We start from the raw sequence: 56,429 nt of genomic DNA on the forward strand, positions 1-56,429 counted from the left end.
GGCGACCAACAACGCCTGCGAACGCGCGCTCAGACCGGCCGTCATTCAGCGCAAGGTGACCAACGGCTACCGGGCCATGTGGGCGGCCGAAGGCGAAGCAGACATTCGCACCGTCGTCGACACGGCTCGTCTCGGCCTGGGAACCAACGCGTTCAAGACAATCCTTCAGACCGTGTCCGCCTGAACCTCAGGTCAAAATGCGGCGTGGGTAATTACGCTGCGGATGCACTCGACACAGGGATGATCGTCTAAAATGCTTTCGCTCAGCTCTGACAGCTTCCCGACAACCCTTAAACTGATCCGTGCCAAGTGGGCGCCTATTTTGTTGCGCCCAATCTTAGGATCGCCTGAACAGCTCGTTATCGGCGTTGCTGCAATCAACTCTGAGGGTTTCCATCTTGAGAGAGCCAATTGTCTTGAAAGGCTACAATGCCTTTTCTCTGATGCAGCAGGCACGGCGGTCGTTGCTGCGCAGACTGCATTAGATGCGTTGTCGCTTAGCTTGGCTTCTGAGGGGTATGAAGCGATTGCCGATTACGAGCCATTGTTCTCTGGTGTTGTTATCGGAGAGTTGAAAGAAGCAGAAGGCACATCGTTGGTGCAGATCGCCTCTACCTGGATGGCCATGCTCTCTTCTGTTTACAAATCGCAGACACACGAACTCACTCAATTAGTTCGAGTTCAATCAGATGTTTCAATTGAACCAGATAAAGCAACAGATCGGTTGCCTAGTCTTGTACTGGAGTATGTAAGCCAAAGGCGTCCGGGGCTCGGCAAGTTCTTTGATGCGGAGATCCAAGAACAAAATAGGAGACGCCGGAGGACAAACATACACGGAGTTATTATCGATTTTGCAGGCTCAAAAATCGTTGCTAATTTCGGCACCCTGTCAGCAACTAGCTATGCCAATTCGGTTGATCGCATCAAAAGGCGCTTGTGGGATCTGAAGATTGACCGCGACACTGAGAAGGGGACAATGGCCACTCGGTCACACGAGATGATTATACAACATCCATTAAGAAACGATCCCCAAATCACCGAGAAGCAATACGCTAGAATTGAGGAAGCGTTGCAGGCGTTAGAGGAACAAGCGGATCAAGAGGAAATCCGACTGCGCCCCCTAACCACAGTTCCTCAAATTGGAGAGCACATTTTGCACCTTGAAGCTGCTGCTTAACTACCTGTATCAATCAAGATCCGATGCATGTTGTACGGCTCTTCTCTCGGTAGTTTCCTCTGGTCTATCGCTTGGTCCTGCCTACGTCTGCCTTTCCAAGTCGGGGCCCATTATTGTGATGAAGGCGCTCCGCTCGGCGCCTAATCGAGGGGAGCTAGTTCTAAACCTCTATCACTCCGCAAAGCGCCGCCTATACTCCTCATTCAACCAGCTCCACGTAGGCGGCACCTTTGTGCCGAGAGGCCCAACAGGATGGAGATGTCGCCGCCGTCGGCCCCTGTGACGACAATCATCCTCCTCATCCCCTGAACCCCACCGCCACCCACCACGTTCTCCCCGTCCAATGGAGAACGCGTCATGCCTCTTTCCATCCAGGCGGGCTTTTGGGGCCTGCTCAGCGGGTCGGCCTTGGTGCTGGGGGCGCTCATCGGATACTTCCTCAAGCTGCCGCAGCGGGTCATCGCGGCCGTGATGGCGTTCGGGGCGGGCGTGCTGATCTCCGCCCTGTCCTTCGACCTCATGGACGAGGCCTATCGCACGGGCGGCATCGTCTCCACGTCGCTCGGCTTTCTCGTGGGGGCGGCGGTCTATACGGCGGCGAACATCCTCGTGTCGCGCCAGGGCGCGAAGCACCGCAAGCGCTCGGGCTATGCGGAGGATGCCCGGCAGGCCCACAACGACGAGGAGGGGAGCGGGCTCGCCATCGCGCTACAGCATCGGACCCAAAAGTGGATTTGCACTTTTGGGGCTGATCCGATGCTTTGTCCTGGATGAGAGCATCGTCTTGAGCAAAAAACCGGGTCCACTTTTTTGCACGATGCTCTAAGTTTTTGTTTTATCGCATCTTTGCACGCAAAACCGGTTCCCACTTTTGCGTTCGATGCTCTGGGTTGGGCCCTGCGTTGCCTGAAGACGTGGATGGCCGGCACGAGGCCGGCCATGACGGCGAGGGTGTCGGATCGGAGCACCGATTTCGTCACTCCGCAAAGCGCCGCGCGTATTCCTCCTTCAGGCGGGCCCAGCTCTCCCAGAACGGCTCCGGCGACACGCCGGACAGGCGGGCGGCCAGGATGTCCAGGTGGGCGTGCCAGCCGGCGCTGACGTTGAGCAGGACCGAGCGGTCGGTCACGCGGCGGTGGATCACGGTGAGCAGCACGTCCGGGCCCTGACGCTCCAGGGTGAAGGTGACGCCACCGGTCGAGCCCCAGGTGATGGCGAGCCGGCGGGGCGGTTCGAATTCGGTGATCGTGCAGACCATCCGGTGATCCTCGGGGAAGCCGGGCGGGCGCTGTCCGGGCGGATCCGACAATTCGTCGTTGCGCCAGACGAGTTCGACGGAGGAGCCGGGGGCGGCTTCCATGTCGCCCGCCGCGAGCCATTGGCGGCGCAGGTCGCTCTCCGTGAGATAGGCCCAGATGCGTTCGACGGGGCCGGGCAGAAGGCGCTGGATCGTGAGCGTCGCGGGCTCGGTCACCGCGCCATAGGTGTCGAGGGTGGCAAGATCGGTCATGGTTCGTCTCCTTCGGGTGAGGGTGATTGTTTGGCATCCTCCTCGCGGAGGAGCCGCTCCAGCACGTCCAGACGCCCGGTCCAGAAGCGTTCGTAGATGCCGAGCCACTGGTGGGCGCTTGCCAGCGGTCCAGGGTCGAGGCGGCAGACATGGGTCCGTCCGCGGATCTCGCGCCGGAGAAGCCCGGCCAGCTCCAGCACCTTGATGTGCTTCGAGGCGGCCGCGAGCGAGATCGCGAAGGGTTCGGCCAGCTGGCTCACCGTACGCTCGCCGCCGCTGAGATCGCTCAGCATCCGTCGCCGGGTGGAATCGGCGAGAGCGTGGAAGACGGTATCGAGCTGGGGCGTTTGTAATTCAACCATGTGGTTGAATATAGACGCGCCGTTCGGGATAGTCAACCGATCGGTTTAATATTTATCCGAGCGTCATCGCGCCGCCAGGGGCAGCGGGTCTCGGTCGCGATGGCTGTCTGGAAAAATGCAGGCTGGCGCAACCCGTCCTCGTCTCGGACGGGCTGCGTTGCTCGCGGGGCGAGCCACCTTCGCGGCACCCGCGAGGGGAGGGAGGTCGCACGCGTCCCGACATCATCCCGGATCATGGCTCGCGCCGCGTCCGGGATGTCGTTCAAGCGGATCGATCAGCGCTTCTCGGCGGTGCCGCTCTTCTCGCCCTTGGGCTTGCTCGTCTTGCTCTTGCTGTGGTCGCTGGAGCGGTGGACGTACTTCACCTTCTTGGCTTCCGACGACGCACCCTTCTCGGTGCCGCCTTCCTCGCCCACGAGGCTCGCGGGCAGGAAGTGGCGGGCGGCTTCCGTCACCACGCCGGCGACGGCGCCGGCCGCGGTCTGGGTCAGGTCGACGCCCTGCGCACCGGCATTGGCGGCGGCAGCGCCCGCCTTCTTCGCCGTGCGGGTCTTGGTGAGGGCTGCGGCGGCCGCGCCGGCCGCGGCGATCAGGGCATCGGCCAGGATCTCACGGCCGAGATCCGTGTTGATCAGGTCCATGAGCCCGGACTTCTTGGCCGTTTTCGCCAGCTTCGTGCCGGGGCCCTTCTTCGATTTCGTGCTGCCTTTCTTATCCTTGTCCTTGGCCTTCGCCATGTTCATCTCCTGATGGTCAAGCTTCCGGAACAACCCCGATGGAACCACAGGGGTTCCAAAAGGCCAAGGTTATCCGAAATGGCGGGCGAGGACCTCGCGTACGGCCTTGACGAGATCGGCCTCGGGCACGGAGAACTGAGCCGGGCGGGCGGCCTTCCATTCCTCGTTGGACGCGATGGCCTGAGCCGCCTTGGCGCCCTCGATCAGGTCCTTGATCTCGACCTCGCCGCGCTCGCGCTCGTTGGAACCCTGGATGACCACGCAGGGGCTCTGCCGCCGGTCGGCGTACTTCATCTGCGCCTTCATGCCCGACGAGCCGAGATAGAGCTCGGCCCGGATACCGGCCTGACGCAGGGTCGAGACCATGCGCTGGTAGGCGGCGATCTGGTCCTTGTCCATGACGAGCACCACCACCGGACCGGGCTTCTCGGCTCCCGCCACGATGGGGCTCTTGACCATCTGCAGCGCCGAGAGCAGGCGCGAGACGCCGATGGAGAAGCCGGTCGCCGGAACGGGCTCGGAGCGGAAGCGGCCCACGAGTCCGTCATAGCGCCCGCCGCCGCCGACGGAGCCGAAGCGCACGGGGCGCCCGTCCTCGTCCTGCACCTGGAAGGTCAGCTCGGCCTCGTAGACGGGGCCGGTGTAGTATTCGAGGCCGCGCACCACGGAGGGGTCGATGGTCACGCGATCCTCGTAAGCAGAGGACGCGACGAGGGAGGCGATCTCCGCAAGCTCGTTCGTGCCTTCGAGCCCACGCTCCGAGGAGCCGACGACCGTGCGCAGGTTCTCGACGGTGGCCGCATTGTTCGCGCCCTTGGCGTCGGTGAAGGCGAGCACCCGGGCGATGGCGTCGGGTTCGAGGCCCGCGCCCTTGGTGAAATCTCCGCTCTCGTCCTTGCGTCCGGCGCCGAGGAGCTGGCTCACGCCCTCGGGGCCGAGACGGTCGAGCTTGTCGATGGCGCGCAGCACGGTCAGGCGCTGACCGGCCTTGTCCTCGCCGCCGAGGCCGATGGCCTCGAGCACGCCGTCGAGGACCTTGCGATTGTTGATCTTGATGATGAAGTCGCCGCGCTTGAGCCCGAGATTCTCCATCGTATCGGCGGCCATCATGCAGATTTCAGCATCGGCCGCGACGGAGGCGGCGCCCACCGTATCGGCGTCGAACTGCATGAACTGGCGGAAGCGGCCGGGGCCCGGCTTCTCGTTCCGGAACACCCAGCCGACCCGGTAGCTGCGATAGGGCTTGGGTAGGGCGTCGAAGTTCTCGGCCACGTAGCGGGCGAGTGGCGCCGTCAGGTCGTAGCGGAGCGACAGCCATTGCTCGTCGTCGTCCTGGAACGAGAACACGCCCTCGTTCGGGCGGTCCTGGTCCGGCAGGAACTTGCCGAGGGAATCGGTGTACTCGACGAATGGCGTCTCGACGCCCTCGAAGCCGTAGAGCTCGTACGAGTCGCGGATCGCCGCGAGCATGCGCTCGGTCGCGGCGAGGTCTGCGGGATTGCGGTCGGCAAAGCCGCGCGGCGCGCGGGCCTTGATCTTGTCGGCCTTGGACATGGTTCTACAGCAGCCGTTGATTGGAAAAAAACGTGCTGCGGTCCTACTCCCTGTGGCGAGGAGGGGCAAGGTCGTGTTGTCAGTTTGACAATACTCCCCGTCATCACCGGCCTTGTGCCGGTGATCCCGATCCGAAGAGCGCGGCGCCTTTCCAATCGGGATGGCCGGCACAAGGCCGGCCATGACGTGGAGTGGGTGGATGGCTCTTAAGCCACCGCCTTGATGACCTTGGTCAGCTTGTCGACGATCTCGCCGATCTGCTCCTCGGTGACGATCAGCGGCGGGGAAAGGGCGATGGTGTCGCCGGTGATGCGCATCATCAGGCCGTATTCCTGGAAGCCGCGGTCCATGGCCTCGAAGGCGCGCTTGCCCACCGCGTCGGGACGCGAGGCGAGGTCGATGGCGCCGACGAGCCCTATGGTGCGGATGTCGAGCACGTTCGGCAGTCCTTTGAGCGAATGGATCGCATCGGCCCAGACCGGCTCCAGGGTCTTGGCGCGCTCGAACAGCTTCTCGTCGCGGTAGATGTCCTGGGTGGCGAGAGCGGCCGCGCAGGCGAGCGGGTGGCCGGAATAGGTGTAGCCGTGGAACAGCTCGATCACGTGCTCGGGGCCGTTCATGAACGTATCGTAGAGGCCCTCGCGAACCATCACGCCGCCCATGGGAACGGTGCCGGAATTCACGCCCTTGGCGAAGGTGATCATGTCCGGGATCACGCCGTAGCGCTCCGCCGCGAAGGCGGTGCCGAGACGGCCGAAGCCCGTGATCACCTCGTCGAAGATGAGCAGGATGTTGTACTTGTCGCAGATCTCGCGCAGGCGCTTGAGGTAGCCCTTCGGCGGTGCGAGAACGCCTGTCGATCCGGCCATCGGCTCGACGATCACGGCCGCGATGGTCGAGGCGTCGTGGAGCGCCACGATGCGCTCGAGCTCGTCCGCCAGATGTGCGCCCCATTCCGGCTCGCCGCGGGAGAAGGCCTGCTCGGCCCGGTTATAGGTGTGCGGCAGGTGGTCGACGCCCGCGAGAAGCGAGCCGAAGAACTGGCGGTTCTTGACGATGCCGCCCACCGAGATGCCGCCGAAGCCGACGCCGTGATAGCCGCGCTCGCGGCCGATGAGGCGGGTCTTGCTGCCCTGGCCCTTCACGTTCCAATACGCGAGAGCCACCTTGAGCGCCGTGTCCACGGCCTCGGAGCCCGAGTTGCAGAAGAAGACGTGGTTCAGGTCGCCCGGCGCGAGCTGGGCGAGGCGCGAGGCGAGGGTGAAGCCGCCGGCATGGCCGAACTGGAAGGCCGGCGAATAGTCGAGTTCCTGCGCCTGGGCCTGGATGGCCGCCGTGATCTCGTCCCGGTTATGGCCGGCATTGCAGCACCAGAGACCGGCCGCCCCGTCGATCACCTCCCGGCCGTCGGGGGTGTAATAGTACATGCCCTTGGCGCGGGCGATCATCCGGGGACGCTGCTTGAAGGAGCGGTTGGCCGTGAACGGAAGCCACCAGGCATCAAGGTCGTTGGGTGCGATGAGGTCGTTGGCGGCTCTGGATGTCTGTGCGGTCATCATGGTCCCCGAGAATGGCTGATGGCTGCGAACCTAACAGCCGTTACGGGGCGCCGCAAAAAGAACTTTCGACGAATCCATGAGCTGGGCGCATTGTCGCTGCGGAAACCTGGACCCGGCTTTCGCCCGCGCGGCCGTGCTGATCTGCAGCGACAAAGCGCCCTTGAGGGCTGGAGCATCGGACGGATCCCAAGAGCGGAAGCCGCTTTCGGGCCGATGCTCCGGGCGCAACCCCCGGCTCATCCGGTCATGGCGCGGGCCTCATAGCCGGCCGCGTCGAGGTCGCGCGCGACCTCGACGCTCTGCGCCCTGGTCGTCACATGCACACGGCCATGCTCGAGATCCACGTTCACCTTGGCGCCCGGGTCGAGGCGCTGGATGGCCTTGGTCACCGAGGTGACGCATCCCTGGCAGGTCATGCCGTCGACCTGCATCAGCAGATCCTTCCGAGGTTCTTCCATCGACGATGTCTCTTCCTTTGGCTCGGGAAACGAGCGGTTCTCATGGGCGGAAAACGCGCGATTGCGAAATAATGTCCATTTCGGGAATACGAAACTTGCCCCGCGAGTCGCGCTGATTCATTGTCTGTTAACACACTGATTCGCGCATATTCGCCGAGCCAGGGGAGCGGGGGCACCCATGGTGACGAACACAAAAAACATTTCTGTCCTGCGGGACAGGAAGACGACGCTGCTTGCCTTTGTGCCGGCCATTCTGGCGGCCGGTGCATCGGCTTATGTGCCGAAGGAGGCGGGGATCATCCTGCCGGTTTTCGGCTTCCTGATCATATCGGTCTTCTTCGGTCTCGTCTTCCTGTGGTGGCAGTCCGAGACGGAGCGGCAGGCGAGAGCCATGCACCAGCTTGCCGCTCTTGAACCGAAGGAGCCCGTTCCGGCCGCTCCGCTGGTCCTGCGTCCGCCCGTGCGTGCAGACAGCCCGGTGACCCTCCTGCGCGAGCTGGCGCTGTCCGCAGGCGCACAGATGTACAATGCCGACCCTGGCTCGGGTCGGCCGGAACAGGTGCAGGCCGCGTATTTTCCCGAACCGTCCCTGCTGCCGTCCATGCGCAGGCCCTCAACCGAGGAGATCAGTCGCGTGCGACTGGTCAATCAGGCCTTCGAGACCGACCGGATCGAGTTGCACCTGCAGCCCGTGGTGTCGCTGCCGCAGCATAAGATCCGCTTCTACGAGGCGCTGGCCCGGCTGCGCCTGGCGGACGGAACCCTGATGGGACCAGCCGAATTCCTGCCGATCATCGAGGCGTCCGGCCACGCATCGGATTTCGACCGCCGGGTGCTGGTCCGCACCATGGCCGTCGCCCGCCATCTCGTCGCCCGCGGCAGCGAAGCCATCGTCGGCGTGAACCTCACGGCTCATTCCATCGCCGAGCCCGGCTTCCTGTGGTCGTTGGCCCGCCTCTTCGACGCCAGTCCCGATCTTCTCGGCAAGATCGTCCTGGAAATGTCCCAGCAGAGCTGGCGCTGCCTCGATGCGGATCACAGGGCGGCGCTCGCGACCCTGCGCGAGCGGGGCGTGCCGTTTTCCCTCGATCGCGCTACCGATCTCCGGTTCGATCCGGCGAGGCTGGCCGATCTCGGCATCCGGTTCATGAAGCTGCCGGCGAGCCTCATGATCGAGGCCGCCGAGCAGGCGGATGGCCGCTATGCGGGACCGGAACTCGACGTGCGCGATTTCGCCCCGGCCCTGCGGCGCCAGGGAATCCTGCTCATCGCCGACCGGGTGGAGGACGACCGCATGGTGCCGATGCTCTGCGACCTCGGCGTGCCGCTGGCGCAGGGCTTCGCCTTCGCGGCCCCGCGCGCGGTCAAGCCGGAGATCGCCGCCGAGCAGCAGGCTGCTCAGCCTTTCACTCCCTTCCCTGTGGCGGATGGTCCGACCCTTCTGCGGCGCGCCGGTTGACTTGAGCGGCGCTAGGGCCTACCCGCCCGGTTCCAGCACAAGTGAGACCTCATGACCATCCTGTCCCGCCCCGTTCACGTCGAGGGCCTGCAATCTCTCGCCGATCGCTACGATCTCGTCCTCTGCGACGTCTGGGGCGTGCTGCACAACGGGGTCAAAGCCTATGAGGCGGCAAGCGACGCGCTCACGCGGTTTCGCGCCGGGGGAGGGAGGATCGTCCTGGTCTCGAACGCACCGCGTCCCGGCGCCTCCGTGGGAACGCAGCTCGACGGATTCGGCGTGCCGCGCACGGCCTATGACGCCATCGTCACCTCCGGCGATCTGACGCGGCTGGCCATCGAGGAACGCATCGACAGGGTGGTCCATCACATCGGCCCGCCTCGCGACATGCCGATCTACGAAGGCCTCGATGTCCGCTTCGGCTCCGTCGAAGAGGCCGACTACGTGGTCTGCTCCGGTTTCGACAACGACGAGGAGGAGACGGTCGAGGATTATCGGCCCCAACTCGAAGCCATGCTCCGGCGCGACCTGCTGATGGTCTGCGCCAACCCCGATCTCATCGTCGAGCGCGGCCACATGATCCTGCCCTGCGCGGGAACCATTGCGCTCGCCTACGAGGAGATGGGCGGCAAGGTCTTCTATGCCGGAAAACCCCATGGTCCCGTTTACGACCGGGCGCTTTCCGTTGCGGCCGAGCTGAGGGGCCAGGCCATTGCGAAAGAGAAGGTACTCGCCGTCGGGGACGCGATCCGCACCGATATCGCCGGGGCCGTGGGGTACGGCATCGACTCGCTGATGATCGCCCGCGGCATCCACGCGGAGGAGCTGGGCCTTCACAAGGGCGACCTGGTCTCCGATCACGTTCAGGATTGGGCGGACCGTCAACCCGTCCGGCCGACCGCCTTCATGGAAGTTCTGGCGTGGTGAGGTCGGTCTGAACCTCCTCCACGTCATCACCGGCCTTGTGCCGCGCGCCGTTGTCATCCCCGGTGCACGCAGTGCAGGAAGGGGATCCAAGATCGAGCGTGAGAGTGGATTCCCTTCCCCTCCGCTGCGCTCCGGCCGGGAATGACACCAAGAAGGCTTGCCGAAGCGAGCTCCCTTGACCCGAAGCCCGCTTTTCGACAGGGTCGCGCCCGCACCGATATCCGCACAGATGAGTTCCGAGATTTCTCCTCCGATGTCCCCTTCGTTCGCGGTCTGCCGCGATGGCGAGCCCGTGCCCGCGAGCCTCAGGGGCGCCGTGGCGGCCATCGGCAATTTCGATGGGGTGCATCGGGGGCACCAGCATCTCCTGGGAATGGTCCTGAACTCCGGAAAGCCGGCGGCGGCCGTGACCTTCGAACCGCATCCGCGCACCTTCTTCCAGCCCGACCGGCCCCTGTTCCGTCTCACGCCCGAGCCCGTGAAGCTCAAGATCTTCACCCGTCTCGGCCTCGACGGCGTCTTCCAGCGGCGCTTCAGCGGGAGCCTCGCGGCCCTGACGGCGACGGGGTTCGTGGACCTGCTGGCGAACGAGCTGCAGCTCTCGGGCGTGGTGATCGGACACGATTTCCATTTCGGCCGTGGGCGGGAAGGCAATCCGGCGCGCATGGCGGAACTCTGTCGGGAGCGGGGGCTCGACTGCCTGATCGCTCCGGCCATCGTCGAGGGAACGGAGCCTGTCTCGTCCAGTGCCATCCGGGCCGCCCTGGAAGCGGGCGACATCGCCACGGCCAACCGGCTTCTCGGCTATCGCTGGTTCGTCCAGGCGGAGGTGCGCCACGGCGACAAGCGCGGCCGGGTGCTCGGTTACCCCACGGCCAACATGCGCCTGCCCGACGATTGCCGGCTCCGGCATGGGATCTATGCGGTCAGGGCCATGGTGGCAGGCAAGCCGGTCGACGGCGTCGCCAGCTTCGGCCGCCGGCCGACCTTCGACAACGGCGCTCCACTGCTCGAGGTGCACCTCTTCGACTTCTCCGGCGATCTCTACGGCCAGGTCCTGGACGTGGAATTCGTCGGCTGGATCCGTGGCGAGGAGCGCTTCGACGGAATCGACGCGCTGATCGCCCAGATGGACTGCGACTCGGTCGAGGCGAAGCGGATGCTCGCCGAGGACAAGACGGTTTCGATGATTGGTTGACGAGAGTGGCGCCCTTCACCTCTCCCAGTGGGAGAGGTCGCGCCGGAGGCGCGGGTGAGGGGTTAGAGGTTCATCCGGATAGGGCTGTAACCCCTCACCCCAACCCTCTCCCTCAGGGAGAGGGAGATCCAAGCCACATTCTGTTACCCATCCTGGATCTCACTTGATTCGTCTGGAAGGCACCATCTCACATCGCGGGCTTCAGCGCCCTTGCCGCCATGGCATAGCCACCCATGGCACCGTCGACGAAATGGATGTGATCGCTGCGGGTGGCGGAAGGCACGAAGCAGGTCATGAGGGCCGCATCCTGCCGGTGCAGGCCGTAGCGGGCGAAGCCTTTCAGCTGCGCCTCGGCCAGCAGCGCTTCCAGCCGGTCGGCGAGAGCGGGCGTGCAGTCGAGGGTCATGCGCAGGCCGTCGTCGAATTTGCGGAAATCCGTGTTCTCGACGAGCTGGTGCCGGTAGCGCGCCGGATCGAACCGGCCGACCCTCAGGCCGAAGCGGAAGATCAGGAAGGAGATCAGGCGACGTGCCGCCAGTTTCGCCAAGACGGGGAGGCCCGCTCCACCCCTCCTGACCGTTTTGACTTCGATGCCGAAGCCCTTGAAGGGCGTGGACAGGGTGGGCCCGGCTTCCGGCACCGGCCGCCCCGCCTCCTGGCCCTCGGCCAGGGACAGGACCTGCCCGACGAGAGCGTTGAAGGCTTGCATGCTCTCCTCGGGACCGGGCAGCAGGATCAGGGAGAGAATGACGCCTCGCTCCGGCCTGATCTCGTCGAAACGGCAGGTCAGTCCGGAGAGGTCGGGCAGGGTGCCGGGCTGCGCCGGGGGAATGGCGAAGGCGCCTTCCTTCATCCGCCGCTCCGCATAGGCGAGGCCGCCGCCGGAGAACATGGCGTAGGAGACATCGGGCGACGCCGCGAAGCGGGCGATCCGCACGTCATGGCCTTTTGCGCGAATGTCGGACACTGGAACGAGCGCGATGCGCAGCTCGAAGGCGAAGGAATCCCGCACCCAGGCCGCTACCTCCGAGAGGGCTTCACGGGCGAGATCGGATTGCGAGGCAGGCAGCGCGAAGCTCGCTCCGTCGCCGCTGAACACGAAGGGAAACGCACTCGTGCCGAGCCTGTTGGAGACGGCCGCGATCACGGAGGCGGCGGCCGTATTGACCTCCTTGTAGCGCCCGGCCTCGATGGCGGAGGTCGAGCGGACGATGTCGCTCAGGCCCAGCACCCAACCATCCGGGACGGGCATGTAGAGCTTAGGGTCGGTCAATTGCGAGAAATGGTCGAAGACGGGCAACCGGGCATAGAAATCGGATCCTGCCCGGCTGACCGTCTCATGAATGGTGGCGTCCACGGGCCGTCAGCCCGCCGGTTCACCCTCCGGGGCGCCACGGCCGAGCTCGTCCGGCAGCGGATCGCCTTCGGCAACGAAGCGCATGGAGACCGAGTTCATGCAGTAGCGCTCGCCCGTGGGAGGCGGGCCGTCGTTGAACACGTGGCCGAGATGGCCCTCGCAGCGGGCGCAGCGGATCTCGGTCCGGATCATGCCGTAGCTGGTGTCGCGCACGAAGGCGATATGATCCCGGTCGATGGGGTCGAAGAAGCTCGGCCAGCCGGTGCCGGACTCGAACTTGGTGCCGGCATTGAACAGGGGCAGGCCGCAGAGGCGGCAGCAATAGGTGCCCTTCTCCTTGGCCTCGTTGAAGATGCCGCAGAAGGGCCTTTCCGTGCCGTGCTCGAGCAGAACGCGGCGCTCCTCGTCGTCGAGATTGGCCACGAGGGCGTGCATTTGATCGGGGCTGGGCGGGGTGAGGTCGAAACCGGCTTTCGAGCGCCGTTCGGCCGTAGAGGTCAAGTCTGCCATGGTCAATCCTTCCTACCCGTCGCAACGCTCGGGACACTATAGGGCTGGTTCCGGTCCTTAAATAGGGAGCAGCTCCGGCAATCACCACGCTTTATTATCCGGCCCGGCGCTGCTAAAAGGCTCACCATGCCCATGGTTTCTCAGGCTCTGCATGCGGTCCGCATCGGCGCGGCGCGAATTACCGGCCCGGCTTTCGCATGATCTGCGAAGGTCCGGGATCCTAGCCGTTCGCCCTGAAAGAGAAGCCCGATGCGCCTGCCGATCGCAGGCCACCAAGACCGATTGACCGTCATGACCGATAAGCCCGAGAGCGCCGCCCGCGACTATTCCGAAACCCTGTTCCTGCCCCAGACCGAGTTCCCCATGCGGGCCGGCCTGCCGCAGCGCGAGCCGCAGCTCCTGCAGCGCTGGAACGAGAACCGCCTCTACGAGCGCCTGCGCGAGGTCCAGAAAGGCCGTCCGCGTTTCGTGCTGCACGACGGCCCTCCCTATGCCAACGGCAACATCCATATCGGCCACGCGCTCAACAAGATCCTGAAGGACATGGTCGTCCGCTCTCAGGGCATGTTGGGCTTCGATTCCAACTACGTGCCCGGCTGGGACTGTCACGGCCTGCCGATCGAGTGGAAGATCGAGGAGGAGTACCGCGCCAAGGGCAAGAACAAGGACGACGTGGACATCGTCGAGTTCCGCCGCGAGTGCCGGGCCTTCGCCGAGAAATGGATCGACGTGCAGCGCGAGGAGTTCAAGCGCCTCGGCGTCGAGGGCGACTGGACGAACCCGTACCAGACCATGAGCTACGACGCGGAAGCGCAGATCGCCCGCGAGATCATGAAGTTCGCCGTGAGCGACCAGCTCTATCGCGGCTCCAAGCCCGTCATGTGGTCTTCCGTCGAGAAGACCGCGCTCGCCGAGGCCGAGGTCGAGTATCACGAGAAGACCTCCACGACGATCTGGGTGAAGTTCAGGATCACCAACACGCTGGATGGCGACCTCGACGGCGCGTCGGTGGTCATCTGGACGACGACGCCTTGGACGATCCCGGCCAACCGCGCCATCGCCTATGGCGAGAACATCGCCTACGGCCTCTACACGGTCACAGAAGCGGCGGACGACAATTGGGCGAAGGTCGGCGACCGCCTCGTCATTGCCGACAAGCTCGCAGCCGACGTGTTCGCCGCCGCGCGGGTCGCCGGGTACGAGCGCGTGAAGGACGTGCTGCCGGTGATGATCGAGCGCTGCGCGCATCCGTTCCGCGGTCTGGAGGGCGCGCACGGCTACTGGGATTTCGGCGTGCCGGTGCTGCCGGCCGATTACGTTACCGACGACGCGGGCACGGGTTTCGTGCACACGGCGCCCGGCCACGGCGCCGACGACTACAACACCTATGTGAAGCACCGGGACGTGTTCGCCGCCTGCGGCACGAAAGAAGTGCCTCACACGGTGTCGCCCGACTCCTCCTACTTCCCCGACGTGCCGTTCTTCGCGGGCGAGCGCATCTATGACGACAAGGGCAAGGATGCGGGCGCCAACGAGGCGGTGATCAAGAAGCTCGTCGAGGTCGGCGCGCTCATCGCGCGTGGGCGCCTCAAGCACCAGTACCCCCATTCCTGGCGCTCGAAGGGGCCGCTGATCTTCCGCAACACGCCGCAATGGTTCATCTCCATGGACAAGCCGCTCGACGACAAGGGCGACACCCTGCGTCAGCGCGCGCTCCACGGCATCAAGACGGTGGAGTGGGTGCCGGAAACGGGCGAGAACCGCATCACCGGCATGATCGAGAACCGGCCCGACTGGGTAGTCTCGCGTCAGCGCGCCTGGGGCGTGCCGATCGCGGTCTTCGTGAAGAAGGGCACCAACGAGATCCTCAAGGACGAGCGCGTCAACAATGCCATCGCGGAGGCCTTCGAAAAGGAAGGTGCGGATGCATGGTATGCGGATGACGGCTCGCGCTTCCTGAAGGCCGGCGGCTACGACCTCGCCGATTTCGACAAGATCAACGACATCCTCGACGTGTGGTTCGATTCCGGCTGCACGCACGCCTTCGCGCTCGAAAAGCGGGACGACCTGAAGGTGACGCGCAAGGTCGATGGCGGGCCCGATCAGGTCATGTATCTGGAAGGTTCCGACCAGCATCGCGGATGGTTCCACTCCTCGCTGCTCGAAAGCTGCGGCACGCGCGGCCGCGCGCCGTACGACATTGTTCTGACCCACGGCTTCGTCCTCGACGAGAAGGGTCAGAAGATGTCGAAGTCCCTCGGCAACGTGGTCGCGCCGCAGAAGGTGATCCAGGATTCCGGCGCCGACATCCTGCGCCTGTGGGTGGCGGCATCCGATTATTCGGACGATCTGCGTATCGGCCCGGAGATCCTGAAGACCTTCGTCGAGACCTATCGCAAGCTGCGCAACACGATCCGCTGGATGCTGGGCTCGCTGGCGCATTTCCGCGAGGCCGACAAGGTCGCCGTGAACGAAATGCCCGAGCTGGAGCGCTTCGTGCTGCATCGCCTCGCCGAACTCGACGGCGAGATGCGCGAAGCCTACGCGACGTTCGACTACAAGCGGGTGATCGCGCTTCTGAACTCGTTCATGACCACGGATCTGTCGGCCTTCTATTTCGACGTCCGCAAGGACTCGCTCTATTGCGATCCGATCTCGAGCAAAGTTCGCAAGAGCGCGCTGACCGTGATCGACCAGACCTTCCGCTGCGTGGCGACCTGGATCGCCCCGATCCTCGCCTTCACGGCGGAGGAGGCTTGGCTCGCGCGCTATCCGCAGGCCGAGTCGGTGCATCTCGAAACCTTCCCGCAGGTGCCGGCGGAATGGCGCGACGATGCGCTCGCCGAGCGTTGGGCAAAGGTCCGTCGCGTGCGCCGCGTCGTCACCGGAGCGCTGGAGATCGAACGTGCGCAGAAGCGCATCGGCGCGAGCCTGGAGGCGGCGCCCGTGGTGCACATTGCCGATGAAACCCTGCTCAAGGCCGTGCAGGGCCTCGACCTCGCCGAGATCTGCATCACGTCCGGCATCCAGGTGGTGCAGGGCGATGGCCCGGCCGAAGCCTTCCGTCTCGACGACGTCAAGGGTGTCGCGGTCGTGCCGGCGCTCGCGCACGGCCGGAAATGCGCCCGCTCGTGGAAGGTGTCTCCGGATGTGGGCACCGATCCCGACTACCCGGACGTGACACCCCGCGACGCGGCTGCTCTGCGTGAATGGGACCAGCTGAAGGCGGCGGCCGAATGAGCAAGTCCGAGGAAACGGGTGCATCGGTCGCCGATGCCGGAGTGACGCCTCAAACCGGCTTGCCGCGTCCGCGCGCAGCGAGCCGGCCCCGTTCCCCGAAGGGACCGGGCAGGGGGCGTGCGGTGCAGAAGGGGCTGTCCGTTGCGGCGATCCTCGGCTTTTCCATCGCCTTGATCACGCTCGTCCTCGATCAGGCGACGAAGCTCTATACGTTCTATATCTATGATCTTCCCGTGAAGGAGCCGGTCGAACTCGCTCCCTTCGTGAACCTGATCGTGGTCTGGAACCGCGGCATTTCCTATGGCCTGTTCCAGCAGAACTCGGATATCGGCCGCTGGGGGCTGATCGTCGTCTCCATCCTGGCCGCCATCGGTCTGTCCTTCTGGATCCGTCGGACCAAGGCCAAGCTCCTGGCGGCGTCCCTCGGCCTGATCGTCGGCGGGGCGATCGGGAACGTCATCGACCGTCTCTGGTTCGGGGCGGTGTTCGATTTCATTCAGATCCACTTCGGCTCGTGGTCCTGGTACGTGTTCAACGTGGCCGACGCGGCCATCGTTGCGGGGGTGGTCGGTTTGCTTTATGACTCCTTCGTCCTGGAGGCACGGCGGGCCAAATAACGATATTTTATGGCGCCTGCCGCCATATGTTCGCCAGAATGAGCGATCAGGCCTTCCGGCCACAATGAGAAACGAATGGTGGGTGCCATGAAGGGAATGAAAATCATAGGCCGTGCGGGGGCCTTGGCGCTTCTGATCGTCGCCACCGGCGCGTCGGCCGAGGAAGGCGAGGCGATGAAGAGCATCCTCGGCGCCATCGGCATCATTCCCAAGGAAAAGGCGCCTATCACCTACAACGAGCGCGCTCCGCTCGTGCTTCCCCCCAAGATGGACCTGCCGGCGCCGGCTTCTGGCGGCGCCGAAGCGCGTAACGGCAACTGGCCCAAGGATCCGGATGTGGCGGCTCGCCGCAAGGCCGCGGCTGAGGCCCGTACGCCCTATACCAGCTCCGAACTCTACAAGAACACCGAAGGAAAGCGCCTCTCGATCGAAGAGATGCGCGCCGGCCGCAACCCCAATGCCTCGGCCGGTCCGCAGGCTCCCGTCGGTCGTCAGGCCGACATCGCCCGCATGACCCCGGACGAACTCCGCGCCTTCACCAAGGATGAGAAGCCGGAGCTGCAGGGCAACGGCATCGACCGTCGCTATCTCAGCGATCCTCCGGGCGATCTGCTGCGGGCTCAGGGCGGCGGCAAGCTCAAAGCCTCCGCGGATCCCGTCATCTCGGGCGATCCCGACAGCCCATCGGCCTATCTCCGCCAGCGGCAGAGCAGGCAGTAAGCTTTGCCTCTTCCCACTTCCTTCAGGCGAACGGGTTCACCCGCTTCGCCTGAAAACGTTATGGGGCCTGTGAAAGCCAAGCCTCTGTCCAGCTCTTCCGGACAAAGTATGCCGCACAGGAAAGATTTGCGGCTTCGCTTGCATAGCCTCCTAATTTGACTATCCCGTAGGAAACACCCTGCGAAACGAACTGATGTCGCCAAGGTTGAAACATCATGGACACTGCCTCTAAGCCTCTTCTTCGCGCTGACGCCGCCTCATTCGGGCGGACGGAAGGCAGTGGTCCGAACCTGTCTTCCTTCACGCTCGACAACGGTCTCGATGTCGTCGTCATTCCGGATCGCCGCGTTCCCGTCGTCACGCATATGATCTGGTACCGCAACGGTTCGGCGGATGATCCGCTCGGACAATCGGGCATCGCGCACTTTCTTGAACACCTGATGTTCAAAGGCACGGAGAAGCATCCGGCCGGCGAGTTCTCGAAGGTGGTCTCCGGCCTCGGCGGTCAGGAGAATGCGTTCACGTCGTTCGACTACACGGCTTATTTCCAGCGCGTCGCCCGCGAGAACCTGCAGACGATGATGGAATTCGAGGCGGATCGCATGACGAACCTTCTCCTGGAGGAATCCGTCATCGGCCCCGAGCGCGATGTCGTGCTCGAGGAGCGCCGTATGCGCGTCGAGACCGATCCCTCGGCCCAGCTCTCGGAGGCGATGGCGGCTTCGCTCTTCGTGCATCACCCCTACGGCATCCCGATCATCGGTTGGATGCACGAGATCGAGACGCTCAATCGCGATCACGCCCTCGACTATTATCGTCGCTTCTACACGCCCGAGAACGGCATCCTGGTCGTTGCCGGCGACGTGAGCGAGGACGAGGTACGTCGTCTGGCGGATGCAACGTATGGACGCATCGCCCCGCAGGGCAAGCGTCCGATGCGTCTGCGTCCGCGCGAGCCGGAGCCCGTGGCGGCGCGTCACATCACCGTGGCGGACCCGAAGGTCGAGCAACCGACCCTGCAGCGGCTTTACCTCGTTCCGTCCTGCCGCACGGCCTCGCAGCGTGATTGCTACGCGCTCGAGCTTCTCGCCGAAGTGATCGGCGGCGGCCCGACCTCCTATCTCTATCGCAAGCTCGTGATGGAGCGCGGCATCGCGGTGAATGCGGGCGCCTGGTACATGTCGTCCGCCATGGAGGACACGCGGTTCTGCGTCTATGCCGTGCCGTCTGAGGGCGTGTCGCTGCAGGCCCTGGAAGAGGCCGTCGACCAGGTGCTCAAGACGATCCCGGCCGAGGCGTTGGACGCGGATTCCATCGAACGCGCCAAGACGCGCCTCGTGGCCGAGACGATCTATTCCACGGACAGCCAGTCGTCACTCGCCCGCATCTACGGTTCGGCGCTCGCCATCGGCGAGACCATCGAGGAGGTGCGTCGCTGGCCGGTCGAGATCGAGACCGTCACGAAGGACGATCTCGCCTCGGCGGCCGAGCGCTATCTCATCCCCCGCCGTTCCGTGACGGGCTATCTGCAGAAGTCGGCCTCTTAAGTCCGCCTGCACAAGAATCGAGGTAATCATGACAGCTTCTGTCGAAACCATGTCCTCGTCTCCGACCACGGTGAAGGCGCTGACCTCCGCCAAGGGCGTCGAGGCTTGGCACGTCGAATCCGACGTGGTGCCGCTGATCGCCGTTTCCTTCATCTTCGAAGGCGGTTCGGCGCACGATCCCGCGGACAAGCCCGGCGTGGCGCAGATGCTGGCTCGCCTGCTCGACGAAGGTGCGGGCGAATACGATTCCGATGCGTTCCAGGAGCGGCTTGCGGCGCGTGCCATCGAGCTGTCCTTCAACGCGGGCAACGATGCGCTCGGCGGTTCGCTCAAGACGCTGGTGAAGCATGCGGACGAGGCCTTCGAGCTCTTGCGCCTCGCCCTCGCCGAGCCGCGCTTCGACCAGGATTCCATCGAGCGCGTGCGGGCCCAGACCATCGCGGGCCTCAAGTACCAGCAGAACGATCCGGGCGTCATGGCGACGCGCCGTTTCTTCGAGGAGGGTTTCGCCGGCCACCCCTATGGCCGCCCGACCTCCGGCACGCCCGAGAGCGTCGCGGCGATCACGCGGGACGATCTCATCGCCATGCATAAGGCGATCATCGCGCGCGGGCGCGTGAAGATCGCCGTCGTCGGTGCGATCAGCGGGGACGATCTCTCGGCTCTTCTCGACAAGGTGTTCGGGGCTCTGCCTGACGCGAAGCCGCTCGGCATCATCGAGCCCGCTTCGCTGCAGAAGCTCGGTTCGCGTGTCGTGGTCGATCTCGACGTTCCGCAATCGGTCATCCGCTTCGGCATGAACGGCATCGCTTGGCGGGATCCGGGCTTCATTCCGGCTTACGTTCTCAATCACATCCTCGGCGGCGGCGCCTTCACCTCGCGCCTGTTCCAGGAGGTGCGCGAGAAGCGCGGCCTCGCCTACAGCGTCGGCACGTCGCTCGTGAGCTACCGCTCGGCGAGCATGACCTGGGGCTATACCGCCACCAAGAACGAACGCGTGGTCGAGGCTCTCGACGTCATCGCCGACGAGATGGCGAAGCTGACCAGCGAAGGCCCGTCCGACGAGGAACTGCAGAAGGCGAAGGATTACCTCATCGGCTCCTATGCCCTCGGCTTCGACACCTCGACCAAGATCGCCCACACCCTGGCGCAGATCGCCTTCGAGGGGCTTGGCATCGACTACATCGCCCGCCGCAACGGCCTGGTTGGGGCCGTGACTCAATCGGACATCCGCACGGCCGCCGAACGCATCTTCGGCGACGGCCGGATGTTCACCGTGATCGCGGGGCGGCCGACGGGAGTGTAGCCTTCCGGGGCAGAGATTTCACCGACCCTAGAGCCTCGGACCCAAAAGTGGACACCACTTTTGGGATTCATCCGATGCTCCTTCCTCTTCGCTGGCGCATCGGATGGAGCGGAAAACCGGGTCCACTTTTCCGTCCGATGCGCTAGCCTCAGGGCCGTCTCTGCCCTAATCTTTCGCTCCTGCTTTGAACGAGTCGGAGTACGCTTATGGCCCTGCAGCAATCGATCGATCTTGCCCTTGACACCAGTATCGGGGGAGGCGGTCTGACGCAGGCGGCGCTCGACGACGCGCTGGCGCTCGTCAACGAGGCCATGAAGCGGCTGTCCGAGGACGATGCCTCGGGCCGGTTGCCGCTCCTCCACATGCCGCGCACCACGGACGATCTGGCGAGCATCCGCGAAGCGGCCGCCTTCCTGCGGGACGATGCCACCGACGTGGTGGTTCTCGGCGTCGGCGGATCGAGCCTCGGCGGCCAGACCCTGGCGCAATTGAAGGATTACGCGGTGCCGGGCACCGGCCGGTTCACCGAGAGCCCGCGCATCCACTTCCTCGACAACCTCGATCCCATCACCTTCGACCGTGTCCTTCACAAGCTTCCGCTCTCCTCGACCAAGTTCGTGGCGATCTCCAAGTCGGGCGGCACGGGCGAGACGCTGATGCAGACCATCGCCGTGCTCACGGCCCTCGAGAAGGCAGGGCTGCGCTCCCATCCCAACGATATGTTCCTCGGCGTGTCCGAGCCCCGCAAGGACGGTGCCAAGAACGCCCTTCGCGACCTCCTGGAACCCGAGGGCGTGCGCTTCCTCGATCATCACACCGGCATCGGCGGGCGCTACTCGGTCCTGACCAATGTGGGTCTCCTGCCGGCCGCCGTGCTCGGCCTCGACATCGAGGCCATCCGCCGGGGTGCGGCCGACGCCTATGAGCCCTTCCGCAACGGCGCATCCGCCAAGGATGCACCCGCCGCCCTGGGAGCCGCCCTGAACGTCGCCGCGGCGAAAGCCGGCAAGGGCATCGCGGTCACCATGGCCTACGCGGACCGCCTCGAGCGCTTCACCCGCTGGTGGGTCCAACTCTGGGCCGAGAGCGTCGGCAAGGACGGCAAGGGCACGCAGCCCGTCGCGGCGATCGGTCCCGTGGACCAGCACAGCCAGCAGCAGCTCTACCTCGCCGGTCCCAACGACAAGCTCTTCACGGTGCTGACCACCGGCGTCGCCGGCAAGGGGCCTGTGATGAACGAGGCGTTGGCCAAGCGCGCCGGCCAGGCGGCCTTCGCGGGCAAGACCATCGGCGACCTCGTGGCCGCCCAGGGCCGCGCCATGGCCGACACCTTCGCCAAGAACAGCCGCCCGACCCGCCAGATCCATGTCGAGACCCTGGACGAGCGCGCCCTGGGCGAACTTCTCATGCACTTCATGCTGGAAACGATCCTGGCCGGCTACGCCATGGGCGTCGACCCGTTCGACCAGCCCGCCGTGGAAGAGGCCAAGATCCTGGCGAAGGAATATCTCGCGCAGGGCTAGGGACGTCTGCCGGGTAATGAAACTGGTATCGTTCTCGGAATGAAGCACAACGAACCCTCTCCCCCTTGAGGGAGAGAGTTGGAGAGGCGGGTGCGGCGCCATACGTGGATAGGCTATTGCTCCCCCCCTTCCTAGCCCTCCCCCACAATGGGGGAGAGTGGATTTCCTGCGCCCCATCCTGCTGACGCTGCCCACACTCCCGACACTCGCCCGTCACGTCACTCCGTCAGAGCCTGGGGAATAACGTCGCGCGTTCTGGTTTCCTGCGCCGTCACCCCCTATGTTCCCCTTTCCGAATCCGAACCTCCGATCCTGCGCATGCATGTCCGCCGCCTCGATCCCATCCTCGTCGACCGCATCGCTGCGGGCGAGGTCGTCGAGCGTCCGGCGGCTGCCGTCAAGGAGCTGGTCGAGAACGCGGTCGATGCAGGCGCGACCTCCATCGAGATCGCCGTCGAGGCCGGTGGGCGGCGCCTGATCCGCATTGTCGATGACGGACGGGGCATGACGCCGGAAGATCTTGAGCTGGCGGTCGAGCGTCACGCCACCTCCAAGCTGCCGGACGGCGACCTGTTCTCGATCAACACGCTCGGCTTTCGCGGCGAGGCCTTGCCGTCCATCGGGGCTGTCGCGCGTCTCTCCATCGTCACCCGGACAGTTGAGGCCGAGACCGGCTCGTCGCTCGTCGTCGAGGCGGGCGTGAAGGGGCCCGTGCGTCCCGCGCCCGCGCCGAAAGGCACCCGCGTCGAGGTGACGGACCTGTTCGCCGCCACGCCCGCGCGCCTGAAATTCCTGAAGAGCGACCGCTCCGAGGCGCAGGCCGTCGCCGAGATCGTCAAGCGGCTCGCCATCGCGCATCCGACGATCCGCTTTACGCTTTCGGGCGAGCACATCACCGCCTTCACCTATCCGCCGGAGGAGCCCGGCGAGCACGGCTTCCTGCGCCGTCTGTCACGGGTGCTGGGCGCGGAGTTCCATGAGAACGCCATGTCCATCGGCATCGAGCGCGAGGGCGTGCGGCTCACCGGCTTCGCGAGCCTGCCGACCTATCATCGCGGCACCGGAGCGGCGATCCATTTCGTGGTCAACGGGCGGCCCGTGCGCGACAAGCTGCTGCTCGGTGCGGTGCGCGGTGCCTATGCGGACGTGATGGCGTCCGACCGGCATCCGGTTCTCGCCATCATGATCGATCTCGATCCTCGTGCGGTGGACGTCAACGTGCATCCGGCCAAGACCGAAGTGCGCTTTCGCGATCCGGCCTTCGTGCGCGGCTTCGTCGTCGGCGCGCTGAAGGAAGCGATCACCCGCTATGCCTTCCGTGCCTCGTCGACCGGCGGCACGCGCACGCTGGAGAGCCTGCGTCCGCAAGGAGCGCTGCCATCGCGTCCGGCCTATCCGCACCGCACGCATGCGATCCGCCCGACCAGCGCCTTCGCCAACTGGCAGGCGCCGCTCGATCCGCCGGAACGAACTTATGCGCCTTCCTCAGGCCTTGCCGAGCGGCAGGCGAACCTGCCCGATCTCGCAAGCCCGTCGGCCGACGGCCGCGCAATGCTGCACGAGATCGAGCCGGAAACGGAGGAGGCGCCTCTGGGCGCCGCCCGCGCGCAATTGCACGGCACCTATATCGTCGCGCAGACGCAGGACGGCATCGTCATCGTCGACCAGCATGCGGCCCACGAGCGCCTTGTTTACGAGCGCCTGAAGCGCGAGCGCGCCGCCTCGGGCATCGCGCGGCAGTTGCTCCTCATTCCGGAGGTGGTCGACCTCGATCCCGTCGATGCCGACCGCGTTCTGGCGGAAGCGTCTTCTCTCGAGAGCCTTGGTCTCGTGGTCGAGCCCTTCGGTCACGGGGCGCTGTTGGTGCGCGAGGTGCCGTCGGCGCTTGCGGGCGGACGCATCAAGGCGCTGGTGCAGGACGTCGCCGACGCTTTGGCGGAATGGGGGCAGGGGGCTGCAGGTCCCCTGGAGGAGCGCCTGGACGCCGTGCTCTCGCGCATGTCCTGCCACGGCTCCATCCGCGCCGGACGGCGCATGCGGCCCGAGGAAATGAACGCCCTGCTGCGCGAGATGGAAGCGACGCCGCTCTCCGGCCAGTGCAATCACGGCCGGCCGACCTACGTGGAATTGAAGCTGACGGATATCGAGCGGCTGTTCGGGCGGCGCTAAATTTCTCAACAGCCGAAGTGTGAGGCCTGGGCTTAGGCGGTGGTGCGATAGAGCTTGAGGTTCTTGCGGGCGGGCTTCGATGCAAGATGGACCGGCATGGCGGCCTGTTCGAGGCAGACCTCGAACCGCAGATCCTCAGGGGCATTCGCGGCCGGTGCGAGATCGGCCTCCTCGGCGCTGAATGCGACCCCGGCGAAATCGCCGTTGCGCCAGCATACCCGCGCGCGGCGCACCTGCAGGTCATGGGCCGCGATGTACAGCTCGAAGCTTTCCGGCAGGTCCATGTGCCGCTTGACCGCGATCCTGGCTCCGCCGGTGGAGATGTCCTTCACCAGGCACGAGATCATCGCCTCCGGGCCCAGCATGATTTTTGCCGGGTGATGCGTGGGAAAACGTCTGTCTTTCCGACGATTGTCGATGGCAGTGACGGAATCCATGGGAGGTGACCCTAGGTCAAGTGGCCGGTGGAGCTTGGCATTAACCACTTGTTAACCGACTTCTCAAGTCCCTCCGAAGGAGTATTCGCCTAAAAGCTAAGGCTTTCTGTGCATCGTGCGGCACTGCGGATGCGCGCCGCACGATGCATTCTTCAAAGGATGGTGCATCGGACTTGGCCTTGAAAGGGCAGGTGCCCTTTGGGAGCGAGGCTCTGCTGTGGATTACCGGGCCGGTCCCTTCCGCTCTGCCGATGCCGCCCAGATGTTCAGGTCGCCTTCGCCGGCATAGCGGTCGATCTCGGCGAGCTCCTCCGCCGTGAAGGCGAGGTTCTTGAGCGCGCCGACGCAGTCGATAACCTGCTCGGGACGGCTCGCGCCGATGAGGGCCGAGGTGACGCGTCCGCCGCGCAGAACCCAGGCCAGCGCCATCTGTGCCAGCGTCTGACCGCGCCGTTCGGCGATGCCGTTGAGGCCACGGATGCGGGCGATGTTGTCCTCATTGAGGAAGCTCGTGCGCAGGGACTTGCCCTGGGCCGCGCGGCTCTCGTCGGGAATGCCGTTGAGGTATTTCGTCGTCAGCATGCCCTGCGCCAGCGGCGAGAACACGATGGAGCCCATGCCGAGCTCGTCGAGGGTGTCGAGCAGCCCGTCCTCCTCGATCCAGCGGTTGAGCATGGAATAGCTCGGCTGGTGGATGATGCAGGGCGTCCCCAGCTCGCGCAGGATGGCCAGCGCCTCGCGGGTGCGCTGGCTGTTGTAGGACGAGAGGCCCACATAGAGCGCCTTGCCCTGCCGCACGGCCGAATCGAGCGCCAGCATGGTTTCTTCGAGCGGCGTGTTCGGATCGAAGCGGTGGGAATAGAAGATGTCTACATAGTCGAGCCCCATGCGCTTGAGGCTCTGGTCGAGGCTCGACAGGAGATATTTGCGGCTGCCCCATTCCCCATAAGGTCCCGGCCACATGCGGTAGCCTGCCTTGGTGGAGATCACCAGCTCGTCGCGCAGGCCGTGAAAGTCGTTGCGCAGGATCTCGCCGAACAGGGTTTCGGCCGAGCCGGGAGGGGGCCCATAATTGTTGGCGAGATCGAAATGCGTGATGCCGAGATCGAAGGCGGTCCGGCAGATCTCCCGCGCAGTCGCCGCCGACTTGTCCTCGCCGAAATTGTGCCAGAGCCCGAGCGAGATCGCCGGCAGAAGCAACCCGCTGCGGCCGCACCGGTTGTAGAGCATCTCGTCGTAGCGGGTCTCAGCGGGCAGGTAGGCCATCGAACTCTCCAGCAGGGCAATGAGGCAGACGATCTACATAGCGCATCATGCGCAAAAGTGGATCCGATTTTCACCAGCCCCGCGGTTGGACAGATGGACGACCTCCATCCCTCACCCGTTCGGGACAGGGCAAATGGGCCATCGCCCCCTGCGACCGAACCGTGTAGACTAAGCCGGGGGCAGGGAGGGAGATCCACCATGCCCATCTTCCTGGATCGGCACGAACTGCAGGGCCTGACCGCCGCCGATATCGCCGACGCGCACCAGAAGGATCTGCAGGTGCAGGGGCACTATGGGGTGCGGTTCCTGACCTACTGGTTCGACGATACCCGTGGCACGGCGTTCTGCCTCATCGACGCGCCCGATATCGAGACCGCCATGCGGGTGCACGACGAGGCCCACGGAAAGATCGCCCGCGACGTGATCGAGGTCGATCTCTCCGCCGTCGAGGCCTTTCTCGGCCGCATCTCCGACCCGGTTTCGGCAGCGTGCTGTTCGACCGGCAGGGTCGATCCCGCCCTGCGCGCCATCATGTTCACGGATCTCGTCGACTCCACTGCCATGACCGAGCGCCTCGGCGATACGCGCGCCGTCGAGATGGTACGGGCGCACGACGCCATGGTCCGCCGCGCCCTGCGCGACAAGGGCGGGCGCGAGGTCAAGCATACCGGCGATGGAATCATGGCTTCCTTCGACGACGCGACCGCCGCCGTGGACGCCGCCCGGGCGATCCTGCAGGCCTTCGAGGCGTTCAACCTGGCAAGTCGCGAAAAGCTGCGCGTGCGCATCGGCCTCGATGCGGGCGAACCCGTCGCCGACCACAACGACCTGTTCGGCGCAACGGTGCAGAGGGCCGCTCGCCTGTGCCAGAGCGCCGAGCCCGACAGCATCGTGGTGTCGGAGGTCATCACGACCCTGGTGGCTCCGCGCTTCTCCTTCGTGGATCTGGGAGGCCGGGCCGTGAAGGGCTTCACGCAGCCGGTGGAGGCGTTCGCGGTGAACTGGCGGTGAGGGAAACGCTCCTTGATCCAGTGGCCCGCCACAATGAAAGCGCGACTCGCGTCTATCCTGACGGCTCGGGCGGAAGCCGAGGCGTCGGGTGACAGTGAGAGGTCTGGTCTGGTTCATGTTGTTCGGGGCCGCGTCCGTGGCGTTCTATCGGGTGAACGACCGGATCGTGTGTGATGTCTGCCGCCGCGAGAGGCGCCCTTATCCACCGGACTGGACCCTCTCGATCTACTGGCAATGGCGCACGATAGCCGGCGGCTGGTACGGGGACGCAAAGCATGCCGGACTGCTCTGGCCCAAAGCCACCGCTACGGCTGCCATCCTCATGGCCGGCATCGGCCCGGTGCTGACCGGCATCATTGAAGCGATGCCGGGCTAGAGCATCGAACGCAAAAGTGGGAACCGGTTTTGCGTGGAAAGATGCGAGGAAACAAAAACTAAAGCGTTGGACGTGAACTCGAATTTACGTCCGACGCTTTAGCTCCGGATATCGGCGTACGGTGGGGCAAGCCCGGCTCTTCGCCAGATGCCTTACCGCCCCTTCCGTCCCTTGTATTTTGGCTTCTGCCCCGCGAAACCTTGCGTCGAGCGCGCGGCCGGGCGTTCGCGGTAATTCAGCGGGACCTCGCGGTCCGTGCCGGGACCCATCTCGTCGAGGCCGGGCTTGCGGATGCGGGTGCCCTCGTCCGAGCGGCCCTTGCCGGTCGGTCCATAGGCATCGGAATCCTCGTCGCCTTCGCTCGCCCCCTCGGGCGACGGGGGAAGCCCCTTGGGCGGCAGGTTGGCGCTGCGGCCGTATTTGCGCGAGCCGCCGTATTTGCCGGCTTCCTTTTCCACGTCGGCCTGCCGCGCCATCGGGTCGTCGCTGATCGCGAGCTCGGTGGCTTGAAGGCGCTTGAGCTCGTCGCGCAGGCGCGCGGCCTCCTCGAATTCCAGGTTCGCGGCGGCTTCGCGCATGCGCTTTTCCATGTCGGCGATGACGGCCTTGAGGTTGTGGCCGACGGTCCTGTCGGCAAGGCCGGTATCGACGGACACGTGATCGCGCTCGTAGACGCTCTCGAGAATGTCGGCGATGTTCTTCTTCACGCTCTGCGGCGTGATGCCGTGCTCGGCGTTGTAGGCGAGCTGCTTCTCGCGGCGACGGTTGGTCTCCGCGATCGCTCGCTCCATGGAGCCGGTGATCTTGTCGGCATAGAGGATCGCCTTGCCTTCCACATTACGCGCCGCACGGCCGATGGTCTGCACCAGCGAGGTCTCGGAGCGCAGGAAGCCTTCCTTGTCCGCATCGAGAATGGCGACGAGCGCGCATTCGGGAATGTCGAGACCCTCACGCAGCAGGTTGATGCCGATGAGCACGTCGAACGCCCCGAGGCGCAGGTCGCGGATGATCTCGATGCGTTCCAGGGTGTCGATATCCGAGTGCATGTAGCGCACGCGGATGCCGTTCTCGTGCATGTACTCCGTGAGGTCCTCGGCCATGCGCTTGGTGAGCGTGGTCACGAGCGTGCGGTACCCTTGAGCGGCAAGCTCCTTCACCTCGTGCACGAGATCGTCGACCTGGCTTCGCGCGGGCCTGATCTCCACCACCGGATCGACGAGACCCGTGGGGCGGATGACCTGCTCGACGAAGATGCCGCCGGTCTGCTCCATTTCCCATTTCGCCGGCGTCGCCGACACGTGGACCGATTGCGGCCGCATGGCGTCCCATTCCTCGAAGCGCAAGGGGCGGTTGTCGAGGCAGGACGGCAGGCGGAAGCCGTATTCGGCGAGCGTCGCCTTGCGGCGGAAGTCGCCGCGATACATGCCGCCGATCTGCGGCACGGTGACGTGGCTCTCGTCGGTGAAGACGAGCGCGTTGTCGGGCAGGTATTCGAACAGGGTCGGCGGCGGCTCGCCGGGCTTGCGGCCGGTGAGATAGCGCGAATAGTTCTCGATGCCGTTGCACACGCCGGTGGCTTCGATCATCTCCAGGTCGAACTGCGTGCGCTGCTCCAGCCGCTGCGCTTCGAGCAGGCGGCCCATGCGGGCGAGTTCCTGCAGGCGGTGCTGCAGCTCGTCCTGAATGCCTTTCACGGCCTGCTGCAGGGTGGGGCGCGGCGTCACATAGTGCGAGTTCGCATAGACCTTCACGAATTGCAGGTCGTTGGTCTTCTTGCCCGTGAGCGGATCGAACTCGACGATGCTCTCGATCTCGTCGCCGAACAGGCCGATGCGCCAGGCACGGTCCTCCAAGTGGGCCGGGAAGAGTTCAATGACATCGCCGCGCACCCGGAAGGTGCCGCGCGCGAAATCGCTCTGGATGCGCTTGTATTGCAGGGCCACGAGATCCGCGATCAGCTGGCGCTGCTCGATGCGCTCACCCACCTTCACGGAGAAGGTCATGGCCGTATAGGTTTCGACCGAGCCGATACCGTAGATGCACGACACGGAGGCCACGATGATCACGTCGTCGCGTTCGAGCAGCGCGCGCGTCGCCGAGTGGCGCATGCGGTCGATCTGCTCGTTGATGGAGCTTTCCTTCTCGATGAAGGTGTCCGAGCGCGGCACATAGGCTTCGGGCTGGTAGTAGTCGTAATACGAGACGAAGTACTCCACCGCGTTGTCGGGGAAGAACGACTTGAACTCGCCGTAGAGCTGCGCGGCGAGCGTCTTGTTCGGCGCGAGGATCAGGGCAGGGCGCTGCGTCTCCTCGATCACCTTGGCCATGGTGAAGGTCTTGCCCGAACCTGTGACGCCGAGGAGCACCTGATCGCGCTCGGCCCGCCGCACGCCGTCCACCAGTTCGCGGATGGCGTTGGGCTGGTCACCCGAGGGCGTGAAATCGGACTTGATCTTGAACGGAATGCCGCCTTCCGACTTCTCGGGGCGAGGCGGGCGGTGCGGCACCCAGGGCTTGCCGTTCTTGAAGCGCGGATCGCCTTCCGTGAGCAGCCTCGACAGCGCATCGACGGTAGCGGAGAAGCCGGACCCGGAGCCAAGGTCGCCCAGTTCATCGGCCACGTCCGGCCCGTCGTCCGGGCCTTTCAGGCCAAGCTTCTTGGCGAGCGCCGGGTCGACATCCGCGATGTCGCCATGGATGAAGGTTTCCTGCGCCCGCTCGGCAAAGCCCTCGGCCGCCTCCCGCTCCCGGTTGACGGCGGGATTGAGAAGTTCTGCCAGATGCGGGGCCAGGGGCTTCAGATCAGGTTTGGACGCCTTCCCAGTGGAAAGCTTGGGCTTCTTGGGTGATTTGGCCATAGAACGAATATGGTACGGATAGCCGGGGAATGGAAGAGGACAGGCGCTTACACGGAAGGCTTCCCCGCCTTCCGCCTTCCTCCCCGCAGCGCCCTGACGAGCGGCACTGCGACGAAGTGGACGAGGGGAATCAGGATGGCGCCGATGAGGAGCCCGACGAGGCCGGAGGCGGCGGCCGAGACCAGCCATTCCACCGCGCCGCCGAGGCTCGGCACCGCATGGCCGGCGGCCGCGGCAATATCGTGGATGACGTGGCCGAGACCGGCGAAGCCGTAGCCTTCGAGCCCGTGGATGATGATGCCGCCGCCGACCCAGACCATCGCGGCGGTGCCCAGTATGGCAAGGGTCTGGAGCAGGACCGGCATGGCTTTCACGAGGCCACGGCCGAAAGCCCTGGTGAGAGGTGCCAGCAGGCGGTCGGTGTGCAGGGGAGCGCTCTCGGGCACGCGCCGCAGCAGGCTCGAGACCGGCCTGGGAGCGCGGGCGAGCGCCACGCCCACATCATCCGCCTTCACGATCAGAGCGACGCCGCCATAGACCAGGGCCGTGATCCCGATGCCCACGATGGCCAGGACCACGGCCTGCATCCAGGTCGATCCCGTCGGAATGCTGGCGAGGGTAATCGCCATGATCTCGGCCGAGAGGATGAAGTCGGTCTTGATGGCGCTGCTCACCTTCTCGTCCTCGACGTTTCCGGCGATCTGGGTGGCCCGTTCATGCTCATGGGCCCCATGGGGGAAAAGCGCCCCGAAGACTTTCTCCGAGCCCTCGTAGCACAGATAGGCGCCGCCGATCATGAGCAGTGGCGTGATGGCCCAGGGGGCGAACAGGCTGAGGAGCAGGGCCAGCGGCAGGAGGTAGATCAGCTTGTTCTTGAGCGAGCCGAGCGCGATCTTGCCGACGATCGGCAGTTCCCGCGCGGCGGAGAAGCCGGTCACGTAGCGCGGGGTCACGGCGGCATCGTCAATAACCACGCCGGCCGCCTTCGCGCCTGCCTTGGCCGCCTGGGCGGCCACATCGTCGAGCGAGGCGGCCGCGACCTTGGCGATGGCCGCGATGTCGTCCAGCAAGGCGATGAGGCCGATGCTCATGAAGGCTCCTGTCGAAATCGGTCGGGCGTGACTGTGGCTCGATGAGCAACAGCTATCGATTGGTTTCGGTCTCGACAACGCCCGAGGGGCCATTTCGGTGCAAAAGCGTGGCGGTCGTTCAGGCGGCCCTGCGCGCGAGGTAGCGGCCATCCGGCGTCATGGTGATGCGGCCGTAGCGGACGAGGGTCGTGAGCGCCTGCTCGACGCGCGGCTCGATGCGCTTGCCGCCGCGTTTGAAGCCGCGCGCCAGCGCGGCCGCATCCATGGGGCGGCCGGCGGACAGGAGGGCATGCTCGACGGCGAGCGAATCCTCGTGCCGGTCTTTCGGAAAATCGGGCAGGGCGCGGTCGATGGAGATCACGTTCGCGCCGAGGTCGAGTTCTTCGGTCTTCGCCGCGGCCGCGCCCTTGGCGAAGCGCGGGATCTGGTAATCGGGCCTGAGCCAGCGCACATGCCCGGCCGCCTCTTCCCTGGCCCTCTCCGCATTGAGCGCCACCAGCCGTTCCAGGATCTCCTCGTCGGAGAGAGTGTCCGGCCAGCCATAGGCCTGGAACACGAGCCGGTCGAGCCGCTCGTGCAGTTCCTTCATGATGAGGATCAGCCCCTCGTCCTTGATGCGCTCCTCGTCGGGCGTGAGCGCCACTTTCCCACCGTCATCCCCGGCCTTGTGCCCGGGATCCACGCCTTTCTCCGGCGGCTGCGCGACAGGCCCTCTCCCCCCTTGTGGGGGAGAGTTGGAGAGGGAGGTGTCAGCGCTATGCTCTGAGATGCCGGCGCCGGCACCCCTAGCCTCTCCCCACAAGGAGGAGGGGGATCCAGTGCGCGCCGCCTCCATCGCCTTCAGCTTCTCCAGCACGTTGTACATCTGCGTCAGCGTGAGCTTCGGATACTCGGCCTGACGGCTCTTTCGAAATGCATCGAGTTCCTCCGCGACGGCGCGGATTTGGGCTTCGAGGGACTCGGGTGGATCGGGGAAGGGGAAAGGGTCGAAGCAGCGGGACTTTGAATAGCGGGGATCGTTTCCCATGCCGAGCCATCCGCCTGACTGTATCGCCCAACCTGTGTGAATTCGCGACGAAAGGATGCCAAGATAGAGGGGGTCGGAACTTGCTACTGCAACAAGCATGTTATCCGGCAAAATCGATGCATCGAGAAATTGGAAAATACGATGCTTGGCTGTCTCTACCGTTGCGATATATCGAGGTAAGTTGGCCATGGCAGGTCGGAGCTCTTGTCGTGGCTTGCCAAATAGCCACCAAAATTTTGCGTAGCTTTCAGCATCCTTTGTTCTCGACTTCGCAAATTGTGCTTCTCGCTCTGTCTTAACCGCCGCGAGGATATGCTGATAAATTTCAGGGTAGTGCTGGCGGACTTCGACGGATTCCAACCCAAATAGATCGATTACCATCACGCCGCGAGGTGTCGCAGTCAAATCGCGTCCGTTCCGATACGGACGGATGTGCTTCTCCAACCCCGGTCTTCTGCCAAGTCCGAGATGCTGCGCTTCCTCAGGTGTCACGATGAATCCTGCCCCATGCAGCTTAACACCCGGTGAGCACAGGCCTTCGTTGGCAAGTAGAGGAACGGTGGAAGTAACATCCACGCCTACTGTCAAATCAGGATTGATGTGCCCAACCTGCTCAACAATTTCAACAATCGGTTGATCCGTATCTAGCCCACTCTCGCCCATGACTTCGCGCAGCACACCATCGTGCTCACCCTTCACTGCGACTGTCATCGCAATACGCACCGCTGCTGAATCCGCCGTCGCTTTCGTCCACGGATGATCCGGAATCGCCATAACGAGCGCGATTGGCATTTTCGCCTCCATGCGCTTCTTCATCACGCGGCGGGAGAATTCCTGCGTGATCGAGTTGGTGGTGACAAACCCGAAGCGGCGCAGGGGCGAGTTCTTGGTCGTCAAAAACTCCGCCGCGCGGTCCCACCAGTACATGACGAAATCGGCGCTGTCGTTCATGTGCTTGTGCGCGGCCCAGAGCGCTTCCGTATAGGCGTCGCCCAGACGGGCGCGCAGGTCCTTGCCGCCGATGAACGGTGGGTTGCCCACCATGAAATCCGCTTCCGGCCATTCGGGACGGCGCGCATTCGGATAGGTCTCGACGCGTTTGCCGTCCTTCTCCACCACCTGCGGTACGGGATAGCCGTCCCAGGTTAGCACGGCGTCATAGCCCTGACGCCTGCCGAAATTGATGTTCTCGAAGGCGCGCAGGATGGGCTCCGAGGGATGGCCGGTGCGGTTGCGGTAATGCTGCTGGAGGTAGCCGATCCACACGACGAGTTCGGCGATCGCCGCGGCGCGCGGGTTGAGTTCGAGGCCGAGGAACTGGTGCGGGTCGACGGTCTCGCGGTCGAGGCCCATGCTCTCCGGCTCGCCGAGCTGCGCCAGAGTCTCCAGAACCTCGCCTTCGAGCTTCTTCATCAGCTCCAGCGAGACATAGAGAAAGTTGCCGGTGCCGCAGGCGGGATCGAGGACGCGCGTGGCGCAGAGCTGGCGCAGAAAGGCACGCACGATGGCGATAGCCGCTTTCTCGTCGCCGGTCTCCTTCGCGTGCTCGGCCTTGCGCAGGGCATTCTGCCAATCCTCGCGCAGAGGCTCCATGATTGTCGCCTCCACGAGGCGCTGCACATAGGCGCGCGGCGTGTAATGGGCGCCGAGCTTCCGGCGCTCGGTCTTGTCGAGGGCCTGTTCCAGCAGTGTGCCGAAGATGGCGGGATCGACTTCGGTCCAGGAATAGTTCGCGGCGGCCAGAAGCTCGCCGATCTCCTCGCGCCCGAGTTCGAACACGGTGGTGTCCTTGAACAGGCCGCCATTGAAGTGGCGCACGCGCGTCTCGACGAGATGACTGAACTCCTCGCCCCTGTCCATCTGCTGCCACAACGCCTTGAGCCGGTGCGTGAAATGCGCCGGATCGTCCACGCTCTTCTGCAGCAGGGCCTTGAAACTGTCGGGCGGCAGAAGCGACACGTCCTCGGCGAACATGGTGAAGAGGCAGCGCATGAGAAAATGCGCCACGTCCTCCGCGTTGCATCCGCGTTCCTCCAGGGACTTGCTCACCTGTGCAAGTCGCCTGGCGATGTCGCGGGTGACGCGGGCCGCCTCCTTCGACGGATCGAGCGAATGCGGCTCCTGCCAGATGCGCCTCAAAAGCGTGCGGGTCTTCTCGTCGTGAAGATCGTGCAGGTAGATGCGAAAGCCGTTGCGGTCCGGAAAGTGGCTGTAGGCGCGTCCGGTGCCGGTGAAGTCCGCATAAAGCTCCAGGCAATGGCCGACATCGCACACGATGATGAAGGGCGGCGCGGGGTGGTGCGCGTCGAGGAGGAAGACGTAAGACTCCGCCTGCTGGCGCGCATTCTTCATCATCACGTCCCAGCCGCGCGCGATGCTGCGGCGGCCGAGATCCGTAGGCTCATCGGCAAGCAGGTGAAGCTGGCCGGGAATGGCCTTCTGCTTGCCCGGCAGACGCGATTGCTTAGCCTCGAGGATGAAAGCGTTTTTTCTGTAGAGGTCAATGCGCTTGGGCGCTGTCGTCGCATCGCTGTCGCGCGGGCGAACGGCGCGCTCGAAGACGTAATCGTTCTGGTCCCGCTCCGCCCCCGCAGGGTTGGGACGCGGCACGCCGAGAACGTCGCAGAGTTCCGAGAGGAACATCTGGTAATTGGCCCGCTCCGCACCGCCCTCGCGGGCGGTCCATCGGCTGATGAAGGTTTCGAGATTGTGAGAGCCTGATTCGGCGGACGGCATCGGTTGCGAATGTTATTGAATAACGATTCGCAACCATTACTTGTATGAGAGGCTTTTTGGACTCTCCATACGAAGAGGCTGTTAGGCGAATTTACCTCTATCCACTGCGGCAACCGTTATGGCCCTGCGACAAGCAGGACCAAGCATCGGGGTATGGAGAGCTGACAGGAAAAGCCGAGGTCACGCGGTGAACGCCGTTGGCCCTCTCAGGTAGGCTTCGATCCGGTCGATGTCGACCTGGGTCTCATCCGAGGATGGGGACGGTTGCGCGTCCGGCTGCGCCTCGGCGAGGGGTGGTTCTTCCGTTGGATCGGTGATGGGAGCGAGGTCGTTCAAGGCGTTGTGGACGGCTTGAAGCAGCTCGCTCTGCGCGTCGTTGTCCGGACTCTCAGGGGGTGGGCGCGGACTCATGACATCCTCCTTTAGGAGTAGGCAGGATTATTGGTTCGATCCATGTCACAAATAGGGCGCCGTGGCCGGGCCGGCGATCCCGTTTGCGTGATCGGTATAGACGACGAATGTGGGGCCGGATGATGGCTCGGCCGCGCCTCAGGCGCAGCTGCGGCCCATGGCGTTGAGGCCCTCATCCAGAAGGTCGGCGAGGTTGGGAATGCCGATGAGCCAGTCGGCCGTCGAGAGCGAGCTTGCGGCCTCGCGCTCGCGGGCGAATCGTACGGCGGCGCCCCATTCCTCGGGCTCCATGTCGCCGCGGCCGATATAGACCAGCGCGATCAGGTCGGCGCGCTCGTCGTCGTTGAGGCCCGCGATCACATCGCGGATCTCTTCTTCCGTGGCATCGTCCGGCGAGGAGGTGAGGGCGTCGATGCTGCCGTCGTCGATAGGGTTCGAGCCCGAAGCCGGATCGGTGATGCCTTCCTTCACATCGATAGCCCTGACCCGGAGAATGAGTTCGCAAACCTTATCGAGCGCGATGTCCATAAAAACCCTCTTGGGATGTGACGCGTGACGTACCTGACAGGGAAACCCGGAAAAGGGCATTCGGTTCAGCTGGCCCATCGTGCGGATCCGCGGGGGCGCGTCAGCCCCAAGCAAGGTCGGTTCTTGGCTTTCGAGGGTAGCTGCGCGTAAAGTGAGCCGGGTTGGGATATATCATGCGCCGCTTACTCGCTTTCTGCCTGATCGGGCTTTCACTCGCCATTGGCCCGTTCCATGAGGCTCACGCACAGGCAGCCCGCAGGGCCGAGACGGGGCAATTGGCGCCGCAGCGCCCGGGGCAGACCGACGTCTACATCCTGTCCTTCGGCCTCTGGGGACCGCAGAGTGTGTTCGAAAGCGAAGCCAGGGGTGCGGCGCGCATCCTCGAGGCGCAGTTCGACGGGAAGGGGCGCTCCATCGTCCGGGTCAACACCAAGCGCCGGGCCGGCGCGATGCCCCAGAGCCTGATGGCCGCCGCCGCGGCCGCCGGGCGGGTTCTCGATCCCGCCGAGGACATCGTGGTGCTCGTCCTCACCTCCCATGGAGGTCCGGACGGCATCGGGCTGGTGGCCGGACAGGACGCGCTCCTCGTCACGCCGGACAATGTCAGGGAATTGCTCGACCGGACCCGGGCGGAGCACCGGGTCCTGATCGTCTCGGCCTGCTATTCGGGCATCTTCGCCCGCAAGCTGGCCGATCCGCGCACTCTCGTCATCACGGCCGCGGCCGCCAACAAGCCCTCCTTCGGCTGCCGGGACGGAGCGACCTGGACCTATTTCGGCGACGCCTTCTTCAACAAGGCGCTCAGAGGCGAGCCGAACCTCGACGCTGCCTTCGAGAAGGCCCGCAGGCTCGTGACGGAACGGGAGACCCGAGAAGGGTTCGATCCGTCCAATCCGCAGATTGCGGGCGGTGAGCAGGTTCTGGAGCGGCTCAAGGAGGCTTGCCGGACCACGCCAGTGCAGCAGGCTGGAGGTCCGGCGCGATCCGCGCCTTGCTGAACCTGCGGCGTTCAGTCCCTTCGTCGTTCATCGGCTTGACAGCTGGACGGAGAGGATTAGGGCAGAGCGCCCGTCTGATCTGAGACCTTTCCGGAATCGCCATGAGCCCCCATACGACGCCCGTCCTGATGCTGATCGCATCGAACGTCTTCATGACCTTCGCCTGGTACGGACATCTGAAGTTCAAGACGTCGCCCCTCTGGATCGCCGTCATGGCCAGCTGGGCCATTGCCTTCGTCGAATACTGGTTCGCCGTGCCGGCCAACCGGATCGGCTCGTCCGTCTATTCGGCTGCCGAACTCAAGACCATGCAGGAGGTCATCACCCTGGCGGTCTTCGCGGTCTTCTCGGTGCTCTACCTGAAGGAGCCGCTCGGCTGGAACCATCTTATCGGCTTCGGCCTCATCGCCACGGGCGCCGCCTTCATCTTCCAGGCGCGCTGATCCGGCAGGCCCGTTCAGGTGGCGGGCTTCACGCGCAGGATGCGGCCGTTGCGGGAATCCGTCAGCAGGTAGACGAGGCCGTCCGGGCCCTGGCGCACGTCGCGGATGCGCTCGCCGAGCTGCTGCAGCATGCGCTCCTCGCCGGTGACCCGGTTGCCGTCCGTTTCGAGCCGCGAGACGAGCTTGCCCGACAGCGCGCCGATGAGAATGCTGCCGCGCCAAGCCGGGAACTGGTCACCCGTGTAGAAGGCCATGCCGGACGGCGCGATGGACGGGTCCCAGTAGAAGACCGGCTGCTCCAGCCCTTCCTTCTTCGTGCCTTCGCCGATCTTCGCGCCTGAATAATCGACCCCGTAGGAGATGACCGGCCAGCCGTAGTTCCTGCCCTTCCGCGGGATGTTCAACTCGTCGCCGCCGCGGGCGCCGTGCTCCACGGTCCAGAGTTCGCCGGTGGTCGGGTGGAGGGCGGCCGATTGCAAGTTGCGGTGGCCGAGGGACCAGATTTCGGGCCGGGCATCCTCCCGGTTGAGGAACGGGTTGCCGGGGGCGGCACCCCCCTCGGGCTTGATATGGACGATCTTGCCGATGTGGTTGGCCGGGTTCTGCGCCTGAGCGCGCAGGTCGAAGCGGTCGCCGAGCGTCACGAAAAGATTGCCGTCGCGGTCGAAGACCAGACGCGAGCCCCAATGGTTGTTGCCCGTATGCGCCGGCTCCTGGCGAAAGATGAGCTGCGTCTCCTCCAGGGCGGTCCCGTCCGCGCTGAGACGGCCGCGAGCCACGGCGGTGCCGGAGCGGCCTTCCCCGCGATCCTCCGCGAAGCTCAGGTAAACGAGGCGGCTCTGCGCGAAATTCGGGTCGAGGGCGACATCGAGGAGGCCGCCCTGTCCGCGCGCCGCGATTGGCGGGAGGCCGCGGATCGGATCGGAGATGGTCCCATTGGCGTCGATGATTCGTAGGCGGCCGGGGCGTTCCGTCACCAGCATGCGGTTGTCGGGGAGGAAGGCGAGACCCCAGGGGTTCTCGAGATTGCGGGCGAGTGTCTCGACGATCACCTCGACCTTCTCGGTGCGAAGGCGCTGGGTGTCCTGGGCCAGAGCGGAGGGGATGGCGCTGAGAGCAAGCGCGCAGGCCAGGGCAATTCGAGGGCTCAGCATGTGGGATTCTCTCCGTCGATTGTCATGCCGGAGAGCTAAACGTCTGCGGCAGGCCGTCAACAGGGCTGCCGTTCACTCACGCGTTATCGCAGCGAATGGACGTGGATGGTTCTCGTGTCCCGCGCCGACAGGGTCTGGGTCGTGGCCATGACGGAGAGGGTGGCGAGGCCCAGCAGCATGACGAGGGCCAGCGAGCAGCGGCTTTCCTGGCGCGGATCGAGCCGGTGGGCACGGGTGGAAACACGCGTGGTGTGCCTTGGTTGGAAAGTCTTCATCGGTCCATTCCCAGCAGCCGAAAGGAGGTTGCGGAAGAAAAACTTGTGCGATTCAAGAAAGTTCCCGCCTTATCCGAAAGCGCTGCTTCCGCTTCCTGGGCTAAGTGCCCGTGTTAACTAATTATTAACGATTGTGGCAGGTTGTGGTTAAGCTTTCGGGCTTCCATACGGTTCTGTCGAGAGCCCGTTTGAGTGCGCTCGCGGAGAACGGAAGGCGTTGGATCCGTCGCGGCATCTTCGAACAGGCGCTCAGATCCGAAACCGGATGTAGTCCATGCGTCAAGAAACGCGAACGGCCCAGCGCCTCGTGCGGATCTGCATCGCCGCTTCCCTAGAAGAAACTGTCCCCGGTCTCCTGACGACACGACGCTTCAGGCACGGAGGAAGAGATGCTTCCTGATATTCTAGGCCCCATTTCTCGTCGTCTCAAAGGCACGCTCCCAAGGAAAATCATTGGCCCGATCCGGCGGAAGCTGGCTCCGGAATCGGTCATCTGCACGATGAAGGGTGGTTATCGGGTCCAGCTTCGACCCAAAGCTGATCCCTTCGAAATGAGCATGTACATCAACAAGCAATACGAACCTGCAACGCTGAACCTGCTGGACCACGTATTGAGGCCGGGCGACACGATGGTGGATGTCGGCGCGAATATCGGACTGATGTCCTTGCATGCCGCAAAGAGAGTGGAGCGCACCGGTTCCGTCATCGCCTTGGAGCCGCATCCAATCATCTACGATCGGCTCATGAGCAATATCGAACTCAATGGTCTGTCCAACATCAGAGCACTTCAGGTGGCTGCAGGAAGTCGCGATGAGGAACTGACCCTGTTCGACATGCCGGCGATCAACATGGGCTCGGCGACGCTGAGCCCCGAAGTGCAGGCCAGCGGCCGTCCGGTCGGTGTGGTAAAAGTCCGGCCTCTTGACGCAATTCTATCAGATGCGGGCGTTGGATCCGTCCGCCTGATCAAGATCGATGTCGAGGGCTTCGAGGAGCAGGTTCTGCAGGGAGCGGAACGGACCCTGGCTCGTGAGCCGATCATCTGCCTTGAACTTGGTGGCAGTCGCATCGCTTCGCATAACCTGATCATGCGAACAGGCCGATACGATTGCTATGTCTTCACCAGCTCAAAATTCAGAACGTCGAAACTGTCGAAGTGCGATGACGTCAATGATCTGATGAAGCTGCCTGAATATGAAAACGCGGTGTTCATTCCGCACTCTTCTCGTCAGAGCATCTCTGATGACATTTTCAGCTAGACTGGCCAGCCCACGGTGCCGGTTCTCGCGGGCCGTGCGAAAATGTGGATCCGGCTTTTCGCTCGAGGCAATTTTCACGAAGGAGAGCGTTCCGTCGGCCCGTGATGGACCGCCTCGATATTGTTTCCGTCCGGGTCGAAGGCGAAGGCCGCATAATAACCCGGGTGATAGGACCGCTCTCCCGGCCCGCCATTGTCGCGGCCGCCGGAGGCGAGAGCCGCTGCGTGGAAGGCGTGAACGGCCTCCCTGTCCCGCGCCTGAAAGGCGAGATGCACCCGGGAGACCGGCCCGTCCGCCCGGTCCACCCAAAGCTCGTCGCAGGCGAAATGCGTCGGGCTCTCCGAGGTGAATTCGCGGCCGACGGCGTTCAGGACGGCACGGTAGAAGCGACGGCTCGCTTCGAGGTCGGATACGCGCAGGTGAATGTGATCGATGAGGCGGCCTATGTGAGAGTGCATGGTCGATCCTCCGTCGGTTCGTCTCCATCATCTGTCATCACCGGCCTCGTGCCGGTGATCTCGACTGCTTGAGGCGCCGTTCTTCTCCGTATCGAGATGGCCGGCACAGGGCCGGCCATGACGCTTGAGGGTGTCAGTCCCGGCGGTCAGCCTCACTCGGCCTTGATGCCCGCCGCCTTGATGATCTCCGCCCAGGTCTGGATCTCCTTGGCGAGATAGGGCTTGAAGGCCTCCGGGTCGCGCACGTTCAGGGTGAAACCGAGCTTGGTGATGCGCTCCTTCACGTCGGGCTTGTTCAGGATCGCGATGATCGTGCCCGACAGCTTGTCGAGCACGGGCTTCGGCGTATTCACCGGCGCGAAGAAGGCGGCCCAGGATTCGGCGTCCGCGTCGGTGATGCCCTGCTCGCGCAGGGTCGGCACGTCTGGGGCCTGCGGGTTGCGCTGCGGGCTCGCGATGCCGATCGCGCGCATCTGGCCGGCCTGGAACTGGGAGAGCACGCTGGGCAGGGTCGAGTTCGACACGTCGATACGGCTCGCCATGATCTCCGTCACCAGCGGCGCGGCGCCCCGGAAGGGCACGTGTGTCATCTTGATGCCGGTGCGGGTCATGAAGAGCTCGGTCGCCAGGTGCGAGCCGGAGCCGACGCCGGTCGAGCCGTAATTCAGCTTGCCGGGATCCTTTTTGGCGATCTCGATCAGCTCGGGAATGGTCTTGGCCGGGAGGTCGTTCCTGACCACGAAGACGTGCTCGAAGGCGCCCGCGCCCGCGAGCGGCGCAAAGTCCTTCACCGCGTCGTAGCCCGGCTCTTTGAGCAGGAACATGTTGTTCCCGTGCGTCTGGTTGTTGCCGAACACGATGGTGTAGCCGTCGGGCTCCGCCTTGGCGACCGCGCGGGTGCCGACCGCGCCCGAGGCGCCGGCCAGGTTCTCGACGATCACGTTCTGGCCGAGATCCTTGCCCATCTCCTCCGCGACGATGCGGGCGATCACGTCGGTCGGGCCGCCGGCCGGGTAGGGCACCACCATCTTGATGATGCGGTTCGGGAAGTCCTGGGCGGAGGCTGCGGTGGCGAAGAGGGCCGCGCCGGCGACGAGGCCGAGCGCGAGGCGGCGAGTGACGGATGTGGTCATCGGAAAAGGCGGCTCCTCGGAAGCCCGTGCACGACGGGCTGCTTTTGCGTGCTGTTTTGCTTGCTTGGGCGGCTTGGCCGCATTAGGGTCCGCCGCCGTCACGGTTCCCTTCTTAACGCCCCGATCGGAGGATTCCCATGGGCTTTTTGTCTGACGCCCTTTCCCGCATCAAGCCGTCTGCAACCATTGTCATCACGCAGAAAGCGCGGGATCTGAAAGCCCAGGGGCGGGACGTCATCAGCCTCTCCGTCGGCGAGCCGGATTTCGACACGCCCGACAACATCAAGGAAGCGGCCATCGCGGCCATCCGCCGCGGCGAGACCAAGTACACGCCGGTCTCCGGCATCGTGCCCCTGCGCGAGGCTATCGCCCGCAAGTTCAAGCGCGAGAACGGCCTCGACTACAAGCCCACGCAGACCATCGTGTCCACCGGCGGCAAGCAGGTGATCTACAACGCGCTGCTCGCCACCCTGAACCCGGGCGACGAGGTGATCATCCCGGCGCCGTACTGGGTGTCCTACCCCGAGATGGTGGGGCTCTGCGGCGGCAAGCCTGTGTTCGTCGATTGTACCATGGAGCACAACTTCAAGCTCCAGCCGGAGCCGCTCGAGCGCGCCATCACGCCGAAGACCAAGTGGATCATCCTCAACTCGCCGTCGAACCCGACCGGCGCGGCCTATTCCCGCGCCGAGATGAAGGCGATCACCGACGTGCTGATGCGCCATCCGCACGTGTGGGTGCTCACGGACGACATGTACGAGCACCTGACCTACGGCGATTTCGAGTTCGTCACGCCGGCCCAGGTCGAGCCGAACCTCTACGAGCGCACGCTCACCATGAACGGCGTCTCCAAGGCCTATGCCATGACCGGCTGGCGCATCGGCTACGCGGCCGGCCCCGATCACCTCATCAAGGCGATGGACTTCGTGCAGGGCCAGCAGACCTCCGGCGCCGCGTCGATCTCGCAATGGGCCGCCGTGGAAGCGCTCGACGGGCCGCAGGATCACCTCAAGGTCTTCAAGAAGGCCTTCGAGGAGCGCCGCGACCTCGTCGTCTCCATGCTCAACCAATCGAAGTACCTGAAGTGCCCGATGCCGGAAGGCGCGTTCTACGTCTATCCGTCCTGCGCCGAGGCCATCGGCAGGACCGCGCCCTCGGGCAAGGTGCTGAAGACGGACGAGGATTTCGTGTCCGAGCTCCTCGAAGCCGAGGGCGTCGCGGCGGTTCACGGGTCGGCCTTCGGCCTCGGCCCGAACTTCCGCATCTCTTACGCCACGTCCAACGCGGCCCTGGAAGATGCCTGCAACCGCATCCAGCGCTTCTGCGGATCCTTGCGCTAAAGCATCAGGCGAGGGAACAGCTTACAACTACGCTTCTTCCAAGCCCTCATCCTGAGGAGGTCACATCAGTGACCGTCTCGAAGGACGAGGGCGTTTCCAGTGCACTCTGGAACCTCCTTCGAGACGCAGCTTCGCTGCTCCTCAGGATGAGGCGAGAGGGTGATGAGCAGTTTCCTGGGAGTACGGCAACGATGTCGGGAAACGAGACTGTTCTTCCCAAGGATGCGCTGATGAACCTGCCCCGGACCTTTCATCCGGATCCTGGGGCGGAGCCCTACCGGGCCAATCCCGCCTCCACGCACCGCGTGAAGTTCGACGCCCGCGTCGACTTCACCAATGGCGGATACGTGGAGGCCAAGGACTTCCTCCTCGACATCGAGGGCGAGGGCATCTCGCCCGAGCGTCTGGCCGAGATCATCGTGTCGGCCATGAACCTCCTGCGCGCCGGGCCCGTGACGATCACGGCCATGCGCATCGTCAGACGCGGCGAGCATCAGGACGGGTGATGGCGCTTCCGGCGAGCGTGGCGCCTTTTCGATCGGAATGGCGCCCACGCGGCGAGGCTTTGTCATCCCGGGGTTTCGTGCTCTATCGGGCGGAGCCATGAAACCGTAAAACCATGTCCCTCGCCCGGTCGCCCCTCATTTACGGCCTGATCGCCCTTCTCGGGTGTCTGAGTGTCGCGTCGCTCGTGATCGGCCCCGCGCCGGTCACGGTGCTCGTGGCACTGAAGGCGCTCGTGTCCGACCAGGGGGCGGCCAGCATCGTGGTGCGGGAGATCCGCCTGCCGCGCACGCTGCTGGCGCTGCTGGTGGGCTGGATCTTCGGTCTCTCGGGAGCGGGGCTGCAGGGGCTGTTGCGCAATCCACTCGCCGACACGGCGGTGTTCGGCGCGCCGCAGGCCGCGGCCTTCGGGGCCGTGCTCGTAATCTATTTCGGGCTCATCGGCACCCTGTCCTGGGCGCTGCCTTTCGCGGCGATCGCCGGGGCGCTTCTGTCCATTGCGCTCGTCGTGGCGGTCGCGGGGCGTGGCGCCACCATCGTCGTGCTGGTTCTGGCGGGGCTCGCGGTCGGGTCGCTCGCCGGGGCGGGCACGTCGCTGGCCATCAGCCTCTCGCCCAATCCCTTCGCCGTGACGGAGATCGTGTTCTGGCTCCTCGGCTCCTTCGAGGACCGCTCTTTCATCCATGTGCTGCTCTGCGCGCCCTTCATCGTGCTGGCCTCGATCCTGATCCTGTCGGCAGCCTCAGGCCTTCGGGCGTTGGCACTCGGCGAGGAGACGGCGCAGAGCCTCGGGGTCAATGTGCCGCTCTTGCGCGGCCTGATCGTCGCAGGCGCCGCCATCGGCACGGGAGCCTCGGTGGCCGTAGCCGGTTCCATCGGCTTCGTCGGCCTGGTCGTGCCGCATCTCGTCCGGCCCTTCGTGGGTTACGATCCGGCCCGCACCCTGGTCCCGGCGGGCTTGGCCGGAGCAGCGCTCCTGCTTGCCGCCGATATCGCCGTGCGCCTGATCCCCTCGGGCGCCGAGGTGAAGATCGGTGTGCTCACGGCCCTGCTCGGCGTCCCGTTCTTCCTCTGGGTCATCGCCCGCCGCAGGGCGGAGCTGGTGGAGACGCCCGCGTGACGCGTCTCGAAGCTCGCTCCCTGACGGTGGATCTCGGAACCCGCCGTGCCCTCGATGGTATCGACCTTTCCCTGGAACCGGGCCGGTTCACAGTGATCGTCGGTCCGAACGGCGCGGGGAAAACGACCCTGCTGCGAAGCCTGGCCGGTCTGGCGGTGCCGACGCAGGGCGAGGTCATCGTGAATGACGCTTCCCTGGTCGGGATGCCCGCCGCCGAACGGGCGCGCGCCATCGCCTATCTGCCCCAGGGCGGCGGCGTGGCCTGGCCTCTGCCGGTGGCGAGCGTGGTCGCGCTCGGCCGTCTGCCCTATGGGGAAACGCCGGATCGTCTGCCGGAGACCGGCCGGAAGGCGGTCGTCTCGGCGCTCCGCTCGGTCGGGCTGCAGGACTTCGCCGCAAGGCCTGTCACGGCCCTGTCCGGCGGCGAGCGCGCCCGGGTGCTGCTCGCCCGAGCCCTCGCCACCCAGGCGCCGGTGCTCCTGGCCGACGAGCCCGTCGCAGCCCTCGACCCGCGCCACCAGCTCGTCGTGCTCGATGTCCTGAAGGAACGCGCCCGGGCAGGCACGAATGTGGTCGCCATCATGCACGACCTCACCCTGGCGGCCCGCTTCGCGGACGACATCGTGCTGCTCCATCAGGGGAAAGCCGAAGCCTCGGGCTCGCCGGGGACGGTTCTGACTGAGGAACGGCTCGCCGCGATCTTCGGCATTCGGGCGAAGGTTCTGAGGCAGTCGGGCAGCCTCACGATCGTGGCCGAAAGCCCTCTGCCGGACGTCCGGCAATGATTTCCGCGCATATGCCGTCCGTTACGAGCTTACATTGACAAAGCCCGGCGTGGGCCCGATACCCCAGGCTCGGGGTATGGCAGTGTTATGAATCGGCAGGGTCTCAAGAAAGCGCTCATCGTTGTGCATGATCTCGTGATGACGGGCGTGGCCGTCCTCGCGACCTTCTACGTGCGCTTCGAGGGTTCGTTCCTTTACGATCGGCTCGTCCACCTTCCTGAGTTCCTGCCGCCCTTCGTCGCCTTCGCGGGCGTGGTCTACGGGTTCTCCCAGCTCTACAGATCCAAGTGGCGCTTCGCGTCCCTCCCGGACCTGTTCAATATCTTCCGGGCGGCGACCATCCTGGCCATCACCCTGCTGGTGGTGGACTACATTCTCGTCTCGCCACAGTTCCTGGGCACCTTCTTCTTCGGCAAGATCACGATCGCCCTCTACTGGCTGATCCAGATGTTCCTGCTGGGCGGTCCGCGGCTGGCGTTCCGCTACGTGAAATATGCGCGCTCGCGCCATACGCTGCAGCGCGACGCCAGCACCCCGACCCTGCTGCTCGGGCGTGGCAGCGACATCGAAGTGATCCTGCGGGCCATCGAGGCCGGAACGGTCAAAAAGACGCAGCCCAAGGGCATCCTGTCCTGGCGTTCCGACGATCTCGGGCAGGCCATGCGCGGCGTGCCCGTGCTGGGCACCTTTGCCGATCTCGACCAGGTCATCCAGGATTTCCACGAGCGGGGCACGCCCATCCGCCGCCTGCTCGCGACGCCGAGCGCTCTGATGCCGGAAGCACACCCGGACATGCTGCTCGCCCGCGCCCGCCGTCTCGGACTGCCGCTGGTGCGGGTCACGAGCCTGGGCGAGGGGATGCGCGATGCCGAGCTCGCTCCGCTCGAGATCGAGGACCTGCTCCTGCGCCCGACCGTGCAGATCGACCGGAAGCGGCTCGAGACCTTCATCCGCGGCAAGCGCGTGCTGGTGACGGGCGGCGGCGGCTCCATCGGGTCGGAGATCTGCACCCGCGTGGTCGCCTTCGGGGCCAGCGACCTCATGATCCTCGAAAGCTCCGAGCCGTCCCTGCACCATATCCTCGAAAACCCGACTTTGCTGTCGAGCGACACCAACGTGGACGGCGTCATCGCCGACGTGCGCGACCGGGAGCGGGTGCGGGAGGTCATGAACGACTTCCAGCCCGAGGTGGTCTTCCATGCCGCTGCGCTCAAGCATGTTCCCTATCTCGAGAAGAACTGGACCGAGGGGATCAAGACCAACGTCTTCGGTTCGGTGAACGTGGCCGATGCGGCGGTCGAAGCCGGGGCCGACACCATCGTGATGATCTCCACCGACAAGGCCATCGATCCGGTCTCCATGCTCGGCGCCACCAAGCGCTTCGCCGAGATGTACGGGCAGGCGCTCGACGCCGAGTTCATGGGCCGCAACGGCGCCACCCGCATCATCGCCGTGCGCTTCGGCAACGTGCTGGGTTCGGTCGGTTCCGTGGTGCCCAAGTTCAAGGCGCAGATCGCCCGCGGCGGACCGCTCACGGTCACCCATCCGGACATGGTGCGCTACTTCATGACGACCCGTGAGGCGGCGGATCTGGTGCTCACCTCCGCGTCCCACGCGGAAGAGAGCCGCGCCCTGACGGAGCGCACCAACGGCGACGAGCGCGCCTCGGTCTACGTGCTCAAGATGGGCCAGCCGGTGAAGATCTACGAACTCGCCGAGCGGATGATCCGGCTCGCCGGCTACGAGCCCGGCGAGGATATCGAGATCCAGGTCACCGGCACGCGTCCCGGAGAGCGGTTGCACGAGATCCTCTTCGCCCGCGAGGAGCCGCGCACGGAAATCGGCATCGACGGCGTCATGGCGGCCAAGCCCATCTTCGCCGACCGCGACCGGGTCGATCAGTGGCTGCAGGTCCTCGACCGCGCCATCGCGAAGGGCGATCGCGCCTTGGCCGAGCAGGTGTTCGAGGACGCGATCCCGGAATTCAAGCGCCGGAAGCCCGCGCCCCAGCCTGTCGAGCCAGTTCAGCAAGCGCGTCTCGCGTCGAGCTGACCGGCCGCCATCCCAGGTTCCGTAGGGCTTCGGGGCTCGCGACCAGCGCGCCCGCCAGCCGTTCGTAGGCTTCGTTCCGGCCCGCAAGGGCGGCAGCTCCCTTCAGGAGGAACGACGGCACCGGGACGAGACCGGGGCCGCGCCCGAGCCCCTTGCGCAGAGCCGTGACGATTTCAGGAATCGTCACCGGTTCCGGATCGGCCACGATGAAAGGCCGCTTCAGGGGACCTTGCGCGCGCAGCACCGTGTCCACGGCGGCCGCGAGATTGTCGAGGGAGACGAGCGAACGCTTGGCGCTCAGGCCGCCGAGGGGCAGGGGCCAAGGCGATTGCGCGAGCGCCAGAAGCGCCGCCATGTTGCCCTTCACGCCGGGGCCGTAGACGAGCACGGGGCGAAGAGCCGTCCAGTCGAGCCCGAGGGCGGAGAGGCCCCGCTCGGCTTCGAGCTTCGAACGGCCGTAGGGATCGGTGGGGCGGGGCTCCCGGGCTTCGGTCAGAATGCCCTCCGCCGTCGGGCCGGTCTGGGCCCGGATCGAGGACAGGAATACGAAGCGCTTCACGCCCGCCCGCTCGGCCGCCTGGGCGAGCTTCACGGTCGCCTCGGTGTTGATGGTCCGGTAATCGTCCTCCGGCCGTCCCGACATGGCATGGGCGAGACCCGCCGAGTGGATCACCATGTCCACGTCGCGAAGCGCCGCCGCCATGTTGTGCGGGGAGGCGATATCGCCGATCACCGCGCTCGACGCGCCGGCGGGCACCTCCGAGGGGCGGCGCAGCAGCACCCGGACCCGGTAGCCGCGCCTGGGCAGCTCGTTGAGGAGATGTCGTCCGATGAAACCCGTGGCGCCGGTCAGGGCAATCAGGGGTGCATTCATCGGGAAACCTCCAAAGGTACTGACACGCGGGGACGCGAGAAACGCCTGAGAACCAGGCCGACGAGAACGGCGCCAAGGCTAAGCGCCGCGATCTGCACCGCGCCCGAGGACCAGACAAGGGTCATAGCGGCGAGACCGGCCAGGACAAGGTTGAGTCCGAAAACATGGGCGTTGACCTGGAGGACCGAGAAGCCGTTGTCGGTGGCCTTCTGGTAGAAATGGCTGCGATGCGCCTCCCACACCTTCTCACGTCGCGCGAGGCGGCGCAGCAGGGTGATCGTGGCATCCATCAGGTAATAGAGCGGCAGCAGGATCGCGGCCGCGAGCGCCCCGGTCCCGGCGAGCTGCAGCAGCATCCAGCCGACGAGAAGCCCAATAGGCAACGAGCCTACGTCGCCGAGGAAAAGGCGGGCGACTGGCTTGTTGAACGGGGCGAAGCCGAGGAGGGCGCCGCAGAGGCAGGCTGCAACGAAAACGGTAGGCATGTCTGTGATGAAGCCGAGGCACGCGAGAAAGCCCGTGATCGGCACCATCTCGGAGACAGTAATCCAGTCGAGACCGTCCATGAAGTTGACGAGATTCACGAACCACACACCGCCGAAAACGAGAAGGGCGAACTCGATGCCCTCAGGAATCCAGTTGGGGAGGATGCGGTTGCCTGTGGCCATAACGACCGCGGCCACCGCCAGGATCTGCAACAGCAGGCGATGCATGGCGGGCAGGGGGCGAATATCGTCGACGGCGCCCACTACCGCAAGGCCGATGGCGGCGATCAGAACGACCCAGACAAAGCGGAAACCAAGTCCGCTGCCCCAATTCAGCTTGATGTCGGGCGCGAGGGTGAAGGCAAGGATGGCAACCGGAATAATCGTTGCGCCAAGAACTGCGATGCCCCCGCCTTGCGGTGTTGGAATGCGGTGGCTTGAGCGGGCATTAGGCCGGGCAAGGGCATAGCGCTGGAGCAGCGGCATGAGGATTATGATCAATGCCGCCGACAGCAGCCCGGAAAGAACCATGAGGCCGAGAAGCACGCTTTCGCGTTCGAGCGGGCCCAGGATGCCCAAAGCGAGATTCCTCACAGAGTCCATCTCACGCCCCGTGATAGTCGCGATACCAGGCCACGAAACGCCTGATGCCCTCTTCCAGCGACGTGGCGGGCGCGAAGCCCACGTCGCGGCGCAGGTCCGTCACGTCGGCGCGCGTTTCCAGGACGTCACCCGGAGGCAACGGAACGTCCACGCGCTTGGCTTTCTTGCCGAGGGCGTCCTCGATGATCGCGACCAAGCGGTTCACCTCTTCGGGAGAGTCGTTGCCGATGTTGTAGATCCGGTGCGGCGCGGGGCCGGTGGCCGGATCGGGATGCTCGGGGTTCCAGGCAGGATCGGGTGAGGGAGACTTGTCGACCAGCCGCACGACTCCCTCCACGATATCTTCCACGTAGGTGAAGTCGCGCCAGACCTGTCCGGCATTGGCGACCTGGATCTCGCGACCCTCGGCGATGGCATGGGTGAACTTGTAGACTGCCATGTCGGGCCGGCCCCAGGGGCCGTAAACGGTGAAGAAACGCAAGGCCGTGCAGGGCAGACCGAAGAGATAGGCGTAGGAATGCGCCATCATCTCGTTGGCCTTCTTGGTGGCGGCATAGAGGCTGATCGGATGATCGGCGCTGTCGTGCTCGGAGAAGGGCAGCGTGCGGTTTGCGCCATAGACCGAGCTCGACGAAGCATAGACGAGGTGCTGGATCCCGCCATGGCGGCAGGCTTCCAGCATGTTCATGAAGCCGACGAGGTTCGACGCCGCATAGGGCTGCGGATCGACGAAGCGCACGCCCGGCTGGGCCGCGAGGTGGATCACCTTCTCGAAACGGTGGTGCTGAAAAAGGTCGCGCGTCGCCTGCGCGTCGGCAAGATCCAGGCGCTCGCCCAGGAAGGTGTTGTGCGGGGTCAGCTTTTCGAACCGGGCTTCCTTCAGGCTCACGTCGTAATAGGGCGTGAAACTGTCGACCCCGACCACCTGATGGCCGTCGGCCAGGAGCCGCTGCGCCACGTGGTAGCCGATGAAACCGGCCGCACCGGTGACAAGGATGGGAGCTGACATGAAAAGGCCTGCCTGATGAGTGGCGGGCACCTTATCGCATCATACGGAAAAGTGGACCCGGTTTTCGGCAGGGACTCAATTCGACGTTCTCCTGTCATTCCGGGCGCGCGCCGGAGGCGTGGAGACCTATAACCGCTGGCAGTGCGAGAAGAGTCGGGATGCGGCGCGCTATCTTGAGCCGTTGTGTTTATGGGTTCCGGGTTCGCCTGCGGCGTCCCGGAATGACAAGCGCCGCGTCTCTCCAAGCGAGATCACCGGCACAAGGCCGGTGATGACGTGGTGGAGAATGCGTCGGGCCATTGACCCCGCACCCCTGTTGCGTGTTACCTCGTCGCCGGAGCCGGACGCATCCGGTTCCGGGGCGTGAGAACCCCGATCCGAGGCGGCCGGTATCGGCCGTCAACGATGCCTTCCCAACCTCACGGTCGGGGAGGCGATGGCGCATGTCCAGGGCGAAAGCCTAAAGGTCATCGCGGCCGCCCTCGGACGGCTTCTCAACTCCCCGGCCACCAGCTCCCGCTGGTGGTCGCCTCGCTCAAGGGAGTTGTCGCGATGGAGCAGCCTTATTCCGCATGGGCCGATTGGCTCTCGAAGTTCCACACCTGGCCCGAACTCATCCAGGCGCTCTGGCTCGTCAGCGTGCCGCTGACCTTCATCGGCGCCACATGGCTGCTGATGCGCGGCCTGCGCGATCTCATCCCCGCGCTCTCGCGTCGCCGCTGGCGCGGGCACCTTATCTACGGCGTGTATCAAGATCCGCAGGGCCGCTGGATGGTCTATTGGCACGGGCGCCAGCCACAGGAAGTGGACTGGACCAACCCGCCACCCGAACTGATCGGGCGAGGGCAGGTGGTGCAGGGCGTCTTTCGCAGGCCGGAGGGGTGAAGCTTCGAACGACTGACCGGCGCACCGCTGCTCAGGTCGCGAAGTCCTTCATGGCGGCGGATCGTGCCTCCTCGGCTTCTGTGGGATGTGCCGCACAGTCGCTGTGCAGGTCGTCCTCCACCGGTTCGAAAACGAAGGACTGGCGCTCGCGCGCCATGAAGGCTGTGGGCATGATGGCCTGCATCTCGGCCTCGGCGGCTCTCAGGAAAGAATCGTCGTGGCCGGGATAGAGGTGGAAGATCGCCAATGCCTTCACGCCGGCGCTCTGCGCCAGCTCGACACCCTTCTGCCAGGTGGAATGGCCCCAGCCGCGGCAATACGAATATTCGGCGTCGGAGAACATGCCGTCGAAGACCATCAGGTCGGTATTGCGCACGAATTCCGCGAGGCTGGGATCGGGCCAGGGGTCGCTGTGTTCCACATCGCTGATGTAGCAGATGCTCCGGCCCCGATGGCTGATGCGGAAACCCGTGGCGCCGCCGGGATGGTTCAGGAGGTGGGTCTCGATCCGCGCTCCGTCGTCGAGGACGAGTGGGTCGCCCGCTCTGAAGCCGTGATGCTCGAAACGGGCGGGAAGCTGGCCGAGGCGTACCGGAAAAAGCGGCGGAGCGAAGATGCGGTTCAAGGGCTCCATCGCGCTTTCCCCGTCCAGGTGGCCGCAGTAGGTGCGGATCACACGCTCCTTGGCGAGAAGGGCGGGCTTGAAGAAGGGAAGGCCGCTGATGTGGTCGAGATGAAGATGGCTCAGGAGAATGTCGATCTTCTCGGGCGCGGTGGCGCCGAGTTCCGTGCCCAGAGCCGAGAGACCGGTTCCCGCATCGAGGATGAACAGGCGTTCTCCGCAGCGGACTTCGACGCACGGCGTATGCGAGCCGAACTCGACGAATTGGGGGCCGGATGCGCAGGTGGAGCCGCGAATGCCCCAGAACCGGACCCGCAACGCGTCAGAGGATGCAACACGCCTTACCATCTCTGGATCATGACCAATCGAAAACCCTGCTTATGTGCGCTGGCGCACATCGATAAGCTGCCCCCGAGCGGGACGGCAGGTCAAGGTAAATATATCACGCACTCAGCGCCTCGAGAGGTCTGGTGCGGCGATCCACCACCGGCTCGCCCCGCTCGAAATGGATAACGACATCGAAGGGCGGTTGATCCATGGCCGGCGAGATCGACGGCGTCACGAGGATCAGCCCGCGTCCGACGAAGGCACGGCGAAGGTTGGTGACGAGCCTGTCGGCGGCGGGTCCGGGCAGGCCGTCGAGAGCCCGCTGCACCACGAGAATGCTCGGCCGGCGCACGAGCCCGCGCACCAGATCGACGGCTGCGACCTCGGTCAAGGTAAGGTCGTCGCCCTGCGGATCGACGGGCGTGTCGAGCCCGATGCGCGACACCTCGCCGTCGAGGCCCCGCTGCGTCAGGATGCGGCGCGTCACCTCCTGCACCGCCTCGAGAGCGCCGGCCTGATCGGCCACGATGCGTCCGAAGAGCAGGTTGTCCTGGATGCTGGCCGCCGCACAGAAACGTCCCTCGTCATAGAACTCGATCGAGGATTTCAGGCTCACCGGCAGCATGCGGGCGAAATCCGCGCGGGCGACGAGGATCTGCTCTTCCATGGCGGGTTCGAGCAGGCCGAGGCGATGCCGGCTTTCATTGTAACGCAGGGCGAGGCCGATCAGGCGCTCCCGGTCCCGCGAGGTCTGGTCGCTGCGCCGCTGCTCGTTCCTGCGGTCGACGAGATCCTGAAAATAGGGACGGTCCGCCGCCGAGAAGAACGAGAAGCGCTCGAAGAGCGGGGATCCATCCGGAATGTCGGAGAAGATCTCGATCATGCTCGTGGCAATCGACAGCCCCATCCGGGCCAGCGGCTTGGTCAGCTCGTTGGCCTCCAGGATCGCCCGGACGAAGGGATGGCTCGACAGGCGGTCTTCCTGAAAGGAATCCCCGATCGGCTTCCCGAAGAGCAGGTTCTCGCCGATGGTTGCATAGCGGTTGTAGCGCGTGGCGCTGAAGGGATCGACGAAGCGGTCGATCTGTTCGGCGGCGAGCGCCGCCTGCACGGCGCCGCGTGCTTCCACGATGGCGGCGGCCAGCTTCGGCTCCCGCTCCGGATCGATGGTTCCCGAAAGGCCGCGGGCATGGGTCAGGCGGTCGAGGCCCGTGACCGCGATGGCCTCGGAGAGGCGGTGCTGGAGCTCGCCCTCCGGGGCCGAGGCGCCGTAGAGCAGATTGTCCCTCAGGCTGCCCTCGATCAGCACCGTGCTGCCCGTGAAGGCGATGCGCCGGCTGCGTTCCACCGGATCGGCGGCGGAGAGTTCGATGCCTCCATAGGTGAGACGACCGAAGGACGGAGGAATCTGGCCGCTCATGAGGGCCGCGAGAAGTCGCGGGCCCGCATCCCCGTCGCCGACCAGGGCCACGTGGGACGGGAAGGCGAGGTTCAGGTTGACCGAGGTCACCCGCGCGCCGCTGGCGGGATCGTAGGCCGAGACGCCCTGGGCGACGAGCGCGCCGCTGTCGGGCAGGACGGCCTTGCCCTTCAGGGCCGCGCGCAGCTTCAGCGGTCCCAATCCCTTGCCGAGATCGATGAGAAGCGCCCGCGCTCTCAAGGCAAGCCGGTGCCACTGGACCACCTCCCGGGTGCCGTAGGCGGCGAGCGCCGCCGCGAGCACGCAGGCCGCCACCGTTCCGGCCGTGATGGGACGCTCCTGCGAGAACCACGCGCCGAGGGCCAGGATCGACAAAGGAGCGACCATGAGCACGGCCGCGGAGGCCGCTTCGGCCAAGGCCAGGCGGTATTCCCACCGCATCACGGGCCGATGGCTCAGCACCAGCGCCTCGCGTACCCGGTTCCGCTCGTAAGGGGCGGTGCCGTGAGCGCGCAGAGCCGGGATGCGATGCTCCAGATCCGCGAACACGTTCTCCGCCTCGTCGCCCTCCCGGTGCCGGGCGGCGGTGGCATCGAAGCGCAGCAGGGAGCGGCGGGCGCTCACGACCGCACCCAGCGTCAGGACCACCGCGAGGGCGACGCCGAGGTGCCAGTCCATGACGAACACATAGGCGCAGGCAAGCCCGATCATGCCGCCGAGCTTCACCGGCATGAGAAGGCTCGAGCCCAGCACGCCGCTTTCCCGGGCCAGTCCGCGGCCGGCCAGGGCCGTCACCATGGCGACCTCGTCATGGGAGGCGGACGGCACCTTGAGGATGACGTCGAGGGCCGCCGACTGGGTCTTCGTGAGCATCCTCAGGCCGATCCCGACCACCAGCCATTCGAAGCCGACCAGAATCAGGCCGAGAAGAAGGGGAACGAGCAGGATGCCGGCGATCGATGCCAGCGCGAAGGCCTGAGGTCCCAGCAGGAAGCCCGGAAACAGCACGATGGGATCGGCCCGGAGATCGGCCGGCGGCGCGATGGCGATCCGCAGGAACGACGCCGGCGCGTTCCAGCCGCCCGCTCCCCCGGTCGCCCGGTCGACGATGACGTGGACGAGGTCGAAGCCCACGAGGATCAAAAGGCCCGCCAGGGCCAGAAGACCAAATCCGACGAGATGACGGACAGGAGATGTTTTCCACGCCAGGCGCAGCGGATCGCGCTCCACGACAACTCCCAAGGACGACTCCAACGATCAGGTTCAGGTGACGGAGATGGAACCTAATGCATTTTTTGCCGAATGGGACGACCTTGGCCGTTAAAAAGTGCGTTGCAGCACAAGACGGCTCGAATAAGCCGGAGGGAGAGCAGCCTCGGAGGCAGGCTCATGAAGGGCCGGCATGGCGTTTCGCCCGTTAAAGCACGAACCAGCCCTTGCTGAGTTCGAGCGAGCCTTTCAGCTTGATCACGGCCTCCGCGGCCTTGTCGCTGTCGGTGTTGAGATAGACGTAGGTGGCGCCCTTCGTCTTCTCGAAGCGCGCCTCGCCGGCCTTACTGAAGTCCTTCTTGGCGATGAAGGTGAACTTCTGGTCGCCTCGCTTGCGGGTGTTGGCGTCGATGGCCGAGAGGTCGATCCGGTCGCCGGCCTTGCCGGAGAAGTCGAGGATGTCATCGGCCTTGCTCTTGGAGGAGCCGGTTTCCTTGTCGTCGAACGCGAACACGTCCCGGCCCGCGCCGCCCGTGAGGCTGTCCTTGCCGAGGCCGCCGCTGAGGCGATCATCGCCGGCACTGCCATCCAGCCTGTCGTTGCCGGCGCCGGCGAGCAGGAGGTTGGCAAAGGAATCGCCTGAGAGACTGTCGCTGCCGGCGCCGCCCGAGAGCGTGTCGGTGATTGCGGTGTTGCGCACCATGGTGCCGGCTCCGAGATCGATGGTGTGGGCAACGTTCCAGGTGAGTGCACCTTCGACCAGGGTGATGATGGCATCCTTGCCGCCGGTGCTGGCATAGGCGTGGTGCAGGGCCACCTTTCCGGCAACCGGCGCTTGGGTCGAGCTGGAGCCGTCGCCCCAAGCGATGCTGACGCTGGAGGCGTTGCCGACGTTGAGGGTCGCCTCGACGAAGCGGCTCGCGGCGATGGCGTCCGCATTGGCCTTGTACAGCAGGTCGACCCGGAAGATGTCGAATGCGTCGTTCATATCGCCAGCGATGAGGTTGGAGGCAGAGCTGCCGAATGTTACGCATCGTCCATCCGGGCTGAACCGGGCTTCTGCGCTGAAGTCATTTGCCTCTGCTCCAGTGGCGGTGGTGGAGAGACGAGTGACGGCACCGGTGCTCAGGTCCTTGACGAAGATGTCCTTCTCGCCATTGAGATCGTTGGCAACCAAGTTGGATGCGTCACTTTCAAACACCATATAACGCCCGTCCGAGCTGAAGCGAGCGTTGGTGCTGTTGCCGTTTGCCTGCGTGCCATTGGCGGTGGTGGAGAGGCGGGTGATGGAACCGGTGCTCAGGTCCTTGAGGAAGATGTCGTATTTACCGTTGGTGTCGCCACTCGCCAGATTGGTGGCCAAGCTTTCGAACACCACGTAGCGCCCGTCGGGGCTGAACTGAGGGTTCGAGCTGTCTCCGTTGGTCTCGGCGCCGCCTAAGCCGGTGGACAGGCGGGTGACGGCGCCGGTGGTCAGGTTCTTGAGGAAGATGTTGCGGTCATCCCTGGCGTCGCTGGCGACCAAGTTGGTGGCGTTGCTGTCGAACACCACGAAGCGTCCATCGGGGCTGAAGTGAGGATTACTGCTGCTCCCGTTTGCCTCTGCTCCACTGGCTGTGGTCGAGATCCGTGTCAGGATATCGGCGCTGGTTGGACGGAAGACGGATTGCACGGACAGGAACATCATGGACCTCCTACAGCCATTCGCGAATTGAGTTGCTAAGCTAGGCCGATTGTCCCGTGGACCACTCTCTGAACGGAGGGGATCGGGTGCGTAAGCGCACATAGGATCCTCGATAAAGC

General features: G+C 65.0%; 48 protein-coding genes and 1 pseudogene. 24 read left to right on the forward strand and 25 right to left on the reverse strand.

What is annotated here, in order from left to right:
* The 3 genes and pseudogenes from DDF70_RS13305 to DDF70_RS13315 form a co-directional block, all read left to right on the forward strand.
* Positions 1–184, forward strand: a pseudogene (locus DDF70_RS13305) (IS66 family transposase); the annotation flags it as partial.
* A 69-nt stretch (positions 185–253) separates the two neighbouring features.
* The gene (locus DDF70_RS13310; RefSeq protein ID WP_114945348.1) at positions 254–1,177 is read left to right on the forward strand and encodes a hypothetical protein; all 924 of its coding nucleotides are present in this window, start codon (positions 254–256) and stop codon (positions 1,175–1,177) included.
* 357 nt (positions 1,178–1,534) lie between these two features.
* Complete coding sequence (locus DDF70_RS13315; RefSeq protein WP_245435478.1) at positions 1,535–1,951, forward strand: ZIP family metal transporter; 417 nt, start codon at positions 1,535–1,537, stop codon at positions 1,949–1,951.
* Between the two features lie 202 nt (positions 1,952–2,153).
* Here the strand turns inward: DDF70_RS13315 and DDF70_RS13320 are convergent, their stop codons facing one another.
* From DDF70_RS13320 to DDF70_RS13345, 6 genes are all read right to left on the reverse strand, one after another.
* Positions 2,154–2,687 carry an SRPBCC family protein gene (locus DDF70_RS13320; protein ID WP_114945349.1) on the reverse strand — a complete coding sequence of 178 codons (534 nt, stop codon included), beginning with the start codon at positions 2,685–2,687 and terminating at the stop codon, positions 2,154–2,156.
* Positions 2,684–3,049 carry an ArsR/SmtB family transcription factor gene (locus tag DDF70_RS13325; protein WP_114945350.1) on the reverse strand — a complete coding sequence of 122 codons (366 nt, stop codon included), beginning with the start codon at positions 3,047–3,049 and terminating at the stop codon, positions 2,684–2,686. The genes DDF70_RS13320 and DDF70_RS13325 overlap by 4 nt, the downstream gene beginning before the upstream one ends.
* A 275-nt stretch (positions 3,050–3,324) precedes the next feature.
* The gene (locus DDF70_RS13330) at positions 3,325–3,786 is read right to left on the reverse strand and encodes a hypothetical protein (RefSeq protein WP_162820390.1); all 462 of its coding nucleotides are present in this window, start codon (positions 3,784–3,786) and stop codon (positions 3,325–3,327) included.
* 69 nt (positions 3,787–3,855) lie between these two features.
* Positions 3,856–5,340, reverse strand: coding sequence for a histidine--tRNA ligase (gene hisS / locus DDF70_RS13335; protein ID WP_114945352.1), 1,485 nt, complete (start codon positions 5,338–5,340; stop codon positions 3,856–3,858).
* A 206-nt stretch (positions 5,341–5,546) separates the two neighbouring features.
* Positions 5,547–6,896 (reverse strand): omega-aminotransferase AptA, encoded by a 1,350-nt coding sequence (aptA, locus tag DDF70_RS13340; protein WP_425374074.1) that lies wholly within the window; start codon positions 6,894–6,896, stop codon positions 5,547–5,549.
* 239 nt (positions 6,897–7,135) lie between these two features.
* Positions 7,136–7,357 (reverse strand): heavy-metal-associated domain-containing protein, encoded by a 222-nt coding sequence (locus DDF70_RS13345; RefSeq protein ID WP_114945354.1) that lies wholly within the window; start codon positions 7,355–7,357, stop codon positions 7,136–7,138.
* A 178-nt stretch (positions 7,358–7,535) separates the two neighbouring features.
* Between DDF70_RS13345 and DDF70_RS13350 the strand changes: the two genes are divergently transcribed.
* The 3 genes from DDF70_RS13350 to DDF70_RS13360 all read left to right on the forward strand — a co-directional run bounded on the left by DDF70_RS13350 (position 7,536) and on the right by DDF70_RS13360 (position 10,941).
* A complete protein-coding gene (locus DDF70_RS13350; RefSeq protein WP_114945355.1) occupies positions 7,536–8,816 on the forward strand; it encodes an EAL domain-containing protein in 1,281 nt (426 codons plus the stop codon).
* A gap of 51 nt (positions 8,817–8,867) precedes the next feature.
* A complete protein-coding gene (locus tag DDF70_RS13355) occupies positions 8,868–9,743 on the forward strand; it encodes a TIGR01459 family HAD-type hydrolase (protein WP_114945356.1) in 876 nt (291 codons plus the stop codon).
* Between the two features lie 253 nt (positions 9,744–9,996).
* Positions 9,997–10,941 (forward strand): bifunctional riboflavin kinase/FAD synthetase, encoded by a 945-nt coding sequence (locus DDF70_RS13360; RefSeq protein ID WP_114945357.1) that lies wholly within the window; start codon positions 9,997–9,999, stop codon positions 10,939–10,941.
* A gap of 187 nt (positions 10,942–11,128) precedes the next feature.
* Here DDF70_RS13360 and DDF70_RS13365 read toward each other — a convergent pair whose 3' ends face one another.
* Entirely contained in the window at positions 11,129–12,298 is a 1,170-nt protein-coding gene (locus DDF70_RS13365; RefSeq protein ID WP_114945358.1) for a DUF3095 domain-containing protein, read from the reverse strand.
* Positions 12,299–12,304: 6 nt separating this feature from the next.
* Positions 12,305–12,733, reverse strand: a complete 429-nt coding sequence (msrB, locus tag DDF70_RS13370; protein ID WP_425374077.1) for a peptide-methionine (R)-S-oxide reductase MsrB — start codon at positions 12,731–12,733, stop codon at positions 12,305–12,307.
* A gap of 366 nt (positions 12,734–13,099) precedes the next feature.
* On the opposite strand from msrB, the gene ileS reads away from it, so the two are divergent.
* The 7 genes from ileS (at position 13,100) to mutL (ending at position 23,930) form a co-directional block, all read left to right on the forward strand.
* Entirely contained in the window at positions 13,100–16,048 is a 2,949-nt protein-coding gene (gene ileS, locus DDF70_RS13375) for an isoleucine--tRNA ligase (protein ID WP_114945441.1), read from the forward strand.
* Positions 16,049–16,197: 149 nt separating this feature from the next.
* Entirely contained in the window at positions 16,198–16,665 is a 468-nt protein-coding gene (gene lspA, locus DDF70_RS13380; RefSeq protein WP_245435482.1) for a signal peptidase II, read from the forward strand.
* Positions 16,666–16,752: 87 nt separating this feature from the next.
* On the forward strand, positions 16,753–17,385 hold the full coding sequence (locus DDF70_RS13385) for a hypothetical protein (protein WP_162820391.1): 633 nt from the start codon (positions 16,753–16,755) through the stop codon (positions 17,383–17,385).
* 215 nt (positions 17,386–17,600) lie between these two features.
* The gene (locus DDF70_RS13390; protein ID WP_114945362.1) at positions 17,601–18,932 is read left to right on the forward strand and encodes a M16 family metallopeptidase; all 1,332 of its coding nucleotides are present in this window, start codon (positions 17,601–17,603) and stop codon (positions 18,930–18,932) included.
* Positions 18,933–18,960: 28 nt separating this feature from the next.
* Entirely contained in the window at positions 18,961–20,238 is a 1,278-nt protein-coding gene (locus DDF70_RS13395; RefSeq protein WP_114945363.1) for a M16 family metallopeptidase, read from the forward strand.
* A 206-nt stretch (positions 20,239–20,444) separates the two neighbouring features.
* Positions 20,445–21,761: a glucose-6-phosphate isomerase gene (locus DDF70_RS13400; protein WP_114945364.1), complete on the forward strand. Its 1,317-nt coding sequence runs from the start codon at positions 20,445–20,447 to the stop codon at positions 21,759–21,761.
* A 318-nt stretch (positions 21,762–22,079) separates the two neighbouring features.
* Positions 22,080–23,930, forward strand: coding sequence for a DNA mismatch repair endonuclease MutL (gene mutL / locus DDF70_RS13405; protein ID WP_114945365.1), 1,851 nt, complete (start codon positions 22,080–22,082; stop codon positions 23,928–23,930).
* Between the two features lie 32 nt (positions 23,931–23,962).
* Here mutL and DDF70_RS13410 read toward each other — a convergent pair whose 3' ends face one another.
* Together DDF70_RS13410 and mgrA are read right to left on the reverse strand one after the other, a co-directional pair.
* Positions 23,963–24,367, reverse strand: coding sequence for a PilZ domain-containing protein (locus tag DDF70_RS13410; protein WP_114945366.1), 405 nt, complete (start codon positions 24,365–24,367; stop codon positions 23,963–23,965).
* A 222-nt stretch (positions 24,368–24,589) separates the two neighbouring features.
* On the reverse strand, positions 24,590–25,633 hold the full coding sequence (gene mgrA / locus DDF70_RS13415; protein WP_114945367.1) for an L-glyceraldehyde 3-phosphate reductase: 1,044 nt from the start codon (positions 25,631–25,633) through the stop codon (positions 24,590–24,592).
* Between the two features lie 198 nt (positions 25,634–25,831).
* On the opposite strand from mgrA, the gene DDF70_RS13420 reads away from it, so the two are divergent.
* Both DDF70_RS13420 and DDF70_RS13425 read left to right on the forward strand, forming a co-directional pair.
* A complete protein-coding gene (locus tag DDF70_RS13420) occupies positions 25,832–26,644 on the forward strand; it encodes a nickel-binding protein (protein ID WP_114945368.1) in 813 nt (270 codons plus the stop codon).
* Between the two features lie 88 nt (positions 26,645–26,732).
* The gene (locus DDF70_RS13425) at positions 26,733–27,020 is read left to right on the forward strand and encodes a hypothetical protein (protein ID WP_162820392.1); all 288 of its coding nucleotides are present in this window, start codon (positions 26,733–26,735) and stop codon (positions 27,018–27,020) included.
* 152 nt (positions 27,021–27,172) lie between these two features.
* On the opposite strand, the gene uvrB is transcribed toward DDF70_RS13425, so the two are convergent.
* The 5 genes from uvrB to DDF70_RS13450 form a co-directional block, all read right to left on the reverse strand.
* Entirely contained in the window at positions 27,173–29,878 is a 2,706-nt protein-coding gene (gene uvrB, locus DDF70_RS13430) for an excinuclease ABC subunit UvrB (protein ID WP_114945370.1), read from the reverse strand.
* A gap of 47 nt (positions 29,879–29,925) precedes the next feature.
* Positions 29,926–30,969: a DUF808 domain-containing protein gene (locus DDF70_RS13435; protein WP_114945371.1), complete on the reverse strand. Its 1,044-nt coding sequence runs from the start codon at positions 30,967–30,969 to the stop codon at positions 29,926–29,928.
* Positions 30,970–31,087: 118 nt separating this feature from the next.
* Complete coding sequence (locus tag DDF70_RS13440) at positions 31,088–34,732, reverse strand: class I SAM-dependent DNA methyltransferase (protein ID WP_114945372.1); 3,645 nt, start codon at positions 34,730–34,732, stop codon at positions 31,088–31,090.
* 180 nt (positions 34,733–34,912) lie between these two features.
* Positions 34,913–35,143 (reverse strand): hypothetical protein, encoded by a 231-nt coding sequence (locus DDF70_RS13445; protein ID WP_114945373.1) that lies wholly within the window; start codon positions 35,141–35,143, stop codon positions 34,913–34,915.
* A 138-nt stretch (positions 35,144–35,281) separates the two neighbouring features.
* Positions 35,282–35,671 carry a DUF3775 domain-containing protein gene (locus tag DDF70_RS13450; protein WP_114945374.1) on the reverse strand — a complete coding sequence of 130 codons (390 nt, stop codon included), beginning with the start codon at positions 35,669–35,671 and terminating at the stop codon, positions 35,282–35,284.
* 173 nt (positions 35,672–35,844) lie between these two features.
* Here DDF70_RS13450 and DDF70_RS13455 point away from each other — a divergent pair, with 173 nt between their 5' ends.
* Positions 35,845–36,669 carry a C13 family peptidase gene (locus DDF70_RS13455; protein WP_114945375.1) on the forward strand — a complete coding sequence of 275 codons (825 nt, stop codon included), beginning with the start codon at positions 35,845–35,847 and terminating at the stop codon, positions 36,667–36,669.
* 101 nt (positions 36,670–36,770) lie between these two features.
* Entirely contained in the window at positions 36,771–37,112 is a 342-nt protein-coding gene (locus DDF70_RS13460; protein WP_114945376.1) for a DMT family protein, read from the forward strand.
* A 14-nt stretch (positions 37,113–37,126) separates the two neighbouring features.
* Here the strand turns inward: DDF70_RS13460 and DDF70_RS13465 are convergent, their stop codons facing one another.
* Positions 37,127–38,266 (reverse strand): PQQ-dependent sugar dehydrogenase, encoded by a 1,140-nt coding sequence (locus DDF70_RS13465; RefSeq protein WP_114945377.1) that lies wholly within the window; start codon positions 38,264–38,266, stop codon positions 37,127–37,129.
* A gap of 83 nt (positions 38,267–38,349) precedes the next feature.
* A complete protein-coding gene (locus tag DDF70_RS13470; protein WP_114945378.1) occupies positions 38,350–38,541 on the reverse strand; it encodes a hypothetical protein in 192 nt (63 codons plus the stop codon).
* A 389-nt stretch (positions 38,542–38,930) separates the two neighbouring features.
* Between DDF70_RS13470 and DDF70_RS13475 the strand changes: the two genes are divergently transcribed.
* On the forward strand, positions 38,931–39,800 hold the full coding sequence (locus tag DDF70_RS13475) for an FkbM family methyltransferase (RefSeq protein ID WP_114945379.1): 870 nt from the start codon (positions 38,931–38,933) through the stop codon (positions 39,798–39,800).
* Positions 39,801–39,874: 74 nt separating this feature from the next.
* On the opposite strand, the gene DDF70_RS13480 is transcribed toward DDF70_RS13475, so the two are convergent.
* Both DDF70_RS13480 and DDF70_RS13485 read right to left on the reverse strand, forming a co-directional pair.
* On the reverse strand, positions 39,875–40,258 hold the full coding sequence (locus DDF70_RS13480) for a VOC family protein (RefSeq protein ID WP_114945380.1): 384 nt from the start codon (positions 40,256–40,258) through the stop codon (positions 39,875–39,877).
* A 152-nt stretch (positions 40,259–40,410) separates the two neighbouring features.
* Positions 40,411–41,391: a Bug family tripartite tricarboxylate transporter substrate binding protein gene (locus DDF70_RS13485; RefSeq protein WP_114945381.1), complete on the reverse strand. Its 981-nt coding sequence runs from the start codon at positions 41,389–41,391 to the stop codon at positions 40,411–40,413.
* A 137-nt stretch (positions 41,392–41,528) separates the two neighbouring features.
* Between DDF70_RS13485 and DDF70_RS13490 the strand changes: the two genes are divergently transcribed.
* The 5 genes from DDF70_RS13490 (at position 41,529) to DDF70_RS13510 (ending at position 47,192) form a co-directional block, all read left to right on the forward strand.
* Positions 41,529–42,731: a pyridoxal phosphate-dependent aminotransferase gene (locus tag DDF70_RS13490; protein ID WP_114945382.1), complete on the forward strand. Its 1,203-nt coding sequence runs from the start codon at positions 41,529–41,531 to the stop codon at positions 42,729–42,731.
* Positions 42,732–42,922: 191 nt separating this feature from the next.
* Positions 42,923–43,237 (forward strand): hypothetical protein, encoded by a 315-nt coding sequence (locus DDF70_RS37475; protein ID WP_205772427.1) that lies wholly within the window; start codon positions 42,923–42,925, stop codon positions 43,235–43,237.
* Between the two features lie 113 nt (positions 43,238–43,350).
* A complete protein-coding gene (locus DDF70_RS13500; protein ID WP_114945383.1) occupies positions 43,351–44,355 on the forward strand; it encodes a FecCD family ABC transporter permease in 1,005 nt (334 codons plus the stop codon).
* A complete protein-coding gene (locus tag DDF70_RS13505) occupies positions 44,352–45,140 on the forward strand; it encodes an ABC transporter ATP-binding protein (RefSeq protein ID WP_114945384.1) in 789 nt (262 codons plus the stop codon). Before DDF70_RS13500 ends, DDF70_RS13505 begins: the two co-directional genes overlap by 4 nt.
* Positions 45,141–45,227: 87 nt before the next feature.
* Positions 45,228–47,192: a nucleoside-diphosphate sugar epimerase/dehydratase gene (locus tag DDF70_RS13510; protein ID WP_114945385.1), complete on the forward strand. Its 1,965-nt coding sequence runs from the start codon at positions 45,228–45,230 to the stop codon at positions 47,190–47,192.
* On the opposite strand, the gene DDF70_RS13515 is transcribed toward DDF70_RS13510, so the two are convergent.
* Genes DDF70_RS13515 through DDF70_RS13525 form a run of 3 tightly spaced genes read right to left on the reverse strand, consistent with a single transcriptional unit; the run spans position 47,125 to position 50,163 of the window.
* Complete coding sequence (locus tag DDF70_RS13515; protein ID WP_114945386.1) at positions 47,125–48,066, reverse strand: NAD-dependent epimerase/dehydratase family protein; 942 nt, start codon at positions 48,064–48,066, stop codon at positions 47,125–47,127. The two genes, DDF70_RS13510 and DDF70_RS13515, sit on opposite strands and share 68 nt — an antisense overlap.
* The gene (locus DDF70_RS13520) at positions 48,063–49,154 is read right to left on the reverse strand and encodes an MraY family glycosyltransferase (protein WP_114945387.1); all 1,092 of its coding nucleotides are present in this window, start codon (positions 49,152–49,154) and stop codon (positions 48,063–48,065) included. Before DDF70_RS13520 ends, DDF70_RS13515 begins: the two co-directional genes overlap by 4 nt.
* A gap of 1 nt (position 49,155) precedes the next feature.
* Positions 49,156–50,163, reverse strand: a complete 1,008-nt coding sequence (locus DDF70_RS13525; RefSeq protein WP_114945443.1) for an NAD-dependent epimerase — start codon at positions 50,161–50,163, stop codon at positions 49,156–49,158.
* A 552-nt stretch (positions 50,164–50,715) separates the two neighbouring features.
* Here DDF70_RS13525 and DDF70_RS13530 point away from each other — a divergent pair.
* Positions 50,716–51,048 (forward strand): hypothetical protein, encoded by a 333-nt coding sequence (locus DDF70_RS13530; protein WP_114945388.1) that lies wholly within the window; start codon positions 50,716–50,718, stop codon positions 51,046–51,048.
* A gap of 31 nt (positions 51,049–51,079) precedes the next feature.
* Here DDF70_RS13530 and DDF70_RS13535 read toward each other — a convergent pair whose 3' ends face one another.
* The 3 genes from DDF70_RS13535 to DDF70_RS38740 form a co-directional block, all read right to left on the reverse strand.
* The gene (locus DDF70_RS13535; RefSeq protein ID WP_114945389.1) at positions 51,080–52,018 is read right to left on the reverse strand and encodes an MBL fold metallo-hydrolase; all 939 of its coding nucleotides are present in this window, start codon (positions 52,016–52,018) and stop codon (positions 51,080–51,082) included.
* Positions 52,019–52,112: 94 nt separating this feature from the next.
* Positions 52,113–54,659 (reverse strand): ABC transporter ATP-binding protein, encoded by a 2,547-nt coding sequence (locus tag DDF70_RS13540; protein ID WP_114945390.1) that lies wholly within the window; start codon positions 54,657–54,659, stop codon positions 52,113–52,115.
* Positions 54,660–54,834: 175 nt separating this feature from the next.
* Complete coding sequence (locus tag DDF70_RS38740; protein WP_162820393.1) at positions 54,835–56,313, reverse strand: PD40 domain-containing protein; 1,479 nt, start codon at positions 56,311–56,313, stop codon at positions 54,835–54,837.
* Positions 56,314–56,429 lie beyond the last annotated feature (116 nt).

The sequence above is a fragment of the Microvirga calopogonii genome (assembly GCF_003347665.1).
GTDB lineage: Bacteria > Pseudomonadota > Alphaproteobacteria > Rhizobiales > Beijerinckiaceae > Microvirga > Microvirga calopogonii.

What these genes read in the sequence shown, in the direction of transcription:
- DDF70_RS13310 (WP_114945348.1), top strand. Translation starts at nt 254, where the DNA reads ATGCTTTCGCTCAGCTCTGACAGCTTCCCGACAACCCTTAAACTGATC.
- DDF70_RS13315 (WP_245435478.1), top strand. Translation starts at nt 1,535, where the DNA reads ATGCCTCTTTCCATCCAGGCGGGCTTTTGGGGCCTGCTCAGCGGGTCG.
- DDF70_RS13320 (WP_114945349.1), bottom strand. Translation starts at nt 2,687, where the DNA reads ATGACCGATCTTGCCACCCTCGACACCTATGGCGCGGTGACCGAGCCC.
- DDF70_RS13325 (WP_114945350.1), bottom strand. Translation starts at nt 3,049, where the DNA reads ATGGTTGAATTACAAACGCCCCAGCTCGATACCGTCTTCCACGCTCTC.
- DDF70_RS13330 (WP_162820390.1), bottom strand. Translation starts at nt 3,786, where the DNA reads ATGGCGAAGGCCAAGGACAAGGATAAGAAAGGCAGCACGAAATCGAAG.
- hisS (WP_114945352.1), bottom strand. Translation starts at nt 5,340, where the DNA reads ATGTCCAAGGCCGACAAGATCAAGGCCCGCGCGCCGCGCGGCTTTGCC.
- aptA (WP_425374074.1), bottom strand. Translation starts at nt 6,896, where the DNA reads ATGACCGCACAGACATCCAGAGCCGCCAACGACCTCATCGCACCCAAC.
- DDF70_RS13345 (WP_114945354.1), bottom strand. Translation starts at nt 7,357, where the DNA reads ATGGAAGAACCTCGGAAGGATCTGCTGATGCAGGTCGACGGCATGACC.
- DDF70_RS13350 (WP_114945355.1), top strand. Translation starts at nt 7,536, where the DNA reads ATGGTGACGAACACAAAAAACATTTCTGTCCTGCGGGACAGGAAGACG.
- DDF70_RS13355 (WP_114945356.1), top strand. Translation starts at nt 8,868, where the DNA reads ATGACCATCCTGTCCCGCCCCGTTCACGTCGAGGGCCTGCAATCTCTC.
- DDF70_RS13360 (WP_114945357.1), top strand. Translation starts at nt 9,997, where the DNA reads ATGTCCCCTTCGTTCGCGGTCTGCCGCGATGGCGAGCCCGTGCCCGCG.
- msrB (WP_425374077.1), bottom strand. Translation starts at nt 12,733, where the DNA reads ATGCACGCCCTCGTGGCCAATCTCGACGACGAGGAGCGCCGCGTTCTG.
- ileS (WP_114945441.1), top strand. Translation starts at nt 13,100, where the DNA reads ATGACCGATAAGCCCGAGAGCGCCGCCCGCGACTATTCCGAAACCCTG.
- DDF70_RS13385 (WP_162820391.1), top strand. Translation starts at nt 16,753, where the DNA reads ATGAAGGGAATGAAAATCATAGGCCGTGCGGGGGCCTTGGCGCTTCTG.
- DDF70_RS13390 (WP_114945362.1), top strand. Translation starts at nt 17,601, where the DNA reads ATGGACACTGCCTCTAAGCCTCTTCTTCGCGCTGACGCCGCCTCATTC.
- DDF70_RS13395 (WP_114945363.1), top strand. Translation starts at nt 18,961, where the DNA reads ATGACAGCTTCTGTCGAAACCATGTCCTCGTCTCCGACCACGGTGAAG.
- DDF70_RS13400 (WP_114945364.1), top strand. Translation starts at nt 20,445, where the DNA reads ATGGCCCTGCAGCAATCGATCGATCTTGCCCTTGACACCAGTATCGGG.
- mutL (WP_114945365.1), top strand. Translation starts at nt 22,080, where the DNA reads ATGCATGTCCGCCGCCTCGATCCCATCCTCGTCGACCGCATCGCTGCG.
- DDF70_RS13410 (WP_114945366.1), bottom strand. Translation starts at nt 24,367, where the DNA reads ATGGATTCCGTCACTGCCATCGACAATCGTCGGAAAGACAGACGTTTT.
- mgrA (WP_114945367.1), bottom strand. Translation starts at nt 25,633, where the DNA reads ATGGCCTACCTGCCCGCTGAGACCCGCTACGACGAGATGCTCTACAAC.
- DDF70_RS13420 (WP_114945368.1), top strand. Translation starts at nt 25,832, where the DNA reads ATGCCCATCTTCCTGGATCGGCACGAACTGCAGGGCCTGACCGCCGCC.
- uvrB (WP_114945370.1), bottom strand. Translation starts at nt 29,878, where the DNA reads ATGGCCAAATCACCCAAGAAGCCCAAGCTTTCCACTGGGAAGGCGTCC.
- DDF70_RS13435 (WP_114945371.1), bottom strand. Translation starts at nt 30,969, where the DNA reads ATGAGCATCGGCCTCATCGCCTTGCTGGACGACATCGCGGCCATCGCC.
- DDF70_RS13440 (WP_114945372.1), bottom strand. Translation starts at nt 34,732, where the DNA reads ATGCCGTCCGCCGAATCAGGCTCTCACAATCTCGAAACCTTCATCAGC.
- DDF70_RS13445 (WP_114945373.1), bottom strand. Translation starts at nt 35,143, where the DNA reads ATGAGTCCGCGCCCACCCCCTGAGAGTCCGGACAACGACGCGCAGAGC.
- DDF70_RS13450 (WP_114945374.1), bottom strand. Translation starts at nt 35,671, where the DNA reads ATGGACATCGCGCTCGATAAGGTTTGCGAACTCATTCTCCGGGTCAGG.
- DDF70_RS13455 (WP_114945375.1), top strand. Translation starts at nt 35,845, where the DNA reads ATGCGCCGCTTACTCGCTTTCTGCCTGATCGGGCTTTCACTCGCCATT.
- DDF70_RS13460 (WP_114945376.1), top strand. Translation starts at nt 36,771, where the DNA reads ATGAGCCCCCATACGACGCCCGTCCTGATGCTGATCGCATCGAACGTC.
- DDF70_RS13465 (WP_114945377.1), bottom strand. Translation starts at nt 38,266, where the DNA reads ATGCTGAGCCCTCGAATTGCCCTGGCCTGCGCGCTTGCTCTCAGCGCC.
- DDF70_RS13470 (WP_114945378.1), bottom strand. Translation starts at nt 38,541, where the DNA reads ATGAAGACTTTCCAACCAAGGCACACCACGCGTGTTTCCACCCGTGCC.
- DDF70_RS13475 (WP_114945379.1), top strand. Translation starts at nt 38,931, where the DNA reads ATGCTTCCTGATATTCTAGGCCCCATTTCTCGTCGTCTCAAAGGCACG.
- DDF70_RS13480 (WP_114945380.1), bottom strand. Translation starts at nt 40,258, where the DNA reads ATGCACTCTCACATAGGCCGCCTCATCGATCACATTCACCTGCGCGTA.
- DDF70_RS13485 (WP_114945381.1), bottom strand. Translation starts at nt 41,391, where the DNA reads ATGACCACATCCGTCACTCGCCGCCTCGCGCTCGGCCTCGTCGCCGGC.
- DDF70_RS13490 (WP_114945382.1), top strand. Translation starts at nt 41,529, where the DNA reads ATGGGCTTTTTGTCTGACGCCCTTTCCCGCATCAAGCCGTCTGCAACC.
- DDF70_RS37475 (WP_205772427.1), top strand. Translation starts at nt 42,923, where the DNA reads ATGTCGGGAAACGAGACTGTTCTTCCCAAGGATGCGCTGATGAACCTG.
- DDF70_RS13500 (WP_114945383.1), top strand. Translation starts at nt 43,351, where the DNA reads ATGTCCCTCGCCCGGTCGCCCCTCATTTACGGCCTGATCGCCCTTCTC.
- DDF70_RS13510 (WP_114945385.1), top strand. Translation starts at nt 45,228, where the DNA reads ATGAATCGGCAGGGTCTCAAGAAAGCGCTCATCGTTGTGCATGATCTC.
- DDF70_RS13515 (WP_114945386.1), bottom strand. Translation starts at nt 48,066, where the DNA reads ATGAATGCACCCCTGATTGCCCTGACCGGCGCCACGGGTTTCATCGGA.
- DDF70_RS13520 (WP_114945387.1), bottom strand. Translation starts at nt 49,154, where the DNA reads ATGGACTCTGTGAGGAATCTCGCTTTGGGCATCCTGGGCCCGCTCGAA.
- DDF70_RS13525 (WP_114945443.1), bottom strand. Translation starts at nt 50,163, where the DNA reads ATGTCAGCTCCCATCCTTGTCACCGGTGCGGCCGGTTTCATCGGCTAC.
- DDF70_RS13530 (WP_114945388.1), top strand. Translation starts at nt 50,716, where the DNA reads ATGGAGCAGCCTTATTCCGCATGGGCCGATTGGCTCTCGAAGTTCCAC.
- DDF70_RS13535 (WP_114945389.1), bottom strand. Translation starts at nt 52,018, where the DNA reads ATGGTAAGGCGTGTTGCATCCTCTGACGCGTTGCGGGTCCGGTTCTGG.
- DDF70_RS38740 (WP_162820393.1), bottom strand. Translation starts at nt 56,313, where the DNA reads ATGATGTTCCTGTCCGTGCAATCCGTCTTCCGTCCAACCAGCGCCGAT.